This is a genomic window from Pseudomonas sp. A1230, from assembly GCF_044218825.1.
GTDB lineage: Bacteria > Pseudomonadota > Gammaproteobacteria > Pseudomonadales > Pseudomonadaceae > Aquipseudomonas > Aquipseudomonas iridis.
In genome coordinates this window covers 5,328,091-5,385,592 of sequence record NZ_CP162582.1, presented here as the reverse complement: position 1 = coordinate 5,385,592, position 57,502 = coordinate 5,328,091, and the positions used below count along the sequence as shown (strand labels likewise).

The 57,502-nt window shown below is 60.2% G+C and carries 50 protein-coding genes and 1 tRNA gene (2 of these 51 running past the window's edge); 17 read left to right on the top strand and 34 right to left on the bottom strand.

The window, feature by feature from the left end; all coding sequences use genetic code 11:
- From AB4P97_RS25130 to dibA, 9 genes are all read right to left on the bottom strand, one after another.
- Window positions 1-2,193, bottom strand: the 5' portion of a protein-coding gene (locus AB4P97_RS25130; protein WP_150593798.1) for a GMC family oxidoreductase. Its footprint begins 18 nt before the window's first position; the window shows 2,193 of its 2,211 coding nt (coding positions 1-2,193); its start codon is at window positions 2,191-2,193; its stop codon lies off the left edge, out of view.
- Window positions 2,190-2,702 (bottom strand): sorbitol dehydrogenase, encoded by a 513-nt coding sequence (locus tag AB4P97_RS25125; RefSeq protein WP_042557080.1) that lies wholly within the window; start codon window positions 2,700-2,702, stop codon window positions 2,190-2,192. The genes AB4P97_RS25130 and AB4P97_RS25125 overlap by 4 nt, the downstream gene beginning before the upstream one ends.
- Window positions 2,699-4,066, bottom strand: a complete 1,368-nt coding sequence (locus tag AB4P97_RS25120; RefSeq protein WP_042557079.1) for a hypothetical protein — start codon at window positions 4,064-4,066, stop codon at window positions 2,699-2,701. The genes AB4P97_RS25125 and AB4P97_RS25120 overlap by 4 nt, the downstream gene beginning before the upstream one ends.
- A gap of 248 nt (window positions 4,067-4,314) precedes the next feature.
- A complete protein-coding gene (locus tag AB4P97_RS25115; protein ID WP_042557078.1) occupies window positions 4,315-5,304 on the bottom strand; it encodes a sulfate/molybdate ABC transporter ATP-binding protein in 990 nt (329 codons plus the stop codon).
- Between the two features lie 3 nt (window positions 5,305-5,307).
- Window positions 5,308-6,180 (bottom strand): sulfate ABC transporter permease subunit CysW, encoded by an 873-nt coding sequence (gene cysW / locus AB4P97_RS25110; RefSeq protein WP_042557077.1) that lies wholly within the window; start codon window positions 6,178-6,180, stop codon window positions 5,308-5,310.
- Between the two features lie 12 nt (window positions 6,181-6,192).
- Window positions 6,193-7,011: a sulfate ABC transporter permease subunit CysT gene (gene cysT, locus AB4P97_RS25105; RefSeq protein WP_042557076.1), complete on the bottom strand. Its 819-nt coding sequence runs from the start codon at window positions 7,009-7,011 to the stop codon at window positions 6,193-6,195.
- A gap of 152 nt (window positions 7,012-7,163) precedes the next feature.
- The gene (locus AB4P97_RS25100; RefSeq protein ID WP_042557075.1) at window positions 7,164-8,177 is read right to left on the bottom strand and encodes a sulfate ABC transporter substrate-binding protein; all 1,014 of its coding nucleotides are present in this window, start codon (window positions 8,175-8,177) and stop codon (window positions 7,164-7,166) included.
- A gap of 148 nt (window positions 8,178-8,325) precedes the next feature.
- Window positions 8,326-8,508 (bottom strand): sulfur starvation response protein OscA, encoded by a 183-nt coding sequence (gene oscA / locus AB4P97_RS25095; RefSeq protein ID WP_003220508.1) that lies wholly within the window; start codon window positions 8,506-8,508, stop codon window positions 8,326-8,328.
- Between the two features lie 204 nt (window positions 8,509-8,712).
- Entirely contained in the window at window positions 8,713-10,632 is a 1,920-nt protein-coding gene (gene dibA / locus AB4P97_RS25090) for a phosphodiesterase DibA (protein ID WP_042557074.1), read from the bottom strand.
- A gap of 146 nt (window positions 10,633-10,778) precedes the next feature.
- On the opposite strand from dibA, the gene desA reads away from it, so the two are divergent.
- Together desA and AB4P97_RS25080 are read left to right on the top strand one after the other, a co-directional pair.
- Entirely contained in the window at window positions 10,779-11,963 is a 1,185-nt protein-coding gene (gene desA, locus AB4P97_RS25085; RefSeq protein ID WP_042557073.1) for a delta-9 fatty acid desaturase DesA, read from the top strand.
- Window positions 11,964-12,189: 226 nt separating this feature from the next.
- Window positions 12,190-13,179, top strand: a complete 990-nt coding sequence (locus AB4P97_RS25080) for a sensor domain-containing diguanylate cyclase (protein ID WP_047299264.1) — start codon at window positions 12,190-12,192, stop codon at window positions 13,177-13,179.
- Window positions 13,180-13,312: 133 nt separating this feature from the next.
- Here the strand turns inward: AB4P97_RS25080 and AB4P97_RS25075 are convergent, their stop codons facing one another.
- From AB4P97_RS25075 to gabD, 3 genes are all read right to left on the bottom strand, one after another.
- Window positions 13,313-14,524: a response regulator gene (locus tag AB4P97_RS25075; RefSeq protein WP_042557071.1), complete on the bottom strand. Its 1,212-nt coding sequence runs from the start codon at window positions 14,522-14,524 to the stop codon at window positions 13,313-13,315.
- 136 nt (window positions 14,525-14,660) lie between these two features.
- Window positions 14,661-15,938 (bottom strand): 4-aminobutyrate--2-oxoglutarate transaminase, encoded by a 1,278-nt coding sequence (gabT, locus tag AB4P97_RS25070; protein ID WP_042557070.1) that lies wholly within the window; start codon window positions 15,936-15,938, stop codon window positions 14,661-14,663.
- A gap of 184 nt (window positions 15,939-16,122) precedes the next feature.
- Window positions 16,123-17,565 (bottom strand): NADP-dependent succinate-semialdehyde dehydrogenase, encoded by a 1,443-nt coding sequence (gene gabD, locus AB4P97_RS25065; protein ID WP_042557069.1) that lies wholly within the window; start codon window positions 17,563-17,565, stop codon window positions 16,123-16,125.
- 441 nt (window positions 17,566-18,006) lie between these two features.
- Here gabD and AB4P97_RS25060 point away from each other — a divergent pair.
- Window positions 18,007-18,083, top strand: a tRNA-Arg gene (locus AB4P97_RS25060).
- A gap of 76 nt (window positions 18,084-18,159) precedes the next feature.
- On the opposite strand, the gene AB4P97_RS25055 is transcribed toward AB4P97_RS25060, so the two are convergent.
- From AB4P97_RS25055 to AB4P97_RS25025, 7 genes are all read right to left on the bottom strand, one after another.
- Window positions 18,160-18,396 (bottom strand): hypothetical protein, encoded by a 237-nt coding sequence (locus AB4P97_RS25055; protein ID WP_080963882.1) that lies wholly within the window; start codon window positions 18,394-18,396, stop codon window positions 18,160-18,162.
- 55 nt (window positions 18,397-18,451) lie between these two features.
- Window positions 18,452-19,027, bottom strand: coding sequence for a hypothetical protein (locus tag AB4P97_RS25050; protein WP_395601753.1), 576 nt, complete (start codon window positions 19,025-19,027; stop codon window positions 18,452-18,454).
- Window positions 19,024-19,605, bottom strand: coding sequence for an RNA polymerase sigma factor (locus AB4P97_RS25045; protein WP_395602969.1), 582 nt, complete (start codon window positions 19,603-19,605; stop codon window positions 19,024-19,026). Before AB4P97_RS25045 ends, AB4P97_RS25050 begins: the two co-directional genes overlap by 4 nt.
- A gap of 29 nt (window positions 19,606-19,634) precedes the next feature.
- Complete coding sequence (locus AB4P97_RS25040; protein ID WP_395601752.1) at window positions 19,635-21,308, bottom strand: von Willebrand factor type A domain-containing protein; 1,674 nt, start codon at window positions 21,306-21,308, stop codon at window positions 19,635-19,637.
- Window positions 21,309-21,437: 129 nt separating this feature from the next.
- The gene (locus AB4P97_RS25035) at window positions 21,438-22,796 is read right to left on the bottom strand and encodes an OprD family outer membrane porin (RefSeq protein WP_080963878.1); all 1,359 of its coding nucleotides are present in this window, start codon (window positions 22,794-22,796) and stop codon (window positions 21,438-21,440) included.
- Window positions 22,797-22,870: 74 nt separating this feature from the next.
- The gene (locus AB4P97_RS25030; RefSeq protein ID WP_395601751.1) at window positions 22,871-24,265 is read right to left on the bottom strand and encodes an amidase; all 1,395 of its coding nucleotides are present in this window, start codon (window positions 24,263-24,265) and stop codon (window positions 22,871-22,873) included.
- 51 nt (window positions 24,266-24,316) lie between these two features.
- Window positions 24,317-25,630: an MFS transporter gene (locus AB4P97_RS25025; RefSeq protein ID WP_200616403.1), complete on the bottom strand. Its 1,314-nt coding sequence runs from the start codon at window positions 25,628-25,630 to the stop codon at window positions 24,317-24,319.
- A 237-nt stretch (window positions 25,631-25,867) separates the two neighbouring features.
- Here AB4P97_RS25025 and AB4P97_RS25020 point away from each other — a divergent pair, with 237 nt between their 5' ends.
- The 9 genes from AB4P97_RS25020 to panB all read left to right on the top strand — a co-directional run bounded on the left by AB4P97_RS25020 (window position 25,868) and on the right by panB (window position 35,753).
- Entirely contained in the window at window positions 25,868-26,797 is a 930-nt protein-coding gene (locus tag AB4P97_RS25020) for an asparagine synthetase A (protein WP_395601750.1), read from the top strand.
- A gap of 65 nt (window positions 26,798-26,862) precedes the next feature.
- Window positions 26,863-27,933, top strand: coding sequence for an LLM class flavin-dependent oxidoreductase (locus AB4P97_RS25015; protein WP_395601749.1), 1,071 nt, complete (start codon window positions 26,863-26,865; stop codon window positions 27,931-27,933).
- Window positions 27,926-29,167, top strand: a complete 1,242-nt coding sequence (locus tag AB4P97_RS25010) for an MFS transporter (RefSeq protein ID WP_395601748.1) — start codon at window positions 27,926-27,928, stop codon at window positions 29,165-29,167. The genes AB4P97_RS25015 and AB4P97_RS25010 overlap by 8 nt, the downstream gene beginning before the upstream one ends.
- Entirely contained in the window at window positions 29,164-29,619 is a 456-nt protein-coding gene (locus AB4P97_RS25005; RefSeq protein ID WP_042557059.1) for a cobalamin B12-binding domain-containing protein, read from the top strand. The genes AB4P97_RS25010 and AB4P97_RS25005 overlap by 4 nt, the downstream gene beginning before the upstream one ends.
- A gap of 44 nt (window positions 29,620-29,663) precedes the next feature.
- The gene (locus AB4P97_RS25000) at window positions 29,664-30,902 is read left to right on the top strand and encodes an acetyl-CoA carboxylase biotin carboxylase subunit family protein (protein WP_395601747.1); all 1,239 of its coding nucleotides are present in this window, start codon (window positions 29,664-29,666) and stop codon (window positions 30,900-30,902) included.
- Complete coding sequence (locus tag AB4P97_RS24995) at window positions 30,899-32,395, top strand: hypothetical protein (RefSeq protein ID WP_047299255.1); 1,497 nt, start codon at window positions 30,899-30,901, stop codon at window positions 32,393-32,395. The genes AB4P97_RS25000 and AB4P97_RS24995 overlap by 4 nt, the downstream gene beginning before the upstream one ends.
- 2 nt (window positions 32,396-32,397) lie before the next feature.
- Entirely contained in the window at window positions 32,398-33,657 is a 1,260-nt protein-coding gene (locus AB4P97_RS24990) for a methylaspartate mutase (protein WP_042557056.1), read from the top strand.
- The gene (locus AB4P97_RS24985; RefSeq protein WP_042557055.1) at window positions 33,638-34,891 is read left to right on the top strand and encodes an ATP-grasp domain-containing protein; all 1,254 of its coding nucleotides are present in this window, start codon (window positions 33,638-33,640) and stop codon (window positions 34,889-34,891) included. Before AB4P97_RS24990 ends, AB4P97_RS24985 begins: the two co-directional genes overlap by 20 nt.
- A 43-nt stretch (window positions 34,892-34,934) precedes the next feature.
- On the top strand, window positions 34,935-35,753 hold the full coding sequence (gene panB, locus AB4P97_RS24980; RefSeq protein ID WP_210623954.1) for a 3-methyl-2-oxobutanoate hydroxymethyltransferase: 819 nt from the start codon (window positions 34,935-34,937) through the stop codon (window positions 35,751-35,753).
- On the opposite strand, the gene AB4P97_RS24975 is transcribed toward panB, so the two are convergent.
- Both AB4P97_RS24975 and AB4P97_RS24970 read right to left on the bottom strand, forming a co-directional pair.
- On the bottom strand, window positions 35,738-37,159 hold the full coding sequence (locus AB4P97_RS24975; RefSeq protein ID WP_047299253.1) for a PLP-dependent aminotransferase family protein: 1,422 nt from the start codon (window positions 37,157-37,159) through the stop codon (window positions 35,738-35,740). The two genes, panB and AB4P97_RS24975, sit on opposite strands and share 16 nt — an antisense overlap.
- A gap of 352 nt (window positions 37,160-37,511) precedes the next feature.
- Complete coding sequence (locus tag AB4P97_RS24970) at window positions 37,512-38,072, bottom strand: YbhB/YbcL family Raf kinase inhibitor-like protein (RefSeq protein ID WP_042557052.1); 561 nt, start codon at window positions 38,070-38,072, stop codon at window positions 37,512-37,514.
- A 139-nt stretch (window positions 38,073-38,211) separates the two neighbouring features.
- Between AB4P97_RS24970 and AB4P97_RS24965 the strand changes: the two genes are divergently transcribed.
- A complete protein-coding gene (locus AB4P97_RS24965) occupies window positions 38,212-39,735 on the top strand; it encodes an FAD-dependent oxidoreductase (RefSeq protein ID WP_395601746.1) in 1,524 nt (507 codons plus the stop codon).
- Between the two features lie 41 nt (window positions 39,736-39,776).
- Here the strand turns inward: AB4P97_RS24965 and pgaD are convergent, their stop codons facing one another.
- The 11 genes from pgaD to AB4P97_RS24910 all read right to left on the bottom strand — a co-directional run bounded on the left by pgaD (window position 39,777) and on the right by AB4P97_RS24910 (window position 53,975).
- The gene (gene pgaD / locus AB4P97_RS24960; protein ID WP_042557050.1) at window positions 39,777-40,304 is read right to left on the bottom strand and encodes a poly-beta-1,6-N-acetyl-D-glucosamine biosynthesis protein PgaD; all 528 of its coding nucleotides are present in this window, start codon (window positions 40,302-40,304) and stop codon (window positions 39,777-39,779) included.
- Complete coding sequence (gene pgaC / locus AB4P97_RS24955) at window positions 40,301-41,656, bottom strand: poly-beta-1,6-N-acetyl-D-glucosamine synthase (RefSeq protein ID WP_200616428.1); 1,356 nt, start codon at window positions 41,654-41,656, stop codon at window positions 40,301-40,303. Before pgaC ends, pgaD begins: the two co-directional genes overlap by 4 nt.
- Window position 41,657: 1 nt before the next feature.
- Window positions 41,658-43,655: a poly-beta-1,6-N-acetyl-D-glucosamine N-deacetylase PgaB gene (gene pgaB, locus AB4P97_RS24950; protein WP_047299249.1), complete on the bottom strand. Its 1,998-nt coding sequence runs from the start codon at window positions 43,653-43,655 to the stop codon at window positions 41,658-41,660.
- A 12-nt stretch (window positions 43,656-43,667) separates the two neighbouring features.
- On the bottom strand, window positions 43,668-46,148 hold the full coding sequence (gene pgaA, locus AB4P97_RS24945) for a poly-beta-1,6 N-acetyl-D-glucosamine export porin PgaA (protein WP_395601745.1): 2,481 nt from the start codon (window positions 46,146-46,148) through the stop codon (window positions 43,668-43,670).
- A 257-nt stretch (window positions 46,149-46,405) separates the two neighbouring features.
- Window positions 46,406-47,911 (bottom strand): YdgA family protein, encoded by a 1,506-nt coding sequence (locus tag AB4P97_RS24940; RefSeq protein WP_395601744.1) that lies wholly within the window; start codon window positions 47,909-47,911, stop codon window positions 46,406-46,408.
- Between the two features lie 317 nt (window positions 47,912-48,228).
- Entirely contained in the window at window positions 48,229-48,864 is a 636-nt protein-coding gene (locus AB4P97_RS24935) for a hypothetical protein (RefSeq protein WP_047299246.1), read from the bottom strand.
- Between the two features lie 93 nt (window positions 48,865-48,957).
- Window positions 48,958-50,400 carry an efflux transporter outer membrane subunit gene (locus tag AB4P97_RS24930; RefSeq protein ID WP_395601743.1) on the bottom strand — a complete coding sequence of 481 codons (1,443 nt, stop codon included), beginning with the start codon at window positions 50,398-50,400 and terminating at the stop codon, window positions 48,958-48,960.
- Entirely contained in the window at window positions 50,397-51,284 is an 888-nt protein-coding gene (locus AB4P97_RS24925; RefSeq protein ID WP_395601742.1) for an efflux RND transporter periplasmic adaptor subunit, read from the bottom strand. Before AB4P97_RS24925 ends, AB4P97_RS24930 begins: the two co-directional genes overlap by 4 nt.
- Complete coding sequence (locus tag AB4P97_RS24920) at window positions 51,281-51,490, bottom strand: DUF1656 domain-containing protein (protein WP_007917703.1); 210 nt, start codon at window positions 51,488-51,490, stop codon at window positions 51,281-51,283. The genes AB4P97_RS24925 and AB4P97_RS24920 overlap by 4 nt, the downstream gene beginning before the upstream one ends.
- Window positions 51,487-53,550, bottom strand: a complete 2,064-nt coding sequence (locus tag AB4P97_RS24915; RefSeq protein WP_047299244.1) for an FUSC family protein — start codon at window positions 53,548-53,550, stop codon at window positions 51,487-51,489. The genes AB4P97_RS24920 and AB4P97_RS24915 overlap by 4 nt, the downstream gene beginning before the upstream one ends.
- Window positions 53,547-53,975 carry a MarR family winged helix-turn-helix transcriptional regulator gene (locus AB4P97_RS24910; RefSeq protein ID WP_042557041.1) on the bottom strand — a complete coding sequence of 143 codons (429 nt, stop codon included), beginning with the start codon at window positions 53,973-53,975 and terminating at the stop codon, window positions 53,547-53,549. The genes AB4P97_RS24915 and AB4P97_RS24910 overlap by 4 nt, the downstream gene beginning before the upstream one ends.
- A 202-nt stretch (window positions 53,976-54,177) precedes the next feature.
- Between AB4P97_RS24910 and AB4P97_RS24905 the strand changes: the two genes are divergently transcribed.
- Together AB4P97_RS24905 and AB4P97_RS24900 are read left to right on the top strand one after the other, a co-directional pair.
- Window positions 54,178-54,456 (top strand): CopG family ribbon-helix-helix protein, encoded by a 279-nt coding sequence (locus tag AB4P97_RS24905; protein ID WP_395601741.1) that lies wholly within the window; start codon window positions 54,178-54,180, stop codon window positions 54,454-54,456.
- Window positions 54,453-54,641, top strand: a complete 189-nt coding sequence (locus tag AB4P97_RS24900; RefSeq protein WP_235378370.1) for a type II toxin-antitoxin system RelE/ParE family toxin — start codon at window positions 54,453-54,455, stop codon at window positions 54,639-54,641. Before AB4P97_RS24905 ends, AB4P97_RS24900 begins: the two co-directional genes overlap by 4 nt.
- Before the next feature lie 104 nt (window positions 54,642-54,745).
- Here the strand turns inward: AB4P97_RS24900 and AB4P97_RS24895 are convergent, their stop codons facing one another.
- Window positions 54,746-54,991, bottom strand: a complete 246-nt coding sequence (locus tag AB4P97_RS24895) for a DUF2789 domain-containing protein (protein WP_042557039.1) — start codon at window positions 54,989-54,991, stop codon at window positions 54,746-54,748.
- Between the two features lie 443 nt (window positions 54,992-55,434).
- Between AB4P97_RS24895 and AB4P97_RS24890 the strand changes: the two genes are divergently transcribed.
- Together AB4P97_RS24890 and AB4P97_RS24885 are read left to right on the top strand one after the other, a co-directional pair.
- Window positions 55,435-55,965 (top strand): NfeD family protein, encoded by a 531-nt coding sequence (locus AB4P97_RS24890; RefSeq protein ID WP_042557038.1) that lies wholly within the window; start codon window positions 55,435-55,437, stop codon window positions 55,963-55,965.
- Window positions 55,966-55,967: 2 nt separating this feature from the next.
- Entirely contained in the window at window positions 55,968-56,726 is a 759-nt protein-coding gene (locus AB4P97_RS24885; protein ID WP_042557037.1) for a slipin family protein, read from the top strand.
- Window positions 56,727-56,779: 53 nt separating this feature from the next.
- On the opposite strand, the gene AB4P97_RS24880 is transcribed toward AB4P97_RS24885, so the two are convergent.
- Window positions 56,780-57,502, bottom strand: the final stretch of a protein-coding gene (locus AB4P97_RS24880; RefSeq protein WP_200892951.1) for an efflux transporter outer membrane subunit. Its footprint extends 828 nt past the window's final position; 723 of the gene's 1,551 nt are visible here — the last part of the coding sequence; the start codon falls outside the window, past its right edge; its stop codon occupies window positions 56,780-56,782.

The window sequence follows — 57,502 nt, the reverse complement described above, 5'->3', positions numbered from 1 at the left end:
CACCTGCACCGTCAACGCACCCTGATTGTCTGCAAGCCCGACGCCATAGCGACCCTCCAGATCGTCGTTGATGCACAGCTGCAATTCGCCTTGCTGCCCCGCCGGAATCTGCGCCAGATCACCGATCAGAAACGGCGCCCCCGTACTGCTGATCCGACCGATCAACGCCCCCTCATTGGCGCCCGGCAAGGTGTAGCCGGGTTTGGCGGTCAGGCCCGCGCTACCATTGCCGTCAACCATGCCGCCCGCCGGGCTGGCGAACCAGTGACCACTGAGATACCGCACCAGGCGCGGACTCGGCCCGTTGATCTGCACGCCCGTGCCCTGCCAGGGCTGATTGGCTTGAACCTGCACCATGGCGGTTTTCAGGTCATTGGCCAGGGTGTCGCCGGCCTGAATCGACAACGCCGCAATGGTCAGGCTCGGGTTTGAAGTGCCGGTGCTGGGGAACACACCGTCGCCCACCAGGAACAGGTTTTTGTGGTCCCAACTGCGCTGATCCTTGTCGACCACCGATTTCAACGGGTTATCGCCCATGCGGTAAGTGCCCATCAGGTGGCCGGCGCCCTGGAAGCTGTAATCCACGTCCTTGTAGTTGAATTTTCCGGGCGGCAACGGCTTGGTCAACTCGGTGGCGCCGAGCAGCTCGGTGATGATGTGCGTGGCGAGGATTTTCGCCTGGCGGAAACCCTCCTTGGTGTAATTGGACAAGTCGTAGTGAATTTCTGGCCGCGGGATGCCCAAGCGATCCTTGTACTGCGTTGACGGCACGATGTAGCAATTGGCGTTATCCGGATCGTCCTCGACCTGTTCTACAAGAAAACCGATGCGGAACTGACGAGTCAGCAAGTCGTTGAGTTTCTGCACCAGTGCCGTCCCATACAACACTTGCTGCGGGCCCTCGGCCGGTGGCAATGGATTGGTGGCGCTGCCGTTGGTGCCATCGATCAGATCGGCAACTGTGACGTAGGGATCGCCCACCGGCCAGTTGAAGCCTTCGTTGCCAATCTCGATCCGCCACGCAGCACGCTGACTGCGAAAGGCACCGTCGCGCAGGCTTTCAATGCCTGCGGTGGAAACCGGTCCGCGATAAGGGAACACCGCTTTACCTTCCGGCATCAGGCCCCAGGCCAGATAGATCGGATGGTCCGCCAGGCTGCGTCCGACCTGACCGCTGCTGTTGGCCACGCCTTTGGGCCACGCGGGGCTGGTGGAATTGAGCAACAGCTTCGGCGTCTCAATGGCATGGGCCGCGATCACATAACGCTGGCCGACCGCAACGCCCGTGCCGGTCGGCGGGCCGTCGCCCAGTTGATACTGGATAAACTCGATGCCGCTGATGGACTTGTCCGCCGCCACCGTGACTTTGCTTGCCACGGTTTTGTAGAGCACCCGCACATTGCCGGTATTCAGCGCGTTGTTCATGGTCACCGTGGCGTCGTACTTGGCCTGGATCGGGCAAATCGGTGTGCAGTTGGTGTTGCCGGCGCACACACGACGACCCGCATAGGGCTGCGAGTTGCGCCCAGCTGGTGTCGGGCTGACCACCAGTGGCAGGCCGTCGAACGATTGACCCTGAACCGCCGCGACAAAACTGCCATCGACCAGTGATAGCGGAATGCTGGTCATCGGGAATTGATAGCCGTCCGGGAAGGTCATGCCCAGATACGCCTGGTCCGCCACATTGGCCGCCACGCCAATTTCCGCTTCGGCACGACAGTAAGCGCTTTGCAGATCGTTGTAGCTGATCGGCCAGTCGACACCGACGCCGTACAGCGATTTCAGGCGGAAGTCGTTGGGCACCATGCGCAGGCAGGTCGCGACCCAGTGCCAGGTGGTGCCGCCGCCGACCCGTTCGTAAGTGCTGGTAAACGCCAGTGGCCCCTTTTGCACCAGGTAGCTGACGGCAGGATTGTCCCACCCCAGAATCAGGTCGGCGATGGTTGCACGCGGCGCATTCTGCTCGGCCGGATTGCGCGGTGTGTCCAGCGTGCTGACCGGTGGATACGGCGATTCGGGAGTCTTCAAGGTCGCGGTATAGAAGCGTTCAAGGTACTGATTTCGGTTGGCCGGAATCTCCGGCCCGGACTCCAGCACCAATACTTTCACTCCGGCCAGTCCCAACTGATAGGCGATGATACTGCCCGCCAGACCGGCGCCGACGATCACCACATCTGCTTGTTCGGTACTCATGACGACGCTCCTTGTTGTCCGCTTGCAGGCACCCCGGTGAAGTCTTCAAGGCTGGGCGGCACTTCGTTCCAGTAACCGAAGAAGGACTCGCTGTAACCCATGGGGTGCGCCTGGGCAATTCTCCATGCCCAGCTCTGGGTGTAGGCCTGATCGGAGACCACCATCTGATCCCCCGCCTTGTTGCTGCCGACGGTGTACGGCTGATACCAGACGCCCAACAGCCAGAGTTTCATGATCGACCGGGCGGCTTGCGCCGTTTGCGTGGTAGCCGGTTGCGTGCCGTTCATCAACACCGCTTGGGCGATCTGGTCCGGCGGCACTTTATCCGCCAGCAACGTCGCGTATTGTTTCAGTAACGCCTGCATTACCGCAGGGGTGATGCGCGGCCCGATGAAGGTCAGGAACTGCGTTGGCAGGTCGATCGGGTCCACGGAGGGAGCGATGAACGTTAGTGGGATACCGGTCAGGGCCGAAGACAGACCGGCGAAGTTGTCCAGATCGATGCTCATGGCTGACTCCTTGTCGCGCCAGTCGATTGTGCGCGTTCGAGCAAGTAAGTGAAGTCCGCGAAACTGGTGCGCGGCGACTCGGTGACATGGGTGGCGGCGTTACCGTGGCAAGCAATGCAACTGGAGGACGCTTGTGGCACGGTGCCCTGGATGTAGGTTTCCAGCGTAGCGTTGGCGAGGAACGAAGGCGCCGGACGGCCCAAAGGTTCGGTTTTCGAGATCTGGCACGGTGGCTGCGGCGTCAGGGTCGGCCACTGCGTACTGATCAACTCATAGTTGGCCCACACACTCTTCGGGTTCACCGTACGCAGCAGCGTCTGATAGGTGCTGTTGAGGGTTCGGGTCGCCGGCGTCAGCGAGGTCTCGCGAACGATCTGCGAAGGCGTGGCCTTGATTGCCGGATTCCATGGCCGTGGCGGTGGCTGGTTGATTTCCGCCTGGCTGTTGGCGTTGTAGAACAGATACGGACCTTTTCGCTCGGCCACGGGTGTGGATTGCTCCGGCACGTTATCGACGTGTTCAAACGTCGACCAGACCCACTGCGGCGCACTGCTGGTCTTGTGCACGATGTGCAAGCCCACCAACCCCACCGGTTCGGCCTTGCATGACTCTGGCACCACGGGGCCTTTGCTCGGGTCGCTGTTGCCCGGCGTGTATACCAGCGCATCGACGGTGTGGAATTTCTCCCGTTGATCATTGCCGTCGAGCACTTTCCACGACGCCTTGACCATCAGCGAACCAACCTGACTGGTGTCATTGTTGCCGCAACTGAACGCCACCGTATTCTTCGGGTCGGCCGCAAAAAATGCCTGCTGGCCCTGAATGCTGTACAGACCGTTGTTGACGATGTCGTTGAACATCGGCTGGTTGACCACGATTTCGTTACGCGTATAAACCCCGCTCTGATCCACCAGCGGCCCGCTCTGAAACGGCTGGATAAACTCATCGAGCACATCCGGCACCTTGCCCATCTGTTGCAGCAAACGCCCGGAACCGAGGCCCTCGCAGGCTTTCGGAATAGTCGCCGGTGCGTTCCAGGGATTGGGCGTCTGCCCTTTGGCGAGGAAAATCTGATAGCTCTCTTTCCAGCTTTCCCAGACCGTCGCACCGTCCTGCTGGCCGATCGGTGTGCCGGTGTTCGGATCGCCGTTATCCAGCGCCGGCCAGTTCAAGGCGATAAACGTCTGCCACGACATTTCATCGAAGTTTTGTTGCAGGCTGGTCAGGGAAAACGGCGGGGTCGCCGTGACATCGAAAGGTATTTGCGTTGACAGCGTGGGGTCGGCGTTGGCCAGTGGACTAAGCATTGCGCCGAACAGCGCGCAACCGAGCCACGGCGCGGGCCGGTGGACTTCCGTTCTCATCGTTATCTCCTTGGCATCAGGGTCCAGGAGATACGCCGGTCCGTCATGGACTCTTCACCGCGCCTCCTGGCACAGCATGGAGATTAGGCAAAGAACGGGACACGGTTGGTGGAGCCGTTAGACCAAATTGAGTTAAGACCAATAGCCATATGACATCATTCGCGCAGGCGCCACGGCACGCTGCGATCCGTGGTCCTGATTACAAGAATCAAGCTCAAAGGATCGCAGCGCCTACAAGGTCTTTTGCGTCAGAGGCTGGCGACTTTCTGCCAGACCTTCGGCTTGAAGAACAACGTCTCACCCTTGGCCAAACCGATCAGGCTGTCGTGATCTTTCACCACCTCGGCCTCGATCAAATCAGTCTGCCCCTCTACCTTCAGCGTCACCCGCGTGGTCGCGCCCAGCGGCCGGATATCACGCACCTCGGCGGCATGGTGATCTTCCAGCTCATGCCTGGACAACGACACTTCGTGCGGACGGAACAGCACGTGATTGTCGTCGCTTAACAGCAAGCGGTTCGAATCACCAAGGAAGTGATAAACGAAATCGCTGGCCGGGTTTTCGTAGACATCACCCGGCGAGCCGATCTGCTCGATCACACCCTTGTTCATCACCACGATGCGGTCGGCGACTTCCATCGCTTCTTCCTGGTCGTGGGTCACGAACACCGAGGTCAGGTTGATGTCTTCGTGCAGACGCGCCAGCCAGCGGCGCAGCTCTTTACGCACCTTGGCATCGAGGGCACCGAACGGTTCGTCGAGCAGCAGCACTTTCGGCTCAACCGCCAAGGCACGGGCCAGGGCGATACGTTGGCGCTGACCACCGGACAGTTGCTCCGGGTAGCGATCCGACAGCCAATCCAGTTGCACCATGTTCAACAACTCATGAACCTTGGCCGCGATCTGGCTTTCGTTCGGGCGCTGGTTTTTCGGCTTCATGCGCAGGCCGAAGGCGACGTTGTCGAACACGGTCATGTGGCGGAACAGCGCGTAGTGCTGGAACACAAAACCGACGTTGCGATCACGCACGTCGTGGCCGGAAACGTCTTCACCGTGGAAGACGATGTTGCCCTGATCCGGGGTTTCCAGACCGGCAATAATGCGCAGCAAGGTGGTTTTGCCGCAGCCCGACGGGCCCAGCAGCGCTACCAGTTCACCGCTGTGGATGTCCAGGCTGATGTTGTCCAGCGCCTTGAACGCATTGAAATTCTTGCTGACGTTACGCACTTCGATCGACATGAATTATTCCTCCGCGGCGCTGGCGCGCAGGCGGTTGATACGGTTTTCGCTCCACTGCTTGAGCAGCAGGATGAAGAGCGCCAGGATCAGCAACAGGCTCGCCACGGCGAACGCGGCCACGTGGTTGTATTCGTTGTAGAGGATCTCGACGTGCAACGGCAAGGTGTTGGTCACCCCGCGAATATGCCCGGAAACCACCGACACCGCACCGAACTCCCCCATGGCCCGCGCGGTACACAGCACCACGCCATAAATCAGGCCCCACTTGATGTTGGGCACGGTGACGTGCCAGAACATCTGCCAGCCATTGGCGCCGAGCAGACGTGCCGCTTCCTCTTCCTGAGTGCCTTGTTCCTGCATCAGCGGGATCAGCTCGCGAGCCACAAATGGCACGGTGACGAAAATCGTCGCCAGCACGATGCCCGGCAGGGCGAAAACGATCTGAATGTCGTGATCCTGCAACCACGGCCCGAAGAAGCCCTGGGCGCCGAACATCAACACATAGACCAGACCTGCGATCACCGGCGATACCGAGAACGGCAGGTCGATCAGCGTCACCAGCATGCTCTTGCCGCGGAACGAGTACTTGCTCACGCACCACGCGGCGCTGACCCCGAACACCAGGTTCAGCGGTACCGAAATCAGCACGGCGAACACGGTGAGCTTCAGTGCCGAGAGTGCATCCGGCTCAAAGATCGCGGTGAAGAATGCGCCGAGGCCGTTCTTCAAACCTTGCGACACCACAATGAACAACGGCAGTAACAGAAACAGGAAAAAGATCAGCCAGCCAAGGCCAATCAGGATTCTGCGCGATGTGGCACTGCCACGGCGTGCAGCGTTGGCCGAGGAAGCGGCCGCAATAGACGATTGGGACATGTTCGCGCCTCCTTATGGGGTTTCGATGCGCCGCTGCAGCAGGTTGATCAGCAGCAACAGGACAAAGGAAACCACCAGCATCAGTACGCCGATGGCCGTGGCGCCGGTGTAATCGTACTGGTCGAGTTTGACCATGATCAGCAGCGGCAGGATCTCGGTTTTCATCGGCATGTTGCCGGCGATGAAAATCACCGAACCGTACTCGCCGACACCACGGGCAAAGGCCAGGGCAAAACCGGTCAGCCAGGCGGGCAGCAATGCCGGCACCAGGATGTGGCGGAACACCTGCCATGGCTTCGCGCCGAGGCATGCTGCGGCTTCTTCGACTTCACGGGGAATGTCGGCCAGCACCGGTTGCACCGTACGCACTACGAACGGCAGCGTCACAAACGTCAGCGCGAGGGTGATGCCCAGCGGGGTATAAGCGATTTTGAAACCGAGGTCTGCGGCGAACTGCCCGACCAGACCGGCCGGCGCATACAGTGCGGTCAGCGCAATACCGGCTACCGCCGTTGGTAGGGCGAACGGCAGATCGATCATCGCGTCGATCACCTTGCGCCCGGGGAAGGTGTAGCGCACCAGCACCCACGCCAGCAATGTGCCGATGATGCCGTTGATGATCGCAGCGCACAGCGCGGTGCCGAAACTCAACTTCAAGGCTGCCAGCACGCGGGGGGCGGAAATGATCGTCCAGAACTGATCCCAGGTGAGCTGCGAGGCGTGGACGAACATCGCCGCCAGCGGGATAAGCACAATCAGACTGAGGTACACCAAGGTGTAACCCAGCGTCAGCCCGAAGCCGGGTATGACGGGGGAGATACGACGCGACATAAAAGTCCCTGGTTAAAAACGCATCAATGTGGGAGCGAGCCTGCTCGCGAAGAGGAAGTATCAGTCAACATTCCTGTCGCCTGTAACACTGCCTTCGAGCAGGCTCGCTCCCACATGTCATGTGCCCAAACATCAGGCTGGTTAGAGTGAGATTACTGCGCCTGATAAATCTGGTCGAACACGCCACCATCGTTGAAGAATTTCGGTTGCGCGGTTTTCCAGCCGCCGAAGTCTTTGTCGATGGTCACCAGTTCCAGTTTCGGGAACTGCTGGGCGTACTTGGCGGCCACGTCCTTGTCACGTGGACGATAGAAGTTCTTCGCAGCGATTTCCTGACCGGCAGGGCTGTACAGGTGCTTGAGGTAGGCTTCGGCGATCTGCTCGTTGCCCTTCTTCTGGGCATTTTTGTCGACCACGGCCACCGGTGGTTCAGCCAGGATCGACAACGAAGGCACGACGATGTCGAACTTGTCGGCGCCGCCGTCTTCCTTCAGCGCCAGGAACGCTTCGTTTTCCCAGGCCAGCAACACGTCACCCTGACCGTTGTTGACGAAAGTGATGGTCGAGCCGCGAGCGCCGGTGTCGAGAATCGGCACGTGCTTGAACAGGGTCTGCACGTACTCTTTAGCTTTTTCTTCGCTGCCGCCATTGGCTTTCAGGCCGTAGGCCCAGGCCGCGAGGAAGTTCCAGCGCGCACCGCCGGAGGTTTTCGGGTTCGGGGTGATCACCGAGACGTCGTTCTTGACCAGATCGCCCCAGTCCTTGATGCCTTTCGGGTTGCCCTTACGCACCAGGAACACGATGGTCGAGGTGTACGGCGTACTCGCTTCCGGCAGACGCTTCTGCCAGTCGGCGGGCAGGGTCTTGCCGAGTTTGGCGATTTCGTCGATGTCACCGGCCAGGGCCAGGGTTACGACGTCGGCACGCAGGCCATCGATCACGGCGCGGCCCTGCTTGCCCGAACCACCATGGGATTGCTGGATTTTCACGGTGTCGCCGGCATGGTCCTTCTGCCAGAACTTGATGAATTCGGCGTTGTAGTCCTGATACAGCTCGCGCGTCGGGTCATACGACACATTGAGCAGTTCGTAATCCTTGGCAACCGCGGAACCGGCAAACACAGCGCTGGCCAGGGCGGCCAAAGCGTAACGGCGAATCGACGACATGGTGAAAGCTCCTGGAATTCTGGGTGGTGGCTTTTTCTTATGTACTGCTGGAATCGGGTCCCGCTGAAAGATCGCCGCCTTCGCCAGCTCCTGCACACAGCCCCCTGTAGGAGCTGCCGAAAGCTCGGGCCGCGATCGGACGATCTTTTTAGCTCGGCTTGTTGCCCGGCTGCTGCAAACGGAATTTCTCTTTGCGTTCGATCTGGACCACTTGAGCGTTGTGCACAGTGATCTCCACCGCGCCGAAACGCAGATCGCGCAGGGCGCTCTGGATTTCACGCAAAATCGTGGTTTCGTCCTGACCGTCAACACTGCGAAGGGATGCGCTCATGGTGCTGCTCCTTTGAATGGAATATGCCTGGCAGTGGGCGGCACTGCGTTCGGCGTGGGAGCAATATAAGAGAGACGCGGATATTCTTAAAAAGACTATTTAAGAATGTTTATATAACCAGAAAAAACTATAGATACAGATATGGGCTGGTTTGCTGTAGAAGCAAAAAGATCGTCCTATCCCGATCGGACGATCTTTTGATCCTCAAGCAATTAACGGGGCCCGCGCCCAATCTATTTCCAGCGCAGGCACCGGCCGCCCAAACCAATATCCCTGCCCGAGATCGCATTCCTGCTCCAGCAAAAACGCCGCCTGTTCAACCTGCTCGATTCCTTCGGCATGCACCTGCATGCCCATACTCCGCGCCAGCGCGATGATCACCCGGACGATCGCTATGTCATCCTCATCCCACGGCAAACCGGCGACAAATCCCTGATCAATCTTGAGCTTTTGCACCGGCAAGCGCTTGAGCCGCAGCAACGACGAATAGCCGGTGCCGAAATCATCGATCGCCAGGCGAACACCCAATTCACGCAAGCGATGCATTTGCTCCAGCGCCACCTCCGGATCGTCCATCACCGCGCTTTCGGTCACTTCCAGTTCCAGATACGCCGGATCCAGCCCGGTCTCGCGCAGCACTTGCGCCACCTGTTGGTACAGTTCGCGCCGGGCAAACAACCGCGACGACACATTCACCGCCACAAACGACAGCTCCCTCCCGGCCTGCTGCCACTGGCACATCTGCCGGCAAGCCTGCTGCATCACCCAGGCATCGATGTCGACGATCAACCCGGTGCGCTCGGCAATAGGTATGAATTCGGCCGGCGACACCAGCCCCCGCAGCGGATGCTGCCAACGCACCAAGGCTTCAACGCCGATCAGACGACCGGTTTTAAGGTCATGCACCGGTTGGTAATAAACCCGCAACTCCTGTTGCTCCAGCGCACGGCGCAGTTCGAAGGCAATTTCGACCCGTTGCTGGGCGTGAGCGGTGAGCTCTTCGGTGTACAAGGCATAACCGTTGCGCCCGCTGCTCTTGGCCTTGAACAGCGCCGCGTCGGCGTTGCGCAACAACTGGTCGGCGCTCAGCGCATCGCTGGGGAACAGGCTGATGCCGACGCTGGCGTTGATGAATAACTCATCGCCGTCGATACCGACCGGCTCCTTCAGGGCATCGAGAATACGCTGAGCGAATGCCGCCGCCTGGCCGGGCTGTGGACAACTTTCTGCCAACACCGCGAATTCGTCCCCCCCCAGTCGCGCCACGGTGACGCCGGGTCCAAACAGCTCCTGCAAACGGATCGCCACCGCTTTGAGCAAACGATCGCCAACGTTGTGGCCGAGGCTGTCGTTGATCATCTTGAAGTGATCCAGATCGAGCAACAGCAGCGCACAGCCGCGCTTGTGGGCCTGCGCCGACGCCAGGGCCTGTTCGGTACGATCGCTGAATAACAGACGGTTGGGCAGATCGGTCAGCGGATCGTGGTGGGCAAGGTGCTGAAGCTCATGCTCGGAATGCTTGATCGCACTGATATCGGAAAACACCGCTACGAAATGACTGATCCGGCCCTGGTCATCATGAATGACGCGGATGGTTTGCCATTGGGGATAAATCTCCCCGCTTTTGCGGCGGTTCCAGATCTCGCCGCTCCACTCGCCTTGCGATTCCAGCGTAGCGAACATCGCCTGATAGAAGCCCGGCGGATGATGGCCGGACTTGAACAGACTGGGTTGTTGGCCGAGCACTTCTTCGCGCAGATAACCGGTGATCTCGATGAACGCACGATTGACGTGCACGATCAGCCCCTGATGGTTGGTGACCAACACGCCTTCGCGAGTGCAGTCGAACACAGCCGCTGCTTGCCGCAAGCGCTCACGATCAGCGTGACGTTCACGCAACCTCGCACCTATCCCGAGACACTCATACAACCGCGCCCGCGCCAGAAAAATCAGACCGGCACTGACCGCCGCGAAGACATAACCGTTGATCAGTTGCCATCGTGCGAGTTGGACCGAGTTATCGAAGAAATTGTTTAATAAATAACCAGTACCTTGCAGCCAGACCGCCGCGAGTACGAGATAGAGCAGCGCTGCACGCAAGGCATCGCGATAAGTGGCAGACATTCGGCCGTCCATGTCCCTACAAAAAAGTGGGATTATAGGTCAAGAAACATCCAGCTAACTCTTATCTGAAAGCGCGACTGGTTTTATCTGTGTGCTTAGTGATAATGCATCGGCTGTTTTTATCTTTATCGAGGGCCCTATAGCCTATGTGGTACGAAGGTTTTCTTGGCTTGTCGGCCTGGTCTCTGGTCGCGGTCACCCTGCTGATGACCCACGTGACGATTGTCGGCGTCACGGTCTATCTGCACCGCTACTCGGCCCATCGCTCCCTGGAGCTGAATGCCGGTCTGAAGCACTTTTTCCGTTTCTGGCTGTGGCTGACCACGGCGCAGAACACCCGCGAGTGGACCGCCATCCACCGCAAGCACCACGCCAAATGCGAAACCGAAGATGACCCGCACAGCCCGGTCATCAAGGGTTTGTCCACGGTATTGCGTACCGGCGCGGAGCTGTACCGCGCCGAAGCGCAGAACCCGGAAACCCTGCGCATCTACGGCAAGAACTGCCCCGAGGACTGGATCGAGCGCAACGTCTACAGCCGTTACCCGCTGCTGGGCGTGGCAATCATGGGCGTCATCGACCTGCTGCTGTTCGGCACCATCGGCATCACCATCTGGGCGATCCAGATGATGTGGATCCCGGTGTGGGCCGCCGGCGTCATCAACGGTCTGGGCCATGCGGTCGGTTATCGCAACTTCGAATGCCGCGACGCGGCAACCAATCTGGTGCCTTGGGGCATCCTGATCGGCGGCGAAGAACTGCACAACAACCATCACACCTACCCGAACTCGGCCAAGCTGTCGGTGAAGAAATGGGAATTCGACCTCGGCTGGGCGTGGATCAAAGTCTTCAGTTTTCTGCGTCTGGCCAAGGTTCAGCGTGTAGCCCCAATTGCCCATCGCGTTGAAGGCAAGGGCAATCTGGACATGGACACCGCCATGGCGATCCTCAACAACCGCTTCCAGATCATGGCCCAGTACCGCAAATTGGTCATTGGCCCGCTGGTCAAGCAGGAGCTGGACAAAGTCGATCACTCGGTGCGTCACCAGTTCCATCGAGCCAAACGCCTGCTCTCGCGGGAAACCAGCCTGCTGGAAGATCGCCACCACGCGCGCATCCAGAGCATGCTCGAGCACAGCCACGCGTTGAAGGTCATTTACGAAAAACGCTTGGCCCTGCAGCAGATCTGGGTGAAGACCAGCTCCAATGGCCACGACATGCTCGCCGCCATCAAAGAGTGGATCCACGAAGCCGAGGCCAGCGGAATTCAATCCCTGCGCGAGTTCGCCGACCAGCTGAAAACCTACTCGTTGCGCCCAGCCACAGCCTGATCGGCTGCCCATGTGGATCGGGGATCTATCCCCGATCGGTGGCGACACCACCGCAAATCTGACGGCGCGTTTGCATTGGTCAAGCGCGTCGTCATTACCGCCTAGCAGAACCCCACTACCGTTGGGAACTTCGCCGAAAATCCCCTATCTCAAAGACTTCGCCATTCCGGCGGGCTTAGGTGTGGCCGTTGTTGTCAACGCGGCACGCCCTCTGAGAATTGTGCCGATGGTCAATAACAACCAAAAAGACTCATCCCTCCCGCAGTGGCCCGAGGCCGCGCAAACACTCATGGCATTAATGCACGCCCAGGGCGAAGTCGCTCGTCTGAGCGAACGCGAACAACTGTTCAGCTCGCTGCTGGTCAGCGTCAACGCTGTGCTCTGGGCATTCAACTGGGAAACCCGTCAGGTGCTGTACGTCAGCCCGGCCTATGAGCGGATTTTCGGTCGTTCGGCAGGGCTTCTGCTGGCTGATTACAACCAGTGGCGCGACAGCATCTATCCCGACGATCTGGATTACGCTGAACGCAGCCTCGCCGAAGTCCTGCACAAAGGCGCAGTGGAAGATCGCGAGTACCGGATCATCGCCGCTGACGGGCAGGTGCGCTGGCTCAGCGACAAATGCTTCATCAATCGTCAGGACGAGCCCGGGCAACCGGTGATCATCGTCGGCATCGCCGAAGACATCACCGATAAGAAGCAGATGGAAACCGAACTGCAACGCCTGGCCACCACCGATGTGCTGACCCAGAGCAGCAACCGCCGGCACTTTTTCGAATGCGCCAATCGCGAGTTCGAAGAGGCGCGGCTGCAAGGCTCGCCGCTGGCGTTTCTGCTGTTGGATATCGATGACTTCAAAATCATCAACGACACCTACGGCCACCCTCAAGGCGACAGCGTGCTGCAAGCCATTGCCGAATGTGGCCGCGCCTCGTTGCGACGGGGAGATTTGTTCGGGCGAATAGGCGGTGAAGAATTTGCCGCGGTGTTCCCGGGCTGCGCCCCTGACATGGCCTTGCAAGTCGCCGAGCGGCTGCAACAGGAGATTCAGCGTTTGAGCTTCAGCCAGGACGGCCAGACGTTCGGCATCACCGTCAGCCAGGGCCTGACGAGCCTGACCGAAAGCGACGAAAGCCTCGACAGCCTCTTCGCCCGAGCAGATGCGGCGATGTATGAAGCCAAGCGTCAGGGCAAGAACCGGATTATTTCTGCATAGCTTTTATTTGAATACGCCACAAAACCTGTGGGAGCTGGCTTGCCAGCGATAAGGCCAGCACATTCAACAAAAATGTTGCCTGCCCCCGACGCCATCGCGGGCAAGCCCGCTTCCACAGGGATCTGTAACCAGGCTATTTGCGCATCCGCATCAACTCTGGCAAACCGATCTTGAGCAACCGCGCGGTCCGGCTCTTCGCCAACGCCTCGATACCTTCATGCTCGGTCAGGTGAGCCATCTGCGCCGCCATGTTCATCACCAGCGCCTCGCGGGAATAAACCCCACCGCCGAGCTGGTAGACCGAGGCAATCAACTCACGCAACTCCAGCGGCAGTCGCCAGCGAGTGCGTAGCGCCGAACCGTAGGCCGCGCCAAATTGCGCCAACGCTTCACCCACTTCCTCAAAATCGTCCAGCTCACCGCCCGCCTGTTTCCATTCTTGCAAACAGCGCAGCAAAGCCAGATCACCGAGACGATGCAGTATGCCCGCGCAATAGCAGCGCTCCTGATCCAGATCGAGCAACCGCGCCAGCGTGCGCGCGTATTCAGCGGTGTGCAGCGACAGGTTCCAATAACGTTCGGCGTAGTCCGCCAGACAGGGATCGCTAAGCCGGGCGCTGCGTTTGAGCGCCAGCCCCAGAATAAGATTCATGCTCTGGCCCGTGCCAAGCCGCTGCAGTGCCTGCGCCAGAGTTTGCACCGGTGCGCCATGGTGTTGCCCGGCGCTGTTGGCCGCCGCAATCAGTACCGCGGTAATCTGCGGATCGGTACGGAATTCCTGTTGCAGCTGCGTCAGATCGAGACCGCCGGGATTGAGGCTGCGCTTGACCGCTACCTGCACATCCATCATCAACGGCGCGCCGTCGGCCTGCTCACGGCGTCGCTCAAGGAACACCGACAAGGTCATGCCAGGCGCCAGTACTGGCACTTCACAGAACACTTCTTCCCCGGCATTCAACAGCAAACCCTGCAAACGCTCGGTCAGGCTTTCCATGTTCAGGGGTTTGGTCAGGTACGCCGTCGGCGCCAGCAGTATGGCCTCACGCACGCTGGCACTGTCGTTGCGGCTGCTCATCAAAATGAACGGCAGCGGCGGATTACGTTTGCGCTGACGCACACTGCGCAGCACATTCAAACCATCGACGCCTGGCAGTTCCCAATCGACGATAGCAAGGTCATACGGCACTTCACTGAGCATCGATATCGCTTGTTTGCCATCGGCACACAGATCCAGCCGCGCATCACAACGCACGCTCAGCAACACTTGTTCGAGCAGGTCCCGGGACCACGGATCAGCCTCGGCAATCAGCACTCGGGGTACGGCGGGTAAATCAACGGCAGTCATGCACGCTCTCCCTTGCAATACTTGAACCTTAGCCAATGATGGCCATTCGATACAGCGCTAAAACAGCCGATGTGGTTCAGGGGCATAAAAAAACCCGCCGAAGCGGGTTTTTTGTCGATCAGGTCACACCGGGTGATCAGAGCTCGGAGAAGCACTCTTCGATGATCGCCAGGCCTTGGTCCAGTTGCTCATCCGGCGAGGTCAGCGGTACGAGTACGCGCAGCACGTTGCCGTAGGTGCCGCAGGACAGCAGGATCAGGCCCTTGTCGCGAGCCTTGGCCACAACGGACGCTACAGCGGCAGCGTTTGGCTTGTGACTGTCGCCGTTTTCGAACAGCTCAACGGCGATCATCGCGCCCAATGCACGGACTTCGCCGATTACCGGGTACTTGGCCTGGATGGCTTTCAGGCCGGTGACCAGACGCTCGCCGACCGCTTTGCAGCGATCCAGCAGTTGTTCTTCTTCGAACACTTCCATCACTGCCAGAGCAGCGGCGCAAGCGATCGGGCTACCGGCGTAAGTGCCGCCCAGGCCGCCTGGTGCGATGGCGTCCATGTATTCAGCCTTGCCACACACACCGGCCAGCGGGAAACCGCCCGCAATGGATTTGGCGAAGGTGGTCAGGTCGGCAGCAACGCCCATCTGTTCCATGGCGAAGAACGTACCGGTACGGCCAGCGCCGGTTTGTACTTCGTCAGCAATCAGCAGGATGCCGTGCTGGTCGCACAGGGCACGCAGACGCTTCATGAATTCCTTCGGTGCGACGTAGAAACCACCTTCGCCCTGTACAGGCTCGATGATGATCGCGGCGATGTCTTTCGGCTCGGCGTCATTCTTGAAAATGCGTTCGATGGAAGCGATCGAGTCGTCGATGCTCACGCCGTGCAGTTCATTCGGGTACAGCGCGCGGAAGATACCACCTGGCATCAGGCCCATGCCGGCCGAGTAAGGCACGACTTTACCGGTCAGACCCAGGGTCATCATGGTGCGACCGTGGTAAGCGCCGGTGAAGGCGATCACGCCAGCGCGGCCAGTGGCAGCACGGGCGATTTTCACGGCGTTTTCTACCGCTTCGGAACCGGTGGTGACCAGCAGGGTTTTCTTGGCGAAATCACCAGGCACCTTGGCGTTGATTTTTTCGCACAGCTCAACGTACGGCTCGTAGGCCAGCACCTGGAAGCAGGTGTGAGTCAGCTTGTTTAGCTGTTCGGTCACGGCGGCGATGATTTTCGGGTGCACGTGGCCGGTGTTCAGCACGGCGATACCGCCGGCGAAGTCGATGAATTCACGACCTTCAACGTCAGTCACAGTAGCGTTCTTCGCGGATTCGGCGAAGATCGGGTGAATCTGGCCAACACCACGGGGTACAGCAGCGGTACGGCGGGCCATCAGTTCAGCGTTAGTCTTGCTCATTACAGTCCTCATTCGCCGCTCATCGGGCGGCGTGGTTCAAGGATTAAGCGGGAGGAAGCGACGGTGGCAGCATGCGATGATCGACTGCCACGGCGTTCCCGGCCGCAGAGAAAATTCCGGTTTGAAACACGCAAAGGGACAGCGCTCTCGTGCCCTTTGCGTTTGCAGCAATCCCTTACCCGGCTTAGATGCCCAGGCAGAGGTATTTGATTTCCAGGTAATCTTCGATGCCGTACTTGGAGCCTTCACGGCCCAAGCCCGAGGCTTTGATGCCGCCGAACGGTGCGACTTCGTTGGAGATCAGCCCGGTGTTGACGCCAACCATGCCGTATTCCAGGGCTTCAGCCACACGGAACACACGGCCCAGATCGCGAGCGTAGAAGTAAGAGGCCAGACCGAACTCGGTGTCGTTGGACATCGCGATCACTTCGGCTTCGTCTTTGAAGCGGAACAACGGCGCCAGCGGACCGAAGGTCTCTTCCTTGGCCACTGCCGCGTTTTTCGGCACGTTGGTCAGGATGGTCGGCTCGAAGAAGTTGCCTTCCATTTGCTTGCCGCCAGCCAATACGGTTGCGCCTTTGGCTACCGCGTCAGCGATGTGCTCTTGCACCTTCGCCACGGCTTTTTCGTCGATCAGCGGGCCAGTGGTGGTGCCGTCTTCCAGACCGTTACCGATCTTCAGCTTGGCTACTGCCACTTTCAGTTTTTCGGCGAACGCATCGTAGACCGAATCCTGAATGTACAGACGGTTGGCGCAGACGCAGGTCTGACCGTTGTTGCGATATTTGGAAATGATCGCGCCTTCGACGGCCTTATCCAGATCCGCATCGTCGAACACGATGAACGGCGCGTTGCCGCCCAGCTCCAGCGACACTTTCTTGATGTCCTTGGCGCATTCAGCCATCAACTGACGGCCGATTTCGGTCGAGCCGGTGAAGGACAGTTTGCGTACGATCGGGTTGCTGGTCAGCTCGCTGCCGATGTCACCGGCGCTGCCGGACACCACGCTGAACACGCCGGCAGGAATGCCGGCACGCTGAGCCAGTTCAGCCAGCGCGAATGCGGAGAATGGGGTTTGCGAAGCTGGTTTGAGCACCATGGTGCAACCGGCGGCCAGTGCAGGGCCAGCCTTACGGGTGATCATCGCTGCCGGGAAGTTCCACGGGGTGATGGCCGCAGTAACGCCGATTGGCTGCTTGATAACGATCAGGCGCTTGTCGGGCTGGTGACCCGGAATCACGTCACCGTAGATGCGCTTGGCTTCTTCGGCGAACCATTCGATGAACGAAGCGGCATAAACGATTTCACCCTTGGCTTCGGCCAGCGGCTTGCCCTGCTCGAGGGTCATCAGGCGAGCGAGGTCGTCCTGGTTCTCGATGATCAGCTCGAACCAGCGACGCAGCTTGTTCGCACGATCCTTGGCGGTCAGTGCACGCCAGGCCGGCAGCGCTTTGTCAGCGGCTTCAATGGCACGGCGGGTTTCGGCAGCGCCCATCTTCGGCACGGTGCCGAGGATTTCGCCAGTGGCCGGGTTATTGACCTTGATCGTCTGACCGTTGTCCGCATCGACCCAAGCGCCATCAATGAAGGCTTGCTGGCGGAACAACTGGGTGTCTTTAAGCTGCATGTCGGCTTTCCTTAACAGCACCGCGGCCTGCGCGGAGCAAATTATGATTGTAGAAAGGCGCCTCGCAAGGCTGCCGTCAGGGAAATCAGTAACCGGGTGAGGCGCAAAAATAGTGCACGCTTCGGAACACCTGCGCTTCAACACCCAATCAACGGGCGTTTGAAATCTCAAACGGATCGTAGGAGCAAAGGGTTTAAAGGACAATAGGGCGTTCGAAAAAAAGAACAAAAACGGCGTGTTTGTGGAAATTTTCAGATCAACGCGCAAAAAACCCTGCCGCAGGAAAACCATAGATCAGCCCCGCCAAAGCGCCAAGCGAGGGTTTTGCAGGACGTTACCGCTTTATGGAATGCAGCGTTTTATTCCGACACGCGCACTGACAAAGGGTGCCGAAACCCAGCATGGACGCCCCGACCCGACCTAGGTATGATGTCGCCCGCTGCACCAGTAGCTCAGCTGGATAGAGTACTGCCCTCCGAAGGCAGTGGTCGTGGGTTCGAATCCCGCCTGGTGCACCATGAATCAAAACGAGAAAGCCCCGGACTGTGATGGTCCGGGGCTTTTTTGTGGGCGCTGAATTGTTCGGACGCAACGTTACTCCGTCGTCCAGTCAAACTCATCGTAATCCTCATCCTCGTCGTCTTCCTCCCCAACCTCTTCCTCAAATACGTCCTCTTCCTCAAGCACGTCTTCTTCCTGCTGACTCAGCAGAAACTCCTTACGCGCTTCAGTAATCGCGCGCCGCATCTCTTCGCCCTTTTTCGGGCAATTGAGGAGTTGGGCGATGCGGTCGATTTTTGGTGCCACGGTGTTCTCCAGCGCTTCAGCTATGGCCCGATAGTGCGCGTTTTGCGGGGCAATGCCAAATGGCTGGGCGCACAGGCAGTCAGTTCTTCTGGATTTGTTTGAGCCGGGCGTCGAGGTCGGCGTCTGGGTAGCGTTTGTGCAGGTTGTTGTACAGGCTGTCGGCGGCTTGCGATTGGCCGGATTCGCGCAGGCGCAGGACTTCGCGCAGTTGTTCGTCGAGACCGTTGGCCGGGGCGGCGGTGCGTTTGCTGGTTTTGGCTTCGTCGGCGCTGAACGCTTCGCTGTGCGTCGGCGCAGCCATTTCTGCCATCGGTGCGGGAGCTGGGGCGGACAATGCTTCGGGGGCTTGTTTGCGAGCCATTGGTACCGCGGGTTTGGCGGCCGGAGCGAAGTCAAATTGCGCTTGCGGCTCGGGCGCGCGTTGCACCAACGACAGCATCAGTGCCACGCCGACGAGGCTGGCGAACGCCACTTGCCAGCGCGGTTTGCGGCAGGCGTCGAGCCAGCGCTGCCACAGACCAGGCTTAGCCGGCGGGGTGTGGCGGTGCGCAGCATTGAGGATGAAAGCATCAAGGTGCGTTGGCGGTTCAGCGTTGTGCTGCTCGCGCACATGTTTAATCACCGAATCTTCGGGTGTCTGGCGGGCGTCATTCATGTCAGTACCTCCTCGGCCAGCAGCCGACGCAGTTTTTGCTGGGCGTAGCGCAAGCGGCTTTTGACGGTTTCCAGCGGCGTTTCGGTGAGGCTGGCGATTTGCGCCAGGTCGAGGTCGCCGTGGGCGCGCAGCAGGAACACTTCGCGTTGATCGGTGGGCAGCATCTGCAGGGCGTTTTCCAGGCGCTGACTGTCACGACTGAGACTCAGCAGTTGTTCGGGGCCGGTGGCTTCGTCGCTGACCGCGTGGATTTGCTCATCGTAACTGTCGTGCAGCGGTTGCCGGGCACCATGTTTGCGCCAGTGGTCGATCAGGCGATTGCGGGCAATCTGGAACAGCCATGTACGAAAGGTCGCCCGTCCTTGTGGCTGACTGGCGCTGCGGATCAGGCTCAGCCAGGTTTCCTGAAAGACTTCATCGGCCAGTTCGGGTTTGCCACTCAGACCGAGCAGAAACCGATACAAACCCTGACGGTGGCGGGCGTACAAGATCTCGAACGCCGCGCCGTCGCCCTCGCGATAACGCGCCAACAGCGATTCATCGCTGCTGGCGGTGGGGCTGTCCGGCGAAGCAAACAGCTGACTGATGAAGCCTTTCAGACGACTCACTATTCAATCCGTCGCTCAGTGGGCAGCGCATTCGATGCGGTTGAAGTGCGCAGGCTCTGCGCCAGTTCGACCAGTTGCACAAACTCGTTGCGCAGACCGAAACGATCATCACCACGGGCACCACGGGCCAGCGCTTCGGTGTCCTTCAGGTTGAAATCGCCGGTATAGCGACCGTCCTTGAGTTGCTGGGAAAACGCGGCGACTGCCGCAGCAAAACGCAAATCTTCGCTGGCTGGCACAACCTGATTGGCAATCGGCCGCTCGATCAAAAGACTTTTCCCACCTTCGGGCTGTTGATAACGCACACGCAACATCGCCAATTCCCCGCTCTTCTCGGAAACAGCCTTCTCAGATTTACCGTAGCGCAGCGGCTCCAGCCAGCCCTTCTCGCCTGCCGGAACAATTTCATACAGCGCCGTCACCGTGTGTCCTGCACCGATTTCGCCAGCGTCGACCTTGTCATTACTGAAATCCTCACGCTTCAACGCACGGTTTTCATAGCCGAGCAGGCGATACTCGCTGACTTGCGCGGGGTTGAACTCCACCTGCAATTTGACGTTTTTCGCCACCACGGTGAGGGTCGAGCCGAGTTGATCCACCAGCACCTTGCGCGCCTCGCGCAGGTTGTCGATGTAGGCATAGTTGCCATCGCCGGCATCGGCCAGTTGTTCCATCAAGTGCTCATTGTAGTTATCCACACCAAAACCCAGGGTGGTCAGGGAAATTCCGGTTTTGCGTTTATCCACAGCCATTTGTTTAAGGCTGTCGAAGTCGCTGACGCCGACGTTGAAGTCGCCGTCGGTGGCCAGCAGGATGCGGTTGATGCCTTTGGCGATGAATCCCTGTTGCGCCATTTGATAGGCCAGTTCGATGCCTGACGCCCCAGCGGTGGAGCCGCCCGCAGTTAATTGCTCGATGGCCGTGCGAATCTTCGCTTTTTCTCGTCCGGATGTGGGCTCAAGCACCACTCTGGATTCACCGGCATACACCACCAACGAAACCCGATCCTGATCGCGTAACTGGTCAACCAGCAATTTCAGCGTGCTTTTGACCATCGGCAGCCCTTCGCGGCGGTCCATCGAGCCGGACACGTCGACCAGAAACACCAGATTGGCCGGGGCCAGTTGCGCAACCGCACGGTCGGAAGCCTTGATGCCGATGCGCAGCAAGCGCGTGTGCGGATTCCACGGCGATGCTGCCAGCTCGGTGGTCACGCCAAACGGCGAGCCGTCACTGGGCAATGCGTAGTCGTAAGGGAAATAGTTGACCATTTCCTCCAGTCGCACCGCGCCTTCCGGCGGCAGGCGTCCCTGATTGAGCAGGCGACGGACATTGGCGTAGGCGCCGGTATCCACGTCCGCGCTGAAGGTCGAGACCGGGGTTTCGGCGACGCTGTGGATGGGGTTGTCGGCCAGCGTTTGATATTGCTCACGCTGTTCGTCGCGATAGCCTTGTGGATAACTTTCCCCGGCAGGCATTGCAGCAAAACCGGCAATGGGTGCCGGATGAACGCTGCGCTTGACCATGGCGCCATCAGCCATGATCGCTTCATGTTGCACCAAGGCTTCAGGCTGAGCCGGTGCAGCAGCGGAATCAGGTTTGGAAGAAACGCCACAACCGCCGATGGCCAGCAAAATACCGACCACTACAGGACGTAAAAGAGGAAGAGACATGGGGGCTGACCTCGGGATGAAATTGATCATTCATCCACTGAGACGGGCCGTCCGTTGCGTGCGGGTTAACGCCGTTGAAATATTTCTGCTGTGGATGACGCCGCAGACTGCGCGGCGTTCTCGGCGCATTTAAAACAGGCTGAGCGGTACATTCGCAACCAGACGGAACTCGTCGTAACTGCCGTCGATCTGCCCGCCACTCGCGCGGTGGTTATAGACGATGCTGCGCAGTACCGTGTTTTTCAGGGTGCCAGACTGCACCACGTAGGCGAGCATCAAGCCATTTTCGTTGTGCTTGGCACCCTCCAGCCCGCGCACGTTGTAACCAGTGTTGCGTCCGTCGCGGTCGCCGCTGTAGTGGGTGCCATCAATACCCCAGCCCTTGGCGTGCCACAGGCTGGTGGTCAGGCCCGGCACGCCGTAGCTGGCGAGGTCGAAGTCATAGCGCAGCTGCCAGGACTTTTCGTTCGGGCCGTTGTAGTCCGAGTACAGCGAGTTGGCCATGTAGTTGCCTGTGGACTCCCACACGTAGTCGAAATATTCGTCGCCGAACACCTGCTGCCACGCCGTAGTCAGAGCGTGCGCGCCATGGGCGGCGGTGATTGCAAGGCTGTAGGCGTGGTTGTCGATGAAGCCCAGGTTTTGTTCACCCTGATCGCGCGTGCGGTAGTAGTTGAGGCTGGTTTTCAGCGCGAGGTTGGCGCGATCCCCCGTTACGTGAGTCGCGCCCAGATAGTATTGCTGCCACATGTCCTCGAACCGCGAGCCATAAGCGCTCAATGTCAGACCGTAGGGCGCTTTGGCTGTCGCGCCGAGATAGCTGATACGTGAACCGCTGTAGGCGCGATTGCCGAAGGTGGTAGTCAGGCGTTCGCTGCCGGTGCCGGTACGCGGGATGGCGCGCTCGAAGCTGCCCGCTTGCAGCGCCAGCCAGTCGAGTTCGTTGCTGTTCAGGCCAATGCCCTGAAAGGTCGACGGCAAGGCACGATTGTCCTTGTAGCGCAGGATCGGGTTTTCCGTGAGCATCCGCCCGGCCTTGAGTTCGGTGCTCGACACTCGCAGTTTCACGTCGCCGACCCCCAGACGACTCCAGCTCGGGACCGCGTCGCCATCGCTGTCGACCAGCACCCGGTCACCCCCATTGGCCACCGCACCGTGGCCACGCTCGAGGGTCACTGCGCTGAACAGCGAGGCGTCGACACCAAAGCCCACCCAACCTTCGGTGTAGCCAGAGATGTAATTGAGCATCGCGGTCTGCACCCAGGTGTCGCGCTGGCGCGTGGGCTGTGCGACGCCTGCTTTTTTGATCACCAGGTGGGTACTGCGCCGGGTGTGCTGGTTGGAATAGTAGTGGCGCAAATTCAGGTTGAGGTGGCTGCCATCGATCAGCCCGGTCGCTTGATCCTGTGCTGCGACGGGTTCACCGGCATAAGCAGGCTGGGCGATGAGCAGCATCGGCAGCAACGCCCGACGTACATGTGATTGCATGGAAAAGTGCCTGTAAAAAGAGTGCACGCCGCCCACGCGCCTGGCGTTTGAGCGGCCTGCGACAACTGTCGGGATCAGCGGGGCGGCGCAGACGGCCAGTGTTTGATCGGGCCGCGCCAGCCTTCGTAAGCCTTGGCGCACTGCAACAACCATTGATCGGCAAACCGTGGTGCAACCATTTGCAGGCCGATCGGCATACCCCCGGATGTAAACCCGCAGTTGATCGACAAGGCCGGTTGCTCGCCCATATTCCACGGCAGCGTGAACACGATGTGTTCGAAAGGCTGGCGCGGGTCATTGCCGGGCGAGGGCCATTCAGCGGGGAAACTGCTGACCTGATTGGTCGGCGACAACAGCAAGTCGAAGTTGCCGAACAATTGCGCGCAGCGACGACGGATTTCAAAGGTCTGATTGAAACCTTCGACCGCTTGCACCGCGCTCATCCCGGCCGCCGGTGCTGCCCAGTCCTGAATGTAGGGCAAGACGTTGTCGCGTTGCGCCGTGCTCAAGCTTCGCAGTTGCGACAACTGGCGGGCGCGCCAGAAATCATCAAGGCCGTCGAGCAACTGTCGATCCATCAGCGACCCGATCAAGTCCACCTGCGCGCCATGGGCCTCGAACATTCGCGCGGCATCTCGCACCGCTTCACACACTTCATGTTCAGGCTGGAAGCCGCAGCCGGGGTCGAGCATCAGCCCGATGCGCAGACCCTGCATCGACGGTGCCTGCAGGTTCCAGTCCAGCGCGTGCGCCGGCAGGCTGGTAGCGTCGCGTGCATCCGGTAGTGCCAGATAACGCATCATCAGCGCGCAATCATCCACGGTGCGGGTCATCGGTCCCGCGCAACGGCCGGTGTAATAGGGATCAATCGGGATCCGTCCAAGCGTTGGCTTGAACCCCACCAATCCACACCAGCCTGCCGGCAGGCGTACCGAGCCGCCGATGTCGGTGCCGACATGCAGCGGACCATAACCAGCCGCCGCCGCAGCCGCCGCGCCGGAACTCGAGCCGCCGGGGTTTTGCGTGGTGTCCCACGGGTTGCGCGTGATGCCATGGAAACTCGACAGCCCCGACGACAGCATGCCGAAATCCGGCACCGTGGTCTTGCCCAGAATGATCGCCCCGGCTTCACGCAAACGCGCGGCCGGCGGCGCGTCGGCAGTCGCCGCGATCAACGTCGTGGCACGCGAGCCTTGGGGGATGCAATCGCCTTCAGTGGCGATCAATTCCTTGAGTGTCACCGGGATGCCGTCGAGCATGCCGCGCGGGGTTCCACGGCTCCAGCGTTCAGTCGACGCGCGCGCCTGATCGAGTACGCGCTGCGGATCGAACGCGTACAGCGCATTGATGCTCGGTTCCCAGCGCTCGATGTGCGCCAGCAGGTGATCGTAGTATTCCAGCGGCGACAACTCAGCACTGGCAAACAAGGCCAGCAGTTGTGCCGCCGACAAGTCATGTAAATCGGTCATCGAATAGCCGTCCGTGCAAACCCATAGTGCGCATGCTGCAAATTGTCTTCCCTAGCGCTCGGCAACCAGCGCATGGCTGGTTTGAACCGTATTGCGCCCACCGAAATACGCAGCGCAGGCAACGCCCACCGCGCCCATCACCAGGCTGTACGCCACGCACACCCACGGGCTCCACGGCATCAGCCCGATCAACAACAACGGCGTGGTGCTCGCCCACAGTGCATAGGCAATGTTGTAAGTAAACGAAATGCCCGAGACGCGGATGTGTGCGGGGAACAGACTAACCATCACCGACGGCACCGCGCCGACCACACCACAGCTCAATCCCGCCAGTGCATACGCCAGCCCCAGCCAAGAACCACCACTGATCAGGCAGCCATAAAGCAGAGCCACGCCAACCGGCAGAAGCACGCTGTACAGCATGACCGTGCGCCAGGCGCCGAGCCGGTCGACGATCAACCCGGCAATCACACAACCGATATTCAGGAAGACAATACCGAGGCTGCTCAGGGCGAATGTATGGCTGGGGCTCATGCCGAAGCTTTTTTGCATGACCGTCGGGGTGATCACCACCAGCACCACCACTGCCGAAGTCAGCACGCAGGTCAGAATCATCGCCGGCAACAACATGTGCCGATGCTCGCGCATCACGGTGCGCAACGGCAGTTCGGCGTCAGCCTCACGGCGCGCCTGCAAAGCCATGAACACCGGCGTCTCGCTCAGCCAGCGACGCAGCCAGACACCGATCACGCCGAACAATCCGCCGAGCAGAAACGGAAAGCGCCACGCGTAATCAAGAATTTCGGCAGGGGTGAATATTTGCGCCAGCAGGGTCGCGGTCAGCGCCCCGAGCAAATAGCCAAAGGTCAGTCCGGCTTGCAGGAAACCCAGCGCATAACCGCGATGACCCGCCGGTGCGTGCTCGGCGACGAACACCCAGGCACTGGGCACTTCCCCACCGACTGCGGCGCCTTGCAACACACGCAGCAGCAACAGCAGCAACGGTGCGAAGTAACCAATCTGAGCGTAGGTCGGCATGATGCCGATCAGCAGGCAGGGCAACGCCATCATCAAGATGCTCAGGCTGAACACGCGCTTGCGCCCCAGCTGATCGGCGAAGTGCGCCATCAGAATTCCGCCGAGCGGTCGTGCCAGATAGCCAGTGACAAAAATGCCGAAGCTCTGCAGCAATCTCAGCCACTCCGGCATCTCTGGCGGGAAGAACAGCTGACTGAGTGTCAGTGCGAAAAACACGAAGATGATGAAGTCGTAGATTTCCAGTGCGCCACCGAGGGCGGCAAGGCCCAAGGTCTTGTAGTCAGACCTGGAAAACCGATGGGATCGCGAACCGGTCAGGGCAGTCATGGGCAAACTCTGAATTGACAGATATAGAGAACGACGCCTGCCAACAGGGGCCCGAACGAACTGCCCCCAGGTGCGCCAATTGATCAATTTCAACAGCGCGATATCGTCCACGCAAAAGGCCATGCGAACAACAAAACCGAGGCTCTGTGCTGCTTTTTAGCCGAAATCTGTACATTGAGTTTTCTTCCGATTAAACAATAATCAGGCCTCCCTAACTCCCTGAATATCTGGCCCATCATGGAAGAAATTACAAGTAACTTCGCCGATTTTGCTAATCCAGACATAGAATCCATTGCCATCATCCGGGGACGTGTCCTACAGGCATTGCAACAGTTTTTGCTCGAACGCGACTTCAAACAGTTGATGCCGATCCTGATGTCGCCAATCACTGATCCGTTGAATCACGCGGTGTATCCCGCTGAACTGCAATATGAAGAACGGCGCCTGAAACTGACCGCCAGCATGATCTTCCACAAGCAGTTGGCGCTGACCGCCAAGGGCCACGACAAAATCTTTATTGTCGCGCCGAACATCCGTCTGGAAAAACCCGAGATCAAGGATTCCGACAACCACTTGCTGGAGTTCTCGCAGTTCGATTTCGAGATCCGCAACGGTGACATGCATCAGGTCATGGCCCTCATCGAAGGCCTGATCAAGCATGTGTTCAGCGAGGTCAATCAGCACTGCGCCGCCGAATTGTCCCAGCTCGGCCGGCAACTGCCGCACTTCGCCACAGCGTTCCCGATCTACAGCTCCGACGAGTTGCGCGCCGAGCATGGCGACGACTTCGAGAAGATCATGTCGGCCAAAGCGCACACGCCGTTTTTCGTCACCAACTACCGTCGCGAGTTCTATGATCGCGAAACCCCGGGCAAGCGCGGCGCTTACAACAACTACGACCTGATCTATCCCGATGGCTATGGCGAGGCCCTGTCCGGCGCGGAGCGTGAGTTCGAGTACGAGCAGATCGTCTACCGCATGAACGAGCTGTCGATGGACCTGCAGCCGTTCGCCAACTACCTGGAAGTCGCACGGCGCGGCTTGCTGCACCCGAGCGCCGGTGGCGGTCTGGGCATCGAGCGTCTGCTCAAGTTCATCTGTGGCAAGCGACGCATCCGCGATGTGGCGCTGTTCGACCGCACGGTCGGTACCAGCTTCCTGTTCTGATCCGGACCTGACTCGCAAGGCCTGCTCCGCTCTCGCGGCGGCAGGCTTGGCCATGGAGAAACACAATGTCTGCACTGCGTATTCACTGGTGCTCGCCGCTCGATAGCGGTCAGCAAAAGGCCTCGGAAAAATACGACACCGGCGCCCTCGACTTCGCCGGGATCGTCGATTTCGCCAAGGAAGCCGATGAGCTGGGTATCGACTCGCTGTTGATGGGCATCAGCTACCACATGCCCGATCCGCTGCCGATGATTGGCGCGCTGGTGCGTGAGACCGATCGCGTCAAATTCATTCTGGCTTACCGTCCGGGGCTGGTGCCGCCGACCCTATTCACGCAGATCGTCAACACCGTGTCGTGGATGTCGGACAAGCGTATCTCGCTGAACCTGGTCGCCGGCATTTCCCCGGACGAACAAGCCTATTACGGCGACTTCGTGGCGCACGACGGACGCTATGAGCGCACTGGCGAATTCCTCGACATCCTCAATCGGTTCTGGAGCGGCGAATCACCGCTGACCTACCACGGCAAGCACTACCGCATCGAAAAAGCCCAGCTCGGGTTGCCGTTCAAGGACGCCGAGCGTCCGCGCATTTATCTCAGCGGCGCCTCGGACGTTGCCCAGCAGATCGCCATCCAGCACAGCGATTGCTGGCTGCGTTACGGCGATACGCCGCAAGGAATTGCCGAGGCCGCCCGCAAGGTTTTGCAGTCCGGTTGCTCGGTGGGAATTCGCATGCACGTACTCGCCCGCGAAACCCGCGCCGAAGCGCTGGCCGCGGTCGAGAGCATGATGGAAAACCCGGACGAACAGCATCGCGAATGGGTGCGTGAGTTCGTCGGACGCTGCGATTCGGAAGCGGTGAAAACCTCGTTCCGCCTTGCCGACAAAGCTGAACACGACTGGCTGTCGCCGATGCTCTGGTCGGGTGCCGTGGCCTATCGTGGCGGTCCGGCATTGTGCGTGGTCGGCAGCTATCAGGAAGTCGCCGAATACTTGTTCGAATACAAGAAAGTCGGCGTCAGCGAGTTCATTTTCTCTGGCTGGCCAACCCGCGACGAAATGCGCCGTTTCTGCAAATACGTGCTGCCTTATCTGCGCGAGCTGGAAACCGTCTGGGACCGCGAGCATGCATGACATCAGCAGCGCTGCACGCAATAGCGCGATTCGCTGGTTTGGTGCCGGGTTGCTGTGTGCCTTGCTGGCGGAGCAGACCGTGCTGTTTGCCGTGCCGTTGATGATTTTCCAGCTCACCGGCAACGTGCGCTATTCCGGTGTGGCGTTTGCACTGGAGTGGCTGCCGGCACTGATTGCCTATCCGTTCGCCGGGTTGCTGGCTGACCGGTTTGGCGGGCGCCTGCTGTTTCGCGGCGCCAATACTGCGCGGGGACTGAGCCTCGCCATGACACTGGGGATCTGCTGGTATCAGCCGCAATGGATGATCTGGGCGTTGATCGGCAACGGCATCGTATTGTCGGTGCTGATGGCGCCGGTGCGCATGGCGGTTGAAAAAAGCGTGCCGCTGATCGCCGGCCCTGAACGCCTCGCCCACTGTCAGTCGCTGGTGCAAAACATGGAGCTGCTGGCAATGGCGCTGGGCCCGGCACTCGCCGCCGGGTTGGCGATGTATGCCGACAAGCGCTGGCTGCTGGGGCTGGCGGCAGTCGCACTGTTTGCTGCGGCGCTGTTCTGGAGAGGCTTGCCGACGGCGCGCTCCGTCAGTCGCCCGACCAGCGTGTTCAAGGATCTCGCGCTCGGCTGGCGCCTGTTGCTTGGCAACCCGCCAGTGCTGTCGCTGGCCGGGCTGAACTTCAGCATCAATCTGGCATTCGCTGCCGTGCTCAGCGCCAACGCGTTCGTCATCAGCGGCGTGTTCAGCGCCGCCGACGGCGTGTTTGGTCTGATGAATGCAGGGGCCGGCGCGCTGGGTCTGTTGAACTTCATTCTGGTGCCGCGACTGTTGGCGCGCATGTCGATTTATCGACTCGGTGCACTGGGTTTTGCCTTGCTGTGCCTGGGCCTGATCTGCATGGGCGTGGCCAGCGGTGTGTTGCTGTATGCCCTGAGTTTCCTGCTGGCAATGGCCGGATGCGCGCTGTTCAACGTGTTCAACCGCACGCAGCGGATCAAGGCGATCGAGAGCGCTCATCTGGGCAAAGTCATGGGGCCGTTTTATCTGGTCAACCTGCTCTCTTATCCGCTGGGTGGTTTGCTCACCGCCAGCGTCGGTCACGTCTACGGCGTGCAGGTGCTGATTCTGGTGCTGGCACTCGTGCTGACCGTGCCCGGCACTCTGCTGTTTATTTTGACCACCCGGCGGTTTCGCCTCGCCCTCGAAGGTCCATCGCTCGCCATGGAGGCATCCCAATGAAAACTCTGCCGCACTGCCTGCTCGCCACCGTCGAGTCCGACTCGCACATGTGGAATCTGGTGTACCTGCAACTGTGGCTGGGCGAGCACGGCTTGAACGTGAAGAACCTCGGCAGCTGCACGCCGGTGGGCACGGTGCTCAGTGCATTGCAACAGCGCCGCACGCAGTTGCTGGTGGTCAGCAGCGTCAATGGCCACGGCTACTCGCAAGGCCTTGAGCTGATTCGCCAGGTGCGCCGGCTACACCCGCACCTGCCCTGCGTAATCGGCGGCAAGCTGACCACTTCCGAAGATGAAACCCTGGCAGTCCGGCAATCTTTGATCGATGCCGGTTACAACCAGGTGTTCGTCGGCCCCGACGCTATCGACACCTTCAGCCGCTATCTGGGCTCGCTGCACGCACAGCCCGACGCCGATTCCGTACTCGCCAACAGCGTGGCGTCCTGGGGCTGAACCCCCGACCACGGCTGAATTCGCCCATTCAAAGGATTACCACGATGCACATCGTTATCGTCAACCGCTGGCCGCGCTTTCGTGATGGGCGCCGCTGGGACAACGAACTGACTCGCTACGAAGATTTCTTCGACCATCAACAACACCGGATCAGCTACGTGGTCGATGCACTCGGCGCCGACGGCGTACTCGCCCCGGCGCAGCATATCGCTCATCAGGTACAGGTCGATGACGTCAACCAATACGAGCAACTGCTCGGCGCGGTGCAGGAAGTCATCGAACGCGTCGGCCCCGTCGATCAGTTGATTGCCCTCTCCGAGTTCACCCTGGAAATCGCCGCGCGCGTGCGCCAGACCCTGAGCATTCCCGGTCACGGTCCGGACGAAGTGGCGGTTTATCGCGACAAGGCACGCATGAAGGAAATCCTGCAAAACCAAGGCCTGCCGGTGCCGCCGTTTGCGCGTTGCGAGTCGGTGCAACAGGCCGTGGATTTCGCCCGGGAAATCGGTTTCCCGCTGATCGTAAAACCGGTGGACGGTGCCGCGAGCATGGGCGTGGAAAAGGTCGAAAACGAGACCGCCCTGCGCACGCTGCTCAATAGCATCGACCTGTCGCGTTATGAGATCGAAGGCTTCATGCACGGCCAGACCTACCACATCGACGGCTTCGTCGATGTCGACGGCAGCGTGCCGTTTCAGGTGGTGTCGCGTTATATCAACAGTTGCCTGGATTTCGCCAAGGCGCAGCCGCTGGGTTCGGTGATCGTCCAGGCATCGGCCCTGCGCGCGCGAATCGAGGCTTTCAGCCAACAGATCATGCGTGCCCTCGATCTGCGCTGCACGGCGTTCCACCTGGAAATTTTCGTCGAACCGGACGACTCGCTGGTGTTCCTCGAAATCGGTGCGCGGGTCGGCGGCAGCGAAGTCCCGCACCTGATCAACAAAGTGTTCGGGGTCAATCTCTACGAGCATTGGTTGCGCCGCCTCGCCGGCGATCAAGTGCCGGTGCCCGCCGTCAGCCACGACCCAAGCGGCGGCTGGCTGGTGATCCCGAAACCCGCGGCCCTGCCGTGCCGGGTAGTGCAAGCCGATTCGTTGCGCGAAACCGTGCCCAATCTGTGGCGCGAATTGCTGCCCGAGCCGGGGCAGATTCTCGAGGCCGGCGGCAGCTACGACGCCCTGCACAGCGGACGCTTCATTTTTGTCGGCGGCAGCGAAGTGGCCACTGAAAACGATATCCGCCACACCACTCAGGCATTCCAATTTCGGGCTGAACCGGTATGAACTCTACCACTTCCCAAACCTTGAACGACGAACCTCTGCTAGGTCAGCTCAACCACTATTTGCGCGCCGACGAACGTCGCGCCGTGGCTGTCCTCGGCGAGCGTCTGATTGACGCTGCGGGCGGTCTCGACGGGCTGACCGGCTACAAATTGATGGTCGCTTACGGCGGCGGCAAAGACAGCTCGTACACCGTAGCCATGCTGCGCGCCACGCAGTTACAGCTGTCGATCCTGCATGGCCGCACCTTTCAGCTGCGCATCGCCAACATGCGCCATGCCGGCGTACCGGATGCGGTGATGGCCAACATTGATCGGGTCTACCGCGCGCTGCACCTGTTCGATGATCCGCGGGTAGAAATGCTGGTGGTCGATCACCGCCAGATTCGCCCGTTCGAACGGCATCTGCCGTTCCCCGACGATGTACAGGCGATGAACCGTTTCGACGTATTGATGAACGGCCACCGCACCGCCGGCGACGGTCGCCCGACCTTCTGCAACAGCTGCAACCTCGCCGTGGCGGATTTCTATGGTCGCGCCGCGTGGTGGCAGGGCGGCGTCGATGCAGTGGTCACCGGTGATTCGCGCAAAGAGCAGAAGCACTATTTCACCTGGATCATGCGTCTGGCGCAGCGTCTCGGGCTGGATGTCGAAGAATGCCGCAGGCAGGGCTTTCGCGGGTTGCTGCAAGCGCTGGATGGCGTGGCCCAGAGCTATTTCATCGAACTGTTCGGCGAAGGCTTCGATCAGCAACGCGAGGAACGACGCGTCGCCTGCGGTGACGACAACGCCGATCCAGCGTTCATCAGCATTTACGATCTGGTCAGCTACAAGGTCGAGGATCATTGGGAACTGATCACCGAATTCCTCGATTTTCGCTTCGAAGAACTGGCATTCAGCTTCACCGAATCCGATTGCGCCAACCCGATGTTGATGGCGCACTTTCGCGGGCTCAAGGCCGAGTACGTGCAAGGTCGCAGCTACAACCAGGGGATTGCCGAATACCTGGAGCTGGCACAGGCGCTCATGCGCAAGAAAGAAATGCCCCAGCGCCTGATCGATCTGGCCATGTCGGCCTATGTCGATGCGCAGGGCATGCAGGCGCGTCGCACGCTCGCCGAGCGCTTCGCCGAGCAGGCGTTCGGACTCAATGAAATGCAATTGGTGTGTATGCAGTTTGCGCCGTTCGTTGATCGTGGCCGCGAGTTCTCCAGCTTCGTCGGGCTATGCCATCCGCAGCGTCTGGCCGATCTCGAAAATCTGCACCGGGTGCTCGCTGGCGAGCATAACGATCCGGCCCTCGGTCAGTGGCTGAGCGAGGTCAGCGGCCTGCCGCTGCCGGCGTTGCGCAGTCTGTATGCGCATCAACGCATCGATTTCGACAGCGACGTCACGCTGATCGCGCGGGTGCGCGCCGGTGATCCGCACAAGGGGCGCATCAGTCGCTACGACCCGGCGACCGGTGAAACCGTGGTTGAACTGGTCTCGGGACGCTAAGCATGACGGCGTTCAACGGCGGCCATTTTCAACAGTTCATCGAGCGCGCCCGCGCCCGCGATGAGCTGGTGGTGCAACCGCGCATGGGTTTTGGCGCACTCAGCCAGATGCGCGCGGGGCTGGCGAGCGTCGCCGCCCTGCCCTGCGCGGCCATCGGCACCATCACGCTCGACAGCTATACCCGGGTCGGCGATTACCAGAGTGCGTTGCAGTGCCTGAACAGTTCGGCGCCGATGAACGGGTTTCCGATCATCAGCCATCCAATCGAAGCGGTGCGCGGCATGCTCGCCGGACTGTACAGCGCGGAGTTCCCGATTCAGATCCGCCACGGCACGGCCAAACCGCAGAACGTTTTTCAGCGCTTGGCAGCATTGGGTCTGGACGCCACGGAGGGCGGCCCGGTGTCGTACTGCATGCCCTACAGCCGTCTGCCGTTGGCCGAGGCGGTCAGTGCCTGGGCGCAGAGCTGTCAGGTGCTGGCGGGCGCGACCGAGCATGCGCATATCGAGAGTTTCGGCGGCTGTCTGTTGGGGCAGTTGTGCCCGCCCTCGCTGCTGATCGCCATGACCTTGCTGGAAGCCCTGTTTTTCCGTCAGCACGGGGTGCGCAGCGTCTCGTTGAGCTACGCCCAAGGCACGTCGATGGAACAGGATTTCGGCGCGTTGCAGGCATTGCGCGAATTGGCCGCCCGGTATCTCGACGGCGATCATTGGCATGTCGTGGTGTATTCGTACATGGGCGTGTTCCCGACCTCCAGCCACGGCGCGCGGCGTTTGATTTGCGACAGTGCGCGGCTGACCAAGGCTGCAGGTTGCGAGCGGTTGATCGTCAAGACCATCGCCGAATCGCGGCAGATTCCCTCGGTCGAGGACAACCTTGATGCCTTGCGCATGGCCGCCGAAGTCGCCGCCGGCGACCTCCCGACGATTGACGCGGGCAGCGCCGGCTATTACCAGCAAACGCTGTTCGAAGCGCGGCGACTGGTGGAGACCGTACTCAATCTGCATGCCGACATCGGCGTGGCACTGGTGCAGGCCTTCGCGCGCGGCTTGCTCGACATTCCCTACTGCCTGCACCCGGACAACCCGGGGCGCGCCACCACCCGTATCGACGATCAAGGCGCGCTGCGCTGGGGCAACACCGGCAGTTTGCCGTTGCCTCGCAGCAGTGGCTGGTCAGTGGACGGCCCCGGCATCAGCTCGTCCGAGCTGTTTCAGATGTTGCATTACACGGTGAACCGTTATGACCAACCCTTGCATTGATTCCAGCGCCGCGCCGTTGATTCTGGTCGACGCTTATTCGACCGGCGCCCTGCTGGCCCGCTCACTGGCCGGACAGCGGCCTCTGCTCCATGTGCGTTCACGCGCGCACATGCCGGCCGCATTTGCCGCGAGCTGCCCGAAAGAATTGTTCATCGAGGACTTCAGCGTCGCCGAAGAAGGCCTTGAAGCATTGTTGCTGAAACTCGCCGCCTATCACCCGGCCGCCGTGCTGACTGGCAGCGAATTCGGCGTAGAACTGGCGGACTTGCTGGCCGCACGCCTGGGCCTGCCCGGCAATAATCCGGCGACCTCCGCCGCGCGGCGCGACAAGTCATTGATGGCTGAACGCGTGGCCGAGGCCGGGTTGCCGGTGGCGGCACAGTTGCGCACCAGCTCGCTGGAACGGGCGCTGGTCTGGTTCAAGGCCCGCGGCGGCGAAACGGTAGTGGCCAAACCGCTGGACAGTGCCGGCTCGGACAACGTGTTCATCTGCCACGATGCGCTGCAGCTGGAAGCAGCCATCGAGTCGATCCTCGGCGCCACCAATCTGATGATGCTCAACAATAAAGCGGTACTGCTGCAGGAATACCTGACAGGCGCCGAGTACGTGATCAACACCGTCAGCCACGCGGGCGAGCACTGGATCACCGACGTTTGGAAATGCTCGAAGACCTTCGCCGCCGACGGCCGCAAGATCTATGACCGCGAGGACCTGCTGCCGGCGGACGCCCGCGAGCTGCCGCAACTGATTGAGTATGTGCAAGGCGTGCTCGACGCGTTGGGGATCGTGCATGGCCCGGCGCACACCGAGTTGATCCTGACCGGCAATGGCCCGCGCCTGCTGGAAACCGGTGCACGCCTGTCCGGACTGGCCTGTCCGCCCGCCCTGCACGCGGCCACCGGCAACGATCAGGTGGCCCTGACCTGCCTCAGTTATCTGGACCCGGCGCGTCTGGCGCAGTGGCCAAAACGTTATCAGCTGTTGCAACACGCGCGGGGAATGAACCTGATCGCTCACCGCCACGGGCTGTTTGCGCAGGAGCATGTGCGCCAGCGCCTGGAAGCCTTGCCGAGTTTTCACAACGCCAGGTTCCGCTTCGCCGAAGGGGCAAGGATTGCCCCCACCGTAGACCTGAACAGCTCACCGGCTGCAGTGTTTCTGCTGCACCCACAGAGCGAACGCATCGACGCTGATTACGACGCATGGCGTGGATGGGAAAGGGATTGGTTGTAATCACTGACGCCCCCGACCACGGGGCTTAACAAGGAAGAGAGCCATGAGCCTGCATACCCGAACCAAACGACTTACCGTTCCTCAATTGGTCGCGATGAAGGGGCAACAGAAAATTGTCTCCCTGACTGCCTATACGAGCTGGATGGCCAGACTGATGGACCCCGTTGTCGACTTCATCCTGGTGGGTGATTCGACCAACATGGTCGGACTTGGCCGCAGCTCAACGCTCGACATGAGCCTGGAGGAAACCATCGTTTTCACCCGCGCTGTGGTCAGCAGTACCCAGTTGGCCTGCGTGATTGCCGACATGCCGTTTGGCAGTTATCAGGAATCGCCGCAGCAGGCCTACCGCAACTGCGCGCAGGTGATGGCGCGCACCGGTTGCGATGCGGTCAAGCTCGAAGGCGGCGCGGTGTTCGCCGAAACCGTGGAGTTTCTGGTCAAACGCGGCATCCCGGTGATGGCGCATGTCGGCCTGATGCCGCAGTACGTCAACACCATGGGTGGCTTCAAGGCCCAGGGCATGAATGAAGCAGGCGCCATGAACCTCGAAGCCGATGCGCGCGCCCATATTGAAGCCGGTGCTTTCAGTCTGTTGCTCGAAGGCGTGGCCGAAGGCGTGGCGCGCCGGATCAGCGATTTTTCACCCGTGCCGACCATCGGCATCGGTGCTTCACCGGCGTGCGATGGTCAGGTGCTGGTGACCGAGGACATGCTAGGGCTGGGGGGTGATCACGTACCGCGCTTCGTCAAGCAATACACCGATGTTGGCGCGCAGATCCGCGAGGCGTGCGAGGCGTTCGCCGACGAAGTCCGCGCGGGCACATTCCCCGAACTCCGGCATTGCTATGGCATCAACTGAGCGCCAGCCATCGACCCTTCATCCTGAATGGCCTGAGTTAGCATTTTCAGCGCGTGGGTGATGTCCTTGCTCCAGTCGATGGTGTAGCTCAGGCGCAAATGATGCTGCCACGCCCCCTGCTGGCTGAAGATTTCGCCGGGAGCAATCACGATGCGTTTGGCCAACAAGCGCTCAAATACCCGGCGCATGTTCACCGGGCGCGTGGCCTCGATCCAGAACGCCGCGCCGCCCTGCGGGGCGACAATGCGTAACTGACCCTCCGTGTGTTCGTGCAGCATGGCTTTCATGCGCTGCATGCGGTCGATCAGCATGCTGCGCAACATCTGCGTGTGTTGGTCGATGCGCCGTGTGGTGTAGAGCTTGGCAATCGCTTTTTGCCGAATCGGCGACAAACGAAAGGCTCGCTCCAGAAACAGCCGATGCAGCTCGGGCCCTTGAAAGCGACTGAGCACAAAGCCATACGGCGCCTCCGAACCGATGATCTTGTCGAACGTGGAAAACACCAGCAGCCGTTCCGGGTCGGCAAAGTCACGGTAGCGCGCGGCTGCAGGAACGAAGCTGAATTCGCCATAGCAGTCATTTTCGAACAGCCAGATGCGTCGCTCCGCCAGCCAGCGGCAGATCACTTGCTTGTCCTCGGCAGGCATCAGACTGCCGTGGGGAATGTTCACGGTGGAGGACAACACCGCCAGAGCGATGGGTTCTCTCTGCAACAACGCCTGGACTTTGAGCAAGTCAAAGCGGCCATCGTCATCCAGCGGCACCTCGATGACGCGGATTTTCGCCGCGTGCAGTTGCCGCAAAATCGCCCACGAACACGGCGATTCCACCAGCGCCACAGTGCCGGTCAACTTCAACGCCTCAAGGGACAAATCAAGCACGCTGCGCAGATCGGAACCGATGTAAACGTGTTCGGCACGCCAGTAGCAACGCGTCGAACGGGTATAACGATCGGCCAGTACACTGCGCAATTCGGTTTCGCCGAACGGTTGATACAGCGGCGCATGCGAGCGCGGGTACTGGCGCGTCAGTTCGCGTTCGGTCATCAACAACGGGTTTTCCAGCGACAGCAGCATGGCCGGGGCATCACTGCTCAGCGCCAGCATTCCCGGTTGCCGAGCGTTGGAGAACACGTTGTCGAGCAGGTTCGGCGAACCTTCGTTGAGCAGCGCCGATGGCATGGCGCGGGTGTAGTAGCCAAGCTTCGGCCGAGCGTAGATACGCCCTTGGTCTTCCAGCAGGGAATAGGCGTATTTGGTCGTGGACACTGAGACATTCAAGCGCTGCGCCAATTGTCGCAACGACGGCAGCTTCTGTTCTCCCTCAGGGCTCGCGGCTTCGATCAGTTCGACGAGATAGCGGTAAACGGCCTGATAGGCAAATGTCGAATCTTTATTTGGGTTCATGCTCAATCGCTTTAAATCCTGGTGCGTTAGGTACTGCGCTTGCCACGCGCGGTCGGAACCACGGAGGAAACACTTGCACTCGGCCATCCATGCCAACGCTCAGGCATCGAACGGATGCCCGCAGTTTTAAAACATCATCAGCAATGGACGTTGCGAAGGGGTGAAGTCGTTATCTGGGACCTGCGGGTTGTTCCGCAAGTTTCCCGCTGGATGAATCACGCGTGTCATCCATAGGGTAAGCGCCCTGCCCGGCGTCGACCGTCAGGAACAGCGCCGATAGTGCTCGCTTTCATCGGCCGATGCCAAGGGTAACCGCGCATCCCGAACGGAACGCGCAGCTGGCCAGCCCCTATCAGCGATGGTAACGCCGCACCGCACTGCTGTTGCGCAGCACATGGCCTTTGATTTTTTCCATCAGTTCGGCTCGGGTCAAACCGGCAGGCAAGGCGTCCGGGGCCAGATCCAGGGCATAGAGCTGGATGATGTAGTGATGCGCGCTGTCGCCCACCGGTGGGCACGGTCCCATGTAATGAGTGTTGCCCTTGCTGTTGGTGCCGCCGACGCCTTCAAGGCTGGACTTGGCGCCGACACCCGCCGGAATCTGTCGCGTGGTGGATTTGATGCCGTAGTGAATCCAGTGATCGACGCCCAGGCCTTTCTGGCCGTCCGGGTCGTGCATGACAATCGCGTAGCTCAGGGTCCCGGCAGGGCCGGCGTTCCAGCTCAGCGCCGGTGACTGGTTCTTGCCGCCGCAACCGGCCGCATCACTGGCCGCTGCCGAAGTGAACAGACGGTTATCGGACACACCCGGGATGCTGAGGGTGAAGCGCTCCTGGGCCTGCGCCGGAAACTGCACGCAAAGGGCGACGGCAATGGCCGCCAGCCAAGGGTTGAGAGAGGTCAATCGGGTCATTCCGGGAGCACCTTGTGCAGTTGGGCCGTCGTCGGCTTGCAAACTATAGCTGTACCGTTCGTGCCTTGGCAGTAGCAAATGGCTGAACCTCGCACTGCGCTGCAAACTCGAAAGAGAAATCCCCGCGAGGAAGCCGAACATGTCTCTGCACCGTGTCGCCCGTTTCGCCGATGTTCCTGAAGATCGTGGTCTGGAAGTGAAAATCGGCGACTGCAAGATTGTGTTGCTGCGTGCCGCCGGCGAATTACGAGCGTTTCAGGGTGAATGCCCGCATGCCGGCGCGCCTTTGGCTGACGGCGCGTTGTGTCACGGGCGGCTGATCTGCCCGTGGCACAAGGCAGCCTTTCGCGCTGAAGACGGTGCGTTGTGCGAACCGCCCGCTCTCGACAGCCTCAAGCGTTACCCGCTGGAGGTGCGTGGCGATGAGGTTTGGGTGGATGACCAGCCGATCGCCGATCCGCACATCCCGCCGGCTGACGATACACGCACGTTCGTGATTGTCGGTGCCGGTGCGGCAGGTACTGCGTGCGCGGCGGCGCTGCGGGAAAAGGGTTTTGGCGGGCACATCAAAATGATCGACCGCGAACCTGACGCCGGTTACGACCGCACGGTGCTGAGCAAATTTGTCCTCGCCGGGGAAATGTCGCCGGAAGAAACCCCACCGCTGCGCGATGAAGATTTTTATAAAGAGCAGCGCATCGAGCGCATTCAAGGCGAAATCAGTTCGCTCGACGCCGCAGCAAAAACCCTTCACCTGCGCGATGGCCAAACCGTGAATTACGATGCAGCCGTGCTGGCGACCGGCGGCGAGCCCAATCCATTGGAGTTGCCCGGCGCGGATCTGCCGCAGGTGTTCCTCCTGCGCTCAAAAGCCCAGGCCGAACAGATCATGAACGCCGCCGCACCCGATCAGCGCGCAGTGATCATCGGCGACAGTTTCATTGCCCTCGAATGTGCCTCGGCCCTGCGCCAGCATGGTCTCGACGTCACCGTCCTCGCTCGCCACGCGGTCCCTTTCGCCGCTCAGTTCGGCGACGCTGTGGGAAAAGCCATCCGCGCCTTGCACGAAGAAAACGGCGTGAAGTTCGTCACCGAGTATGAGGCGCAGGAGATCACCGGCAGCGGTAAAGTCGAGGCGGTGTTGCTCGACAATGGTTTGCGGCTTTCGGCGGATCTGGTGGTGGCCGGCGTCGGTGTGCATCCGGCCACAGAAGCTTTCGCGTCATTGCCCAGGGAAAAGGATCAATCACTGCGTGTCGACGACGGTATGCGGGTGGCTGAAGGTATATGGGCGATTGGCGATATCGCCACGTTTCCGTTGAGCGGCCAGCCACAGCGCATCGAACACTGGCGCCTGGCCCAACAACACGCACGAATCGCCGCCACCAACATGCTCGGTGGCAATGAGCACTACTTGGATGTGCCGTTTTTCTGGACGTGGCACTTCGGCAAGAACTACGAATATCTCGGCCATGCCGAGCAATGGGATGAGGTCGAATTCATGGGTGAACCCGAGCAGCCGCCCTTCATCGGCCTGTTCGGCAAAAACGGTATCGTTGTCGCGGCAGTGGCCTGCGAAAAAGAACGGGCGATGGCGATGCTGGCCGAGCGCATGAAGCAGCCGCTATCCATTGAAGAGGCGTGGCAATTGATCCGCGAGTAAACACGATCCCTGCGGCAGCTCCTACAGGGGCTTCAGTTCATTTAGCGGGTCAGCGGCTCACGATTATCGTCGTCTTCAGCGTGCAAAAAGATCACCCGAGGATGCTCCAGCGGTGCCAGTGGCGATGGCAACTGCGCTTGTGTCATTGGCCAGAAATGCGTCACCACATGACTGATGTCACCTTCCTGATCGTTGTGGATGGTCATCACCCCGGGCGTGCGCAGCTTCTGCAGACTGTCATCGCAAAGTTTGAAACTCTTGCTCAGCCCTGCATCGTCGATCACCGGTGACGGCAAACGACGCTGAGCGAAGCTTCTGCTTTTGCGCTGTTGATAACGCGCCCATGCAATCAGGATCACGGCGTTGACCACAGCGATCCACAGGTAAATCTGCAACGTTCCCAGCGCATCGAACGCCGAGCTGTCGATGCGCGGCGCACCGGCGTGGGTTTCTAGCAGCGGCCATAGCCCGCGCATCAGCAAAAGCAGCAGACCGACCCAGGCCACCACCGTGAGGATAACGTCGATCACGACCAGGATTGGCCGCTGGCGAGTCCGGATGATTTTCATTTGATGACTTCCTCTTCGTCGTCGCCGATCGGTTTGATGCCCCGATCAGGGCTGACCCAACGCGCACGTTTTTGATGCTGGCCGAACAGCACCTTGGGGAAACTGACCAGCGTGGTCAGCAGACTGATCAACCAGAACACCAACGGGTACCAGATCACCCAGAACATCGTGCGGCCCAGCCCCGGTTCATAGCGGCGGTCGATGACGATGCTGACCGCAAACTGCACCAGACACACAAACGCCAGCAGCAACCCGGTAAATGCCGGCGGCATCAGGTGGTCCACCGCGATGGCTTCTGGCATGACCACAAATTTGCCGACACCCCAGAAGATCACCGACAGCAGGAAGGTGAACGCCCAACCGGTCGACAGGCAGTATTCGAACAGCAGCGGCCACAGGTAACGGTGGCGGTATTGCCAGATGCCGCGAATGTTTTTGAACAGCACTTCGGCGCCGCCCTGTGCCCAGCGCAACCGCTGCTTCCACAGGCCGCCGAGGGTTTCCGGCATCAGAATCCAGCACAGGGCGCGGGGCTCGTAGAAGATGCTCCAGTGATCGAGTTGCAGTTTCCAGCTGATGTCGATGTCTTCGGTGATCATGTCCGGGCTCCAGTAGCCCACCCGGTTCAGCGCCGTGCGGCGGAACGCGACGATTACGCCGGACACGGTGAAGATCCGTCCGAACACGCGCTGAGTGCGTTTGATCAGTCCGATGATCGATGAGAACTCGCCGACCTGCACCCGCCCGACCAGCGTCGAACGCGTACGGATCCGCGGATTGCCGGTCACCGCGCCAAGGCGTGCGTTATCGAGCATCGGCGCCACCAGATAGGCCGCCGTGTTCGGCGCCAGCAGCGCATCGCCGTCGATGCACACCAGATACTCACTGCGCGCGGCAATCGCGCCCATACGCAGGGCCACAGCCTTGCCCTGGTTTTCCGCCAGGTGCAGGACCCGCAGCCGTGGGTCTTCCTTGGCCAGCCGGTCGAGCACTTCGGCGGTGTTGTCCTTGGAGCCGTCGTTGATCGCAATGACTTCGATGTTCGGATAATGCTGGGCCAGCGCCGCATGGATGGTGTCGGCGGCGTTTTCGCCTTCGTTGTAGCAAGGGATCAGGATCGAGATCAGCGGCTCGCCTTCCAGTGACGGCGGCAGCGTGTCGTCCTTCCACGGCCAGTGCCGCTCCCAGTGCAGCCAGAAATACAGGCCACCGGCAATCCACAAGCCAGACATGAACAACGGGTAGAAAAACACGAAGTCCATCAGGAACTGCCCGGTGACCAGGAAGATCAGCCCCAGCGGTACGCCGAGGACGAGCGCCAGAACAAGCAGGGCTAACAGTCTATCCAGCATGTCATGGGTTCCATTTGTTGGAGAGTGCAGGCCTTACGGTTTTCAGGTCCGGCAGGTTGTCGAGGAAGTTGTCCGGGTAGTAGCCAAAACTCGTCGCGCCCTGACGCTTGAGGCGGCCCATCCAGTCCGCCAGATGCGCGCCATCGATGTCGGCCTGATCCTTTTTCGTCCAGTCGCGGGCCTGCAATTCGAATACCGTGCGGTTCAGCGCGCCGGGGCGTTTGCTGACGGTTTGCACCAGCTTTTCCAGCCATGGGCCAGACTGTTCCTGAGTCTGTTTTTCCATCAGCGGCATGGCCATCGGCGCCGTCCAGTCGTAGGTCGCGAGGAAGTCATCGAGGTTCTGTGCGTACCATTCTTCACTGTGTGGATTGAGCATCGGCTCGGCGAAGATGTTGCGCGCGGTCTGCACTTGCGGCCCTCGGATGGCGCGGACTTTGGCGGTGAGGTCGTTGGTGAAATCGATCAGGTAACGACTCTTGAAGCGCGTCCAGCGCTGCATCGCCGCCGGGTCATCACGCAGTGCCGCGATCGAACCCGGCAAGCCGTTTGCGGCGTATACCTTCAATGCTTGCGGGCCGGCGTCTTCGAAGTCCGAGAACACGGCATCGTCGTGGTAAAGGATGCCGTCGACCGAAGTCAGGCGCGCCACGTCTTCGTAGATTTCACCGATGATCCGCCGTACTTCCGGATCGAACGGCGACAGGCGTTTGTACTGATCCGGAGCAACCGAGGTGGTACCGGTTTCCGGGTTCCAGCTCATCACACGCGGCAATTTCGAATCGAGAGCAAAACTCAGCACCGGCATCCAGGCGAAGACTTTCACGTGAGCACGGGTGCGCAGTTGCCAGGCCACACGGTCGAAAATATCCGCGCGCACAGGCAAGTGGCGGTTGGGGAAGTACAGCGAGTGCACCAGACCGTCGCCCTGCGGATCGGCGAAGGCTTGCAGGAATACGGTGTTGGCACCCATGTCGGCCATGCGCTGCACCAGTTTGCCGAGGTTGATGTCCTGCTGCACCGGGTCCGGATCGTAGACGTTGTCCAGATCCACGTGCACCACGCGCATGGCGAAATCCGACTGCACCGAGACAACGCTGTTGGCGAAATGCGTGCCGTCAGGATCGGAGGCGACGAGGAAGCGCGGGCTGCTCATCAGGTTGTCGAGGGCGTCGAGACCGTCGTCGAGGGTCAGGGCCATTTCATAGCCCTCCTCGCCCACCACGGTCAGCGAAGTGCCGTCCGCCGTGCCGTATGGCCAAACCCAGACCCGCGGTTTGTAACCGGTGGCCTTGCGGATTTTTTCCGAGATATTGCTGACGTCAGTGCGAATCCGCGCCCGGAAATCGGCCTCGGATTCATAGCGTTTGGTCAGCGGATCGTAGCGTCGGGTCGCGGCGGCAGGCTGCAGGTTGCCCTGCGGGTTAGCGAGAATGCCCTTGTGGTTGGCATCGGTGTGGGCGGCGATTTCCACCAGCCCGGATCTGGAGATCTCGCGTACCTGCTCCCAGGTCAGGAAGTCGGAGCGCGCTCGCGGCGTACCGGCAAAATCCACTGGCTGGTTGAGCGGCGTGTCGATCCAGGTGCCGACCGGCGCCAGCAACGCGTGCCAGTTATAGGCGCGCAACACTGGCAGCACGCGGGTGTAGAAGCTTGAATAACCATCGTCGAAACTGAGCAGGATCGCCTTCGGCGGCAACTCAGGTCCGCCCTTGCGGGCGGCCATGATCTGGTCGACCGTGACCGGTTTGTAGTTGTTCTCCCGCAGCCATGCGAGCTGTTCGATCATGCGCTCGGTGCGCACCGCCACCACGGCCTGATCGGGATCAAGATCTTCGACATCGTGATAAGCAATGCCGAGCACGTGATTCTTCGGCCACGGTTTTTCACTGGCCGCCACCGGGCGCTCGGAAGGCGGCGTGAAGGCCGGAGCTTGCTGGGCGCAAGCGCTGACCAGCAGCGCTCCCAGCAGAAGGATGAAACGCGAAATAAAAGGCATCTTCAAACTCTTCTAGAAGCGGAAAGTGAGGTCGACGAGCAGACGCAGATCGGTCTCCCGATCGCCGTCATAGGGCCGGTTGATCACACTGAACAAACCGCCCACCTCGAACACGTCGTTCCAGGCATAACGCTGGCCGTAGCCGAGCAACGCCATGCCGCCGGTGCCGTGATTACGCTGGCTGTACGTACCCGCACCCGCCTGGAACTGCTGGCTCCAGGAGGTTTCATAACGGCGGTAGAGCACGTGATTGACGTTGATCAGCGGCATCACACTGAAGTCGGATTTGGGATTGAAGTACGGCACGTCATCGGATTTGGAGTTGTGGCTGGTGCCGACTTCCAGGCCCGCATCGACTTGCACGTTCGGCGCGCTGTAGACGCCTTCGCGACCGGTGAGCAAGGCTTCGACGCGGTTGTTGCCATCACTGAAGTGCGACGGGCTCACCGACAGCCGCCACTCGCGGCTTTCGTTGGCGCGCCAGCGAATAAACCCGCTGCCACCGTTGGCCTTGATATCGCTGTTGAGCGCGCGCAACGGCGTTTGCGCCGACAGGTAATCGAGGCTGCCGCCGTACTGCCAGTTGTCATTGATGTCGCGGGCGATCGCCAGACGCGCACCCTGTTTGTCGCCGAAGCCATAATCGTGATTGGAGATTTCGGCTTCGAGGGTCATGTCGCGGGTGCGACGCTCCAGACCGACGCGCTGGAAGCGGTGATGGCCGGTGCCTTCGGCGAAGTCGCCAGTGGCATAACCGGCACCGGCGAACACGCGCCAGTCCTCGTCTATCGGCGGGCTGTACAACGTCGTCTGGATACCGAAATCGCGACTGCCACTGACCGCACCAGCATCGCCGCTGCCACCGCCATTGGCCTTGCCGCCATAGGCTTCGACGCGCAGTTCGAACATGTCGTGGACTTCACGCTCTCGGGCCAGACGCTGTACCTGACGGTTGTCCGGATAACGCACCACAACATCGTCGGTCAGCGCATCCATCTGCCGCCATTCCTGCAACTGCATGGCGGTGCGGGCCTGAGCAACTTCCAGGCCCATGCCGCGCGGCACCATGCTTTCGGTGTCCTTGAGCTGGATTTCAGCGCGACGTGGCCAGTTGCGGGCCAGGTACAGGTCGGCTTGAGCCAGGCGCAAACCGAGGTTGCCCGGCGCCTGATCGACCAGCGTCTGCAAACGCTCTTCGCCATGGGGCAGGTCGGAGCCATAGATACCGGCCTGCGCCGCGAGTTGCTGGGCGTCCATCCATTCATCGTTTGGGTTGCCTATTGGCAAGCCCTTGAGTTCAACGCGTGGACGCTGGGACTTGGCCAGATCTTCGGCGACTTTGCGCGCTTCGTCGGCGCGATCACTTTCCAGCAGTGAGTAGTACAGCGCCGTGGTGTCCTCCAGACGATCACCGACATCGGCGTCCGGCGCCGACAGCACCTGGCGATACAGATCAGAGGCTATCTCTGGCTCGCGCTGGTCCAGATAGGCTGCCGCCACCCAGCGCTGGGCGTAGGTGGGAATCTTCACGCCTTCGGCTTGCAGCCTCTGGTATTCGCTGATGATGTCGGCGGTCCGCGCCCGGGCCTTGAGCGCGCCCATGCGGTCGATGCGCCAGCGGGTCACGTCGTCTTTGGCGCTGGCGTCGGGCGTCCAGGTGGCGAGCAGTTTGTCGTAATCAGCCAAGGCACGATCGGCGATCACGTAGCGTTCTTTTTCGCTGCGGGTCGCGAGTTCAGCTAGCCGTACGCGCTCGGCAGCCAGATCGCCTTCGAGGCGACGCAGGGTGACCGGATCGATCAGACCCGGACGCTGGTAGGCCAGGCGCAGTGCCGGTTCCGGCAGACGCGCCTTTTGCAGCGCGACCACGTATTCGCGGGCGACTTCCGGTTTGTGGCCAGCGCGAATGAAAGCCTGATCGTATTCGAACAGCGCGTCATATTGCTTGCCGGCACGGCTAAGCGCGTAGCCCAGTGCCAAACGGCGAGAAGGATCATCAGGCTTGGCGGCGACCAGCGCTTTGGCGCGAGTTACGGCTTGATCGGGTTCGCCGGCGTCAGCCTGAGTCAGGGCCAGGCCCAGTTGCAGGTCGGCGTTGTCTGGCTCCAGGGCCAAGGCCTTGTTGTAGACCTGAGTCGCCTGATCCCAACGTTTAAGGTTGCGATAGGCGCGAGCAGTGGCCGTCAGCGCCTGAATCGGCAGCACGCGGCCGCGGCCCTGGGTTTCATAGACCTGCACCACTTCGGCGTCGAGCCCGGCCCAACTGGCAATTTGCAGGTGATCGCTGATCTGTCCGGTGGTCGCCTGACCCGGCGGCACCTGACGCAGCACCGTCAGCGCAGGCGTGGTTTGCCCGGCACGGGCGTCGCGCACCATCTCGTCATAGGGTGTATCGGCAAACGCGAGTGCCGGCCAAAGTAATTGGCTGCACAACGCTACGCGGAACAAAGGGCGTAAACCACGATGCAATACGGGAACATCAATACGCGGCATTCGTCAGCATCCTTACATGGCTAGCCGGGTCGCAATGCCCTCCTTGCCCATTCGTAACGGAGCCAAGCCAACAACGGCTAGGCCAAGCTTGGTCAGGCAGTTTGCACGCAAGCGCGGAGCAAAATTCGGAACACAATAATTGTTCAGAATCGTGATGGCAGCTTGCTCCCGGAGCGCTGAAAACCCGAACACCAGACAGCAAAACGCCCGGCGCCTGTGCAAGACAGAGGCCGGGCGTTGCTATTAAGGACGCAGTATTACTGCACTTGCGTGACGCCCGCGAACTTGCTCATCAGGAAGGCGACGAACTGCTCGACGGTCATTTTCTGGCCGTTGAATTCCACCTGATTGGCGGCGTAATGCAGCTTGGTCACGACACTGGTGCCCTCCACTGTCGCCAACTGCGAACCAACGGCCATGCCGGAGAACATGTCGGCCGCACCGCTGGCCTGATCGACAATGGCTTTGGCGTCGGTCTGACCATCAAGCTGCGCCTGAACGCTGAGCAGATCGATCAGCATTGGCTTGGACACGACGATATTAAGATCGAGCAACGCGATCAGCTGTTTGGCCAGTTGATCCGGCGGCAGGTCCATCGATTGCGGCTTGGTCAGGTCGATCACCAGATTGGCGCGACTTTCACCATTGGCGGTTTTCAGCGAGAGATTTTCCAGCGCCACTTGCGGACCGGCCGCCAGCAGCTTTTGCAGATCGGCTTTGACCTGAGCCGATTCAGCTTCGGTCAGGTTCAGTTCCGGCGCCGGCAAGCCTGCTTCTGCAGCTTCGGCAGCGGCTTTTTCGTAAGGCTGCAATTTGGTCTGATAGATCTGCATCAACGACATTGTCGACGGGATGTCGAGGTTCTTCAGGCTGAATGCCAGGTTGGCGGAGCCGATTTTCTTGTCGTTGAGGGTGACTTCGTCAACCTTGTAATCGGCGCGACCGGACGCATTACTGCCGCTTTCTTCGGTGAGGTTCTTCATCTCGAAGCCCTTCACGCCGAGCACAGATTGCTTGGTGCCGAAAGTGGTTTTGCTGTTGGTCAGTTCCAGGGTGTTGGCGCCGGTGTAGTAGCCGAAGCTGCTCTTGGCGAGGTTGCTGGCCAGGGTCAGACCGTTGAGTTCTATCTGCACGGGCGCCTGGTCTTCAGCCACGGTGACCAGTTTCAGGCTGTCCATATAGCCGTCAGCCTTGACCTTTTGCGCTTGAGCGCTGGCGGAGATATTCATGGTCAGGCCGGAGAATTTCAGGCTCGATTGCGCATCCAGTGCGGTTTCCAGCGGCAGCAGGTCGATGGTGCTGGTGGTGGATTCGTCGTAGCCGATGTTGGTCACGCCTTTGAGTGGTGCTGCACCCTTGGTCGCAGCGAACCATTTTTCGGTGGCCGGGTTCTTTTCCAGCTCGTAGTTGCTGGTGGCCATGACCGGCAGCCACTTCAGCGACACGAGACGCGAGAACGGCAGCGGCCCGTGCTCGATGTGGTCGACAAACAGCAGCTCGACCGGCGCATCGCCAAACAACTCACCTTCACCTTTGAGGCGATAGTGCGCGGTGCTGGTGAACGTGTGGCGCTCCAGCGACACCAGTTCCAGCGACGCCGTGCCGTTGGAGCCGGCCATCGCGGTTTGCAGTTCTTTGTTGGCGTTGGTGACGGCGTTGTTCAGTACGCCTTCGATCTTGGTCCCGGTGTACCAGGCCCCGCCTGCGCTGATCGCGCCAATGGCAACAACAATTCCGAGTAGCACGCCTGCTGATTTATTCATGAATGACCTGATCGATTTCCGTGGCTGAAAGTGTGGTCGTCTTCCCTGAACCCGTGACCGGGTTACGGCTCGACTCCGCTTGAATTAGCGGTGCAGATTAGCACCGGGCGCGGAAGACGGCCCAATGTTTAAAGGTGAAAGAGTGTCTATGGGGCGTGTGGACAGTGGGCAGGCTGGAAGAGTTTCGCTGTTTTTGCAGACGCCATCGCTGGCAAGCCAGCTCCCACAGAGCCTTGGGTGATCACAAAACTTGTGAACACCACAAAAACCTGTGGGAGCTGGCTTGCCAGCGATGAGGCCAGGTGATTCACAGAAGATCAGGAATACTGAACCTCAATCTCATCCAACTGATGATCAAAGCTCTTCAGCCGTGCAGTCCAGGTATAAACCAGCACTTCAAAGTCCCGATCGATTACCGCGCCACTCGGCCCATCGGCGCGCGGGTCGCAGTAATCCAGTTGATAGCGCTCACGGGCCATGGCCGTGGCGACATCGGACAGTTCACGGGCATTGTTCAGCCAATGCCAGCCCTCGTCGTCGAACTGCTTGTCGAGTTCCAGGCATTGCTTCTTCAGCGCTTCGAGGCTTTTTTCCAGCGGCGTGCCGGTGAGTTCGCCCATGACCTCGGCGAAGGTACGCCCGGGTTGCCAGTAGCTGCCCCAGAAATACCGGTCGAACACGGTTTCGACCCGGCGCAGGGCGACTTTGGTGTCCCAGATCAGGACCAGGGTCTTGCCTCGTTCAAGCTGTCGTTTCTTGACTCGCTGAACCTGCACAGACGCCCAGGCCACCACGACGATTGCCATCACCGCGATCAACGCCACGGCGCTGTCGAGGAAAATCATCGCCTTGTCGATCTGGTGGGCCAGCATGATGCCGTAGAAATAGGTGGCCGAAAGCAGCACCAGCGCTGCCAACGAGCACCAGAAGCCGAGAGCGTAAGGGTTTTTCATTATTGGTTTCCCCTAGACCAGCGCTAGCAATGTGCGCTGAAGGGACGCTTTTGCACGGGGCGCCCTTTCAACACTTCAAGCATAGCTACGGCGTCAGGGTTTGCTCGGGCTCGAGGCTTGCGTTCGTCCGCTTTCCCAACCGCCGCCGAGGGCGAGGAACAGATCGATCTGGCTCATGGCGACTTGAGTGTTGGCAGCGGCCAGTTGCGCGGTGACATCCGTGTAGGTGCGGGTCGCTTGCAGGTCGGCGAGGAACGACTCGCGGCCGGCCTGAAAGAAGCGGTGCGTCTGGTCTGCAGCCAGTTTCGCCGATTGCTCGGCATCGGCCAGTGCATCACGGCGCTGCAACAAGGCAGTGTACTGAGCCAGACCCGTCTGGGTTTCGCGAATGGCGTTGAGCACCACGCCGTCGAAATGCGCCAACGCGCCTTGCGTAGACGCTTCGGCCTCGCGAATGCGCGCGCGGGCACCGTTGGTCGGCACCTTCCAGCTCAGCGATGGACCGAAGCCCCAACGATTGGTCGATGGGTCGCCCAGGTCGTCGATAAGGCCGACGGTGCCGATCGTCGCGCCGATGCTGATGTCCGGGTACAACTCGCCAGTGGCAACACCGATCCCGGCGGTCGAAGCGGCCAGCCGCCGCTCGGCCTGACGAATATCAGGGCGGCGCTTGAGCAACGCGGCGCCATCACCGACCGGCACCAATTGCGCGATTTTCGGTAGCTCGGCGCAGGCCGCTGTGCCCGTCGGCAATTGATCGACGGGTTTGGCGAGCAGCATCGACAGACGAAACAGTCCAGCCTGACGCGCCGCTTCGTAACGCGGCAGGTCAGCGCGCAGAGATTTGAATTGGGTTTGCGAGCGGGTGACCTGGGTTTCGTCGCCACGTCCGGCATCGCGCAAGCGCTGAGTCAACGTGGTGCTTTGCGCTTGCAGATCAAGAGAGTGCTCTGCGATTTCCCGCTCCTCATTCGCCGCACACACCTGGGTATAGGCGCGAACCACGTCAGCCACCAACGTGATTCGCGCAGTATCAGCTGCTGCCTGGGTGGCATCGGCGTTGGCCTTCGCACCTTCGATACCGCGCTGCAAGGTGCCCCACAGATCGAATTGATAAGAAGCGCTGATGCCGATATCGCCGACGTTATCGACCGGGACTTTTTCCGGAAGCAGGAATGCCTGACCGGATTCCTGCAAACGCTGCGCGCCCATTTTTACGCCAGCGCTCCAGCCACCCGCCGCTTCGGCCTCATCGACCTGCGCGCGGGCCCGCGACAGGTTCGCCGCCGCCACGCGCAGATCCGTGTTGGAGGCCATGGCCTGCTGCACCAGTTGATCCAGACGTGGGTCCTTATAAAGGCGCCACCAGTCAGCCGGCACCGGCGCCGAGACCACCGGTTTACCGGCCACCGCCAGCTCGCCCTGAAAATCCTTGCGCTGGACGGCCGCTTCATCGGGCACCTGATAATCCGGCCCGACCATCTGACAGGCCGAGAGCATCATGCCCAACCCGGCGATCATCAGGGCCTTGTTCATTGCTCGGGCTCCTGTTTCCTGTCGTCAATAATCGACACCGTGGCGGTTCGCCCGGCGATCATGCGGAAGTCTGCCGGCACCTCATCGAAGGCGATGCGCACCGGAATCCGCTGCGCCAGCCGCACCCAACTGAACGCCGGGTTGACGTTTGGCAGCAGGTTGCTGCCGCTGCTGCGGTCGCGGTCTTCGATGCCGGCGACGATGCTTTCGACATGCCCGCGCAGCCGCGCACGGTCGCCAATCACACGGATATCCACCGACTGGCCGACATGAATGCCGTCGAGTTTGGTCTCTTCGAAATAGCCGTCAATGTGGAAGGAGTTGCTGTCGACCAGCGACAACACCGGACGCCCGGCGGTGACGAATTCCTGAGGCCGCGGCGCACGGTCGTTGACGTAGCCATCCACCGGGCTGCGGATTACCGAGCGATCAAGGTTGAGCTGCGCGCTGTCCACCGTCACCAGCGCTTCGGCCAGCGCCGATTGCGCACGGGCGACACGCGACTGGCTCGCTTCCAGTTGCTCGGCCGGCACCAGATTACCCAATCCACGGTTTCGCTTGGCTTCACGCTGCGCTTGCGTCAGGGTTTCTTCGCGATCCGCGACCGCGGCTTTAGCCTGACGCAGCGCCAGTTTGAAACGATCCTGGTCGATGCTGAACAGCACCTGGCCACGCTTGATCAACTGGTTGTCCTTCACCTCGACCTGCTGGATCAGCCCGGAAACGTCCGGGGCGATCTGGATGATGTCGGCGCGAATGTGGCCGTCGCGGGTCCACGGCGCGAACATGTAATACATCACCATGCGCCAGACGAGGACAACGGCAAAAGTCACGATCAGCAGGGTCAGTACCACGCGACCGATGGTCAAAAACGGTTTTTTCATGTCATCAGGTATCGACTGAGTGAGTCCACGCCGTACAAAAGCACGGCGTAGAGCGCCACGTTGAACAATGCCCGGTGCCAGACCAGACGGTAAAAGTGCACGCGCGTGAGCACGGCATGCACCAGCAAAAACAGCACATAAGTGATGCCCATCAACACCAGCAGGGTCGGCAGGAAAATGCCGCTGATGTCCAGATCACCGATCATAGGGGCGCTCCATCGGGCAGCGGTTCTTCGGGCTCGGCGCTGGAAACGAATTCAACGCCGGGCAGCAATGCCAGACGCAAACCGCTCAGGGCGTGCAACAGGTGTAGCCGGGTTTCTTCGTCGCCGTGGCCATTGAGCGCACGGCGGGTGCGGTCCAGGGTCATCAGCAAAGGGCTCGGAGCCGGCAGGCGTTCGCCAGCCTTGAGGCAAGCGCGGAAATACCCGCCGACCTCGCTAACCACTTGCTGCAATAGTGCCTTCGGTATGCCGGTCATTCGCGGTGTGTAGGCGAGCAGGTCGAGCAGATTCAGGCCCACGCGCACTTCGCGCATGGCAATGCCGGTGTCCTGGCCAGTCAGCGCCAGACGCGGCAGGTGCTGCATCAGCCGATCAAGCAACTGCACGCCCAGCTTGCGGTGTTCAGCGAGACTGGCCGGCTCGGTCATGTCGACAATGTCTTTCCAACTGAAGCGGGTCAGCCGTTTGGCTGCCAGCTCGGCACCGAACGGACGCGCCACCAGTGTCCAGATGAACGCGAACAGCAGGCCGATCGGCCCCGCCAGGTTGGAGTTCACGAAGGCAAAAAAGTCCGCATCGTAAGCACCCTGAATACTGATGAACGACGAGGTGTTAACCAGCGTCAGCAGCATGCCGAGGTAGAAACGCGGCTGTACCGTCAGGGTGCCAACGCAAATAAACGGGACGGCAAACGCCAATACCAGCATCGGAAAATCGTGCAGATTCGGCAGAATCAAAAACAGGTACAGGCTGGCGAACAGCACCGACATGCCGGTCCAGAAAAAGAACCGGTAAATCTGCGGCGCCGGGTCGTCCATCGAAGCGAAGAAGCTGCACGCGACTGCCGCCAGAATCACCGCACTGCCGCCATCCGGCCAGCCGAGCAGAATCCACAGCACCGAGGCGACAATGATCGCCAGAATGGTCGACGCCACCGAATAGAGCATCAGCCCACGGTCGATAAACGGCGTCAGGCGGCCGAGGCGCCAGTGGCGATAAACCGCGCGCCAGCTGTCTTGGCGCTCGCAGAGAATTGCGTCTTGCAGACTGCGGCAGTCTTGCCACAAATCGATGAATTCGCCGAGGCGATAAATCGCGTTGGAAAACAGTAACTGCTTGCGGTCCTCAAGTGCTTCGGCGCTTGGCTGCAAGGCTTCGAGCTGATCCTTGAGTGCCTGCCAGCGGTCGAGATCGGCGTCGTTGTGGTCGAGCCATTCACGCGTCGCGGCCAACAACGGCGCGAATTTTTCCACCAGCTCCGGCGTGCGTCGTTCGAGGGCATAGAGCGAGTCTTCGAGGGCATCAATCACCGGCAACAGGTGGATCATTCGCCCGCGCAGTTCCTTGGTGTTGCGCACGGTTTGCGGCCGCGCGCCTTCGTGGGGCAACTGGCCGATCATCAATTCGAGGCTATTGAAACTGGCAACCATCGCCATGCGCAGGGCCGTGACTTCTTCGGGCTGCACGTCGCGGCTGAGAAACTTCAGGCTGTAGGTCGACGCGTCGGCGAACCATTTGCCCACGGCATCGTTGAACACCGGCGCAAGGCGACGTGGCCAGAACATCGCACCAACGACAGCGGCGACGGCAATGCCGAGGAAAATCTCTTCGGTACGCGCTTCCGCCACATCCCACACCGCCAACGGGTTATCCACCACCGGCAAGGCAATCAACGGCAGCGTGTAACCGGCCAGCATCAATGCGTAACTGTTGGCGGTGCGTAAATGCAGCGACAGGAACAGCAAAATTCCCGTCCACAAGGCGATGACGACCACCAGTACAAAAGGGCTCTGGACGAACATCGGCACAAAAAACACCGCCGCCGCCGCACCGAGAAAAGTACCGATGGCGCGGTACAAAGCCTTGGAACTGGTCGGCCCGAGAAATGGGCTGGAAACGATGTACACCGTGGCCATCGCCCAATAGGGACGCGGCATTTGCATGAGCATGGCGATGTACAGCGCGAGCATCGACGCGGCAAACGTGCGAATCCCGTAGAACCAGTCCCGGGCCGGCGGAATGCCTGAAAAAAAACCGTTCAAGAATTAACCACCACGGGCGGATGGGCCGCCTCAAAAGCTCTGAGTACCCGAAGCGTAGCCTCCAGATCACTCTGGTCGATGCCTTCGAGTACTTCGTGACGCAGACGCACCAATTCGACTTCCACCGCTTGCACCAACTCACGACCGGTGTCGGTCAGGCTCAGGCACTTGGCGCGGCGATCCTGTGTGTCTTCGGTGCGACAGACATAGCCGGCGTGGCACAACTGATCGAGCAGTCGCACCAACGACGGACTCTCCATCCCGGCCGCCTGTGCCACTTGTACCTGGCGCACACCCTCGCCCAGCCGCCCGATCATTAATAACGGGACGGCGCAGGCTTCGGAGATTCCATAGTTGACCAGCGTGGTCTGGCAGATCTTCCGCCAATGCCTGGCGGCCACCACCATGGCACTGCTGATGTTCATCTGGAGAGCGTCGAGGGAATTGGGCACGGGAAAATAGACACTGTTAGTTTGCTAACTATCAATATCGCATTGGAGAGGAAATTCAGTCAAGTTTTGAAACAAATCTCTCCATTGGTCGCAGGGAGGCACCGCAAAGTTCCTATATAGATCCCTACGATGTATATACCTCGTCAGTACCAGACCTTTTTCAGGGAGACACAAGATGTCAAAACATGCCGTCTTTACGATGAAACTCGAGCCAGAATTGCGCGACCAATTTATGGCAGAGGCTGAAGCCTCACACCGTCCCGCGTCGCAGATCATGCGAGAGATGATGCGTCAGTTTGTTCAGGCTCAACAGGAAGCCAAAGAGTACGAAGTCTTTTTGCAACGTAAGGTCAATCTGGCACGAGAAGCAATGGCGGCCGGTGAAGGCATGTCCAACGAAGAAGTTGATGCACAATTCGCCGCCAGGCGCAGGCGGGTAGAAAATCAAGGATGAAGATTATCTGGACTAAAAATGCAGTACAGGATCGTGAAGATATTTGGGACTACCTTCACGCCGAAAACCCCAAAGCGGCTCTCGAAATGGATCGCCGCTTCACTGAAGCGGCTTCCCCAATATCCCAAAACCCCAAAACCCCAAAATCGGTCCGGCCGGCATCATTTCTGGCACTCGCGAAATAATCCCCCACTCCAGTTATCGTCTCGTCTACCAACTCGATCCAGATGTGATCTGGATAATGGCGCTGGTTCATACAGCGCGGGCGTGGCCTTTCCCAGGGTAGTGACTACCTCTCCCGTCCCTTACGCAACAACACATTCAACTGATCCACCACTTCCGCCCAATCCGCATCATCGAGAATCTCGTCCCGCAAAAACTCCGCCTGGCTTTTGCTCCAGAAAAACGCGTCCGCCAGATGCAGCTCTGGTTTGAGGGGGGAATGGGTGGCGATGAATTGGTCGATGCTGACCGGGTCGTTGTCCAGGCCCAGTTGTTTGAATAGCGACGGGAGGCTGTGGTTTGGGTTTTCCATTGATGAATTCCTTGAATGACGCGGTGAGTGGAAGAATGTTCGCGAGCAGGCTAGCTCCCACAGGTTGAACTCGATCTCGGTGGGAGCGAGCCTGCTCGCGAAAGCGTCAGCAAGACCGGCACAAAACCTAACGACTCAACTCCCGCACCTGCGCATGGACTAACCCGTGCGGTCTCCAGGCTGCTGGACGAGTGGCGGTGGGCGACGATGTCATATTCGCAATACGCCCGGGCCAGGCTGCTTTGCACCTTTTTTTGGCCATTCGCATGATGCTCCTCGGAGTTGCGCTGGAGGGTTGTTGGCGTGTCTTTGAGTCTAGTTCGACAGGCTGCAGGCGAGGAGAAATCCGCTCACCGGACACATCCGCACATTGATCAATATTCAGGCAGCGCGAGGCTCAACTAGACTGAAAGAACCACCCCACGATTCTCGCGGAGGGTTACGTGAACAGCCGATGTTGTGCGTTTATCTGGTTACTCCTGCTGAGTGGCTCGGCCTTCGCCGCCGACACCTCATTGCCGCCGATGAGCCCTGTCGGCTTATGGCTGATCACCTTGGGCATCGTTTTTTTGATTGCCGAAGCCGTGCTGCCCAATTACGGCGTGATTGGCCTGGGCGGGATCATCATGTTCGTCATCGGCGCGCTGATTCTGGGCAATGCCGACTTGCCGGTGCCCATGATGATCGGCCTCGGTCTGCTTAGCGCCCTGCTCTTGCTTGCGCTGATTATCCGCGCCTTGAAAACCCGGCCGCGAAACGCGGTCAGCGGCGACGCCGGCCTGGTCGGCAGCGTGACGGCGGTGACTACCGTGCACGCGCAAAACCCGCATAACGGCTGGGTGCAACTGCAAGGCGAACATTGGCAGGTGCTCAGCACCACACCACTGCATACAGGGCAGTCGGTACGCGTGGTCGGGCGAAACGGCTTATTGCTGCAAGTCAGCGCGACTGACGCGGCTCAACACGGAGAGTGATCATGGGTCTGCAAATCGGTTTTGTTGCGCTGCTGTTGTTGGTGATCGTCCTGGCCGGATCGACGTTTCGCATCCTGCGTGAATACGAGCGCGGGGTGGTATTCCAGCTCGGGCGTTTCTGGCAGGTCAAAGGCCCAGGGCTGATCCTGCTGATTCCGGTGGTGCAGCAAATGGTTCGGGTCGACCTGCGCACCGTGGTTCTCGATGTGCCGCCGCAGGATGTGATTACCCGCGACAACGTTTCGGTTAAGGTTAACGCGGTGCTGTATTTCCGCGTGCTCGATCCGCAGAAGGCCATCATCCAGGTCGAAGATTTCCTCTCCGCCACCAGCCAACTGGCGCAGACCACGTTGCGCGCCGTGCTCGGTAAACATGAACTGGATCAACTGCTGGCCGAGCGCGAGCAGTTGAACATCGACATCCAGCAAGTGCTCGACGCGCAAACCGATACCTGGGGCATCAAGGTCGCCAATGTCGAGATCAAACACGTCGACCTGAATGAGTCGATGGTGCGCGCCATCGCCAAACAAGCCGAGGCAGAACGTGAACGGCGGGCCAAGGTAATCCACGCCGAAGGCGAACTGCAGGCCTCGGAAAAGCTCATGCAGGCCGCCGAAATGCTCGGCCGCCAGCCCGGTGCCATGCAACTGCGCTACATGCAGACCTTGACCTCGATTGCTGGCGACAAGAGTTCGACGATTGTCTTTCCGCTACCGATTGAGTTGCTCAAGGGCATGGCGGACTTGTCGGGAAAATCCTGACGTCATCCCTCTATTGTGCGCCATGGGTTTTTTGTCGATGGCTAAAGCCTTTTCTACGGATTACTGGTGACAACTTCTGCGGGATACACCGACTCCCATCCCCCACCCAACGCCCGATACAACCCGACCATCGCCAGCGAAACCCCGGTCGAACTCTCCACCCACTGCTCCTGCGTTGCGAGCAACGCACCTTGCACAGTAAGCACATTGACGAAGTCGGCCACGCCTTCGACGTATTGCTGTTGCGCGGTGCGCAAAGCGATCTGGTTCTGGCGTACGGCCTCGGCGAGACTGTCGCGGCGGCGTTGGCTGGCGTTGTATGCCGTCAGTTGATCGTCGATTTCGTGCCAGGCACGCAGCACGGTCTGCTGATAGTCGATCGCTGCTTCCTGTTGCTGGGCTTCGCGCAACTGCAATACGCCGCGCAGGCGACCGCCATCGAACAGCGGCAGGCTGAATTGCGGGCCGATGCCGAACGCACGCGAGCCCCACGAGCCGAAATCACTGAGCTGCATCGCTTGCGAACCGAGGTTGCCGGACAGGGTGATGCGCGGATAGAAATCACCCTTGGCCACACCGATGTTGGCGGTGGCGGCATGCAGTCGCGCTTCGGCTTGACGGATGTCCGGCCGGCGCTCAGCCAGTTGCGACGGCAGGCCGATAGCAACTTCGAGAGGCGACTGTGGCACCGCGGCGTCTGTGGATAATTCTTTATTCAGAGCCTGCGGTGGCTCGCCTATCAACAGGCTGATCGCGTTGATCAGTTGCGACTGGCG

Coding starts and splice junctions, on each gene's coding strand:
- oscA (WP_003220508.1), bottom strand. CDS start 8,508: ATGAGCGCATCCCTTCGCAGTGTTGACGGTCAGGACGAAACCACGATT.
- dibA (WP_042557074.1), bottom strand. CDS start 10,632: ATGTCTGCCACTTATCGCGATGCCTTGCGTGCAGCGCTGCTCTATCTC.
- AB4P97_RS24930 (WP_395601743.1), bottom strand. CDS start 50,400: ATGAACAAGGCCCTGATGATCGCCGGGTTGGGCATGATGCTCTCGGCC.
- AB4P97_RS25025 (WP_200616403.1), bottom strand. CDS start 25,630: ATGACTGCCCTGACCGGTTCGCGATCCCATCGGTTTTCCAGGTCTGAC.
- cysW (WP_042557077.1), bottom strand. CDS start 6,180: ATGTCCCAATCGTCTATTGCGGCCGCTTCCTCGGCCAACGCTGCACGC.
- AB4P97_RS25035 (WP_080963878.1), bottom strand. CDS start 22,796: ATGCAATCACATGTACGTCGGGCGTTGCTGCCGATGCTGCTCATCGCC.
- AB4P97_RS25015 (WP_395601749.1), top strand. CDS start 26,863: ATGTCTGCACTGCGTATTCACTGGTGCTCGCCGCTCGATAGCGGTCAG.
- pgaC (WP_200616428.1), bottom strand. CDS start 41,656: ATGCTGGATAGACTGTTAGCCCTGCTTGTTCTGGCGCTCGTCCTCGGC.
- AB4P97_RS24885 (WP_042557037.1), top strand. CDS start 55,968: ATGGGTCTGCAAATCGGTTTTGTTGCGCTGCTGTTGTTGGTGATCGTC.
- AB4P97_RS24910 (WP_042557041.1), bottom strand. CDS start 53,975: ATGAACATCAGCAGTGCCATGGTGGTGGCCGCCAGGCATTGGCGGAAG.
- AB4P97_RS25115 (WP_042557078.1), bottom strand. CDS start 5,304: ATGTCGATCGAAGTGCGTAACGTCAGCAAGAATTTCAATGCGTTCAAG.
- AB4P97_RS24995 (WP_047299255.1), top strand. CDS start 30,899: ATGAACTCTACCACTTCCCAAACCTTGAACGACGAACCTCTGCTAGGT.
- AB4P97_RS24985 (WP_042557055.1), top strand. CDS start 33,638: ATGACCAACCCTTGCATTGATTCCAGCGCCGCGCCGTTGATTCTGGTC.
- AB4P97_RS24965 (WP_395601746.1), top strand. CDS start 38,212: ATGTCTCTGCACCGTGTCGCCCGTTTCGCCGATGTTCCTGAAGATCGT.
- AB4P97_RS25100 (WP_042557075.1), bottom strand. CDS start 8,177: ATGTCGTCGATTCGCCGTTACGCTTTGGCCGCCCTGGCCAGCGCTGTG.
- pgaB (WP_047299249.1), bottom strand. CDS start 43,655: ATGCCTTTTATTTCGCGTTTCATCCTTCTGCTGGGAGCGCTGCTGGTC.
- AB4P97_RS25075 (WP_042557071.1), bottom strand. CDS start 14,524: ATGACTGCCGTTGATTTACCCGCCGTACCCCGAGTGCTGATTGCCGAG.
- AB4P97_RS25030 (WP_395601751.1), bottom strand. CDS start 24,265: ATGACCGATTTACATGACTTGTCGGCGGCACAACTGCTGGCCTTGTTT.
- AB4P97_RS25020 (WP_395601750.1), top strand. CDS start 25,868: ATGGAAGAAATTACAAGTAACTTCGCCGATTTTGCTAATCCAGACATA.
- gabT (WP_042557070.1), bottom strand. CDS start 15,938: ATGAGCAAGACTAACGCTGAACTGATGGCCCGCCGTACCGCTGCTGTA.
- cysT (WP_042557076.1), bottom strand. CDS start 7,011: ATGTCGCGTCGTATCTCCCCCGTCATACCCGGCTTCGGGCTGACGCTG.
- AB4P97_RS25000 (WP_395601747.1), top strand. CDS start 29,664: ATGCACATCGTTATCGTCAACCGCTGGCCGCGCTTTCGTGATGGGCGC.
- AB4P97_RS24895 (WP_042557039.1), bottom strand. CDS start 54,991: ATGGAAAACCCAAACCACAGCCTCCCGTCGCTATTCAAACAACTGGGC.
- panB (WP_210623954.1), top strand. CDS start 34,935: ATGAGCCTGCATACCCGAACCAAACGACTTACCGTTCCTCAATTGGTC.
- pgaA (WP_395601745.1), bottom strand. CDS start 46,148: ATGCCGCGTATTGATGTTCCCGTATTGCATCGTGGTTTACGCCCTTTG.
- AB4P97_RS24940 (WP_395601744.1), bottom strand. CDS start 47,911: ATGAATAAATCAGCAGGCGTGCTACTCGGAATTGTTGTTGCCATTGGC.
- AB4P97_RS24920 (WP_007917703.1), bottom strand. CDS start 51,490: ATGATCGGTGATCTGGACATCAGCGGCATTTTCCTGCCGACCCTGCTG.
- AB4P97_RS24975 (WP_047299253.1), bottom strand. CDS start 37,159: ATGAACCCAAATAAAGATTCGACATTTGCCTATCAGGCCGTTTACCGC.
- gabD (WP_042557069.1), bottom strand. CDS start 17,565: ATGCAGCTTAAAGACACCCAGTTGTTCCGCCAGCAAGCCTTCATTGAT.
- AB4P97_RS24990 (WP_042557056.1), top strand. CDS start 32,398: ATGACGGCGTTCAACGGCGGCCATTTTCAACAGTTCATCGAGCGCGCC.
- AB4P97_RS25040 (WP_395601752.1), bottom strand. CDS start 21,308: ATGTCTCTTCCTCTTTTACGTCCTGTAGTGGTCGGTATTTTGCTGGCC.
- AB4P97_RS24970 (WP_042557052.1), bottom strand. CDS start 38,072: ATGACCCGATTGACCTCTCTCAACCCTTGGCTGGCGGCCATTGCCGTC.
- AB4P97_RS25005 (WP_042557059.1), top strand. CDS start 29,164: ATGAAAACTCTGCCGCACTGCCTGCTCGCCACCGTCGAGTCCGACTCG.
- AB4P97_RS24925 (WP_395601742.1), bottom strand. CDS start 51,284: ATGAAAAAACCGTTTTTGACCATCGGTCGCGTGGTACTGACCCTGCTG.
- desA (WP_042557073.1), top strand. CDS start 10,779: ATGTGGTACGAAGGTTTTCTTGGCTTGTCGGCCTGGTCTCTGGTCGCG.
- AB4P97_RS24935 (WP_047299246.1), bottom strand. CDS start 48,864: ATGAAAAACCCTTACGCTCTCGGCTTCTGGTGCTCGTTGGCAGCGCTG.
- pgaD (WP_042557050.1), bottom strand. CDS start 40,304: ATGAAAATCATCCGGACTCGCCAGCGGCCAATCCTGGTCGTGATCGAC.
- AB4P97_RS24905 (WP_395601741.1), top strand. CDS start 54,178: ATGTCAAAACATGCCGTCTTTACGATGAAACTCGAGCCAGAATTGCGC.
- AB4P97_RS25080 (WP_047299264.1), top strand. CDS start 12,190: ATGGTCAATAACAACCAAAAAGACTCATCCCTCCCGCAGTGGCCCGAG.
- AB4P97_RS25010 (WP_395601748.1), top strand. CDS start 27,926: ATGCATGACATCAGCAGCGCTGCACGCAATAGCGCGATTCGCTGGTTT.
- AB4P97_RS25120 (WP_042557079.1), bottom strand. CDS start 4,066: ATGAGAACGGAAGTCCACCGGCCCGCGCCGTGGCTCGGTTGCGCGCTG.
- AB4P97_RS24900 (WP_235378370.1), top strand. CDS start 54,453: ATGAAGATTATCTGGACTAAAAATGCAGTACAGGATCGTGAAGATATT.
- AB4P97_RS25050 (WP_395601753.1), bottom strand. CDS start 19,027: ATGAATGACGCCCGCCAGACACCCGAAGATTCGGTGATTAAACATGTG.
- AB4P97_RS25125 (WP_042557080.1), bottom strand. CDS start 2,702: ATGAGCATCGATCTGGACAACTTCGCCGGTCTGTCTTCGGCCCTGACC.